Source organism: Microvirga mediterraneensis (assembly GCF_013520865.1).
Lineage (GTDB): Bacteria > Pseudomonadota > Alphaproteobacteria > Rhizobiales > Beijerinckiaceae > Microvirga > Microvirga mediterraneensis.
The window spans coordinates 4,352,356-4,409,129 of the sequence record NZ_JACDXJ010000001.1; the positions used below are offsets into that span (position 1 = coordinate 4,352,356).

At 63.0% G+C, this 56,774-nt stretch carries 51 protein-coding genes, 1 tRNA gene and 1 pseudogene (1 of these 53 running past the window's edge); 25 read left to right on the forward strand and 28 right to left on the reverse strand.

Annotated elements, in window-relative coordinates:
* From H0S73_RS20670 to bfr, 8 genes are all read left to right on the forward strand, one after another.
* A protein-coding gene (locus tag H0S73_RS20670; protein ID WP_181053905.1) for a (Fe-S)-binding protein crosses the window boundary here: on the forward strand, positions 1 to 357 show its end. 441 nt of this gene lie to the left of the window's left edge; 357 of the gene's 798 nt are visible here — the last part of the coding sequence; its start codon lies beyond the left edge, outside the window; its stop codon occupies positions 355 to 357.
* Positions 354 to 881 (forward strand): DUF6653 family protein, encoded by a 528-nt coding sequence (locus tag H0S73_RS20675; protein ID WP_181053906.1) that lies wholly within the window; start codon positions 354 to 356, stop codon positions 879 to 881. The genes H0S73_RS20670 and H0S73_RS20675 overlap by 4 nt, the downstream gene beginning before the upstream one ends.
* The gene (locus tag H0S73_RS20680; protein WP_181053907.1) at positions 878 to 2,311 is read left to right on the forward strand and encodes a LutB/LldF family L-lactate oxidation iron-sulfur protein; all 1,434 of its coding nucleotides are present in this window, start codon (positions 878 to 880) and stop codon (positions 2,309 to 2,311) included. Before H0S73_RS20675 ends, H0S73_RS20680 begins: the two co-directional genes overlap by 4 nt.
* A complete protein-coding gene (locus H0S73_RS20685) occupies positions 2,308 to 2,979 on the forward strand; it encodes a LutC/YkgG family protein (protein ID WP_181053908.1) in 672 nt (223 codons plus the stop codon). The genes H0S73_RS20680 and H0S73_RS20685 overlap by 4 nt, the downstream gene beginning before the upstream one ends.
* Entirely contained in the window at positions 2,976 to 4,400 is a 1,425-nt protein-coding gene (locus H0S73_RS20690; protein ID WP_181053909.1) for an ApeA N-terminal domain 1-containing protein, read from the forward strand. Before H0S73_RS20685 ends, H0S73_RS20690 begins: the two co-directional genes overlap by 4 nt.
* Positions 4,401 to 4,481: 81 nt before the next feature.
* On the forward strand, positions 4,482 to 5,051 hold the full coding sequence (locus tag H0S73_RS20695; RefSeq protein ID WP_181053910.1) for a putative glycolipid-binding domain-containing protein: 570 nt from the start codon (positions 4,482 to 4,484) through the stop codon (positions 5,049 to 5,051).
* 118 nt (positions 5,052 to 5,169) lie between these two features.
* Positions 5,170 to 5,427: a (2Fe-2S)-binding protein gene (locus H0S73_RS20700; protein ID WP_181053911.1), complete on the forward strand. Its 258-nt coding sequence runs from the start codon at positions 5,170 to 5,172 to the stop codon at positions 5,425 to 5,427.
* Between the two features lie 81 nt (positions 5,428 to 5,508).
* A complete protein-coding gene (gene bfr, locus H0S73_RS20705; protein WP_181053912.1) occupies positions 5,509 to 5,994 on the forward strand; it encodes a bacterioferritin in 486 nt (161 codons plus the stop codon).
* A 298-nt stretch (positions 5,995 to 6,292) separates the two neighbouring features.
* Here the strand turns inward: bfr and H0S73_RS20710 are convergent, their stop codons facing one another.
* The 3 genes from H0S73_RS20710 to H0S73_RS20720 form a co-directional block, all read right to left on the reverse strand.
* Entirely contained in the window at positions 6,293 to 9,016 is a 2,724-nt protein-coding gene (locus tag H0S73_RS20710) for a bifunctional acetate--CoA ligase family protein/GNAT family N-acetyltransferase (RefSeq protein ID WP_181053913.1), read from the reverse strand.
* A gap of 137 nt (positions 9,017 to 9,153) precedes the next feature.
* Complete coding sequence (locus H0S73_RS20715) at positions 9,154 to 9,564, reverse strand: GNAT family N-acetyltransferase (RefSeq protein WP_181054412.1); 411 nt, start codon at positions 9,562 to 9,564, stop codon at positions 9,154 to 9,156.
* 38 nt (positions 9,565 to 9,602) lie between these two features.
* Positions 9,603 to 12,254, reverse strand: a complete 2,652-nt coding sequence (locus tag H0S73_RS20720) for a PAS domain-containing sensor histidine kinase (protein ID WP_181053914.1) — start codon at positions 12,252 to 12,254, stop codon at positions 9,603 to 9,605.
* A gap of 200 nt (positions 12,255 to 12,454) precedes the next feature.
* Between H0S73_RS20720 and H0S73_RS20725 the strand changes: the two genes are divergently transcribed.
* From H0S73_RS20725 to H0S73_RS20740, 4 genes are all read left to right on the forward strand, one after another.
* Positions 12,455 to 12,835, forward strand: a complete 381-nt coding sequence (locus tag H0S73_RS20725; RefSeq protein WP_181053915.1) for a phasin — start codon at positions 12,455 to 12,457, stop codon at positions 12,833 to 12,835.
* 34 nt (positions 12,836 to 12,869) lie between these two features.
* A complete protein-coding gene (locus H0S73_RS20730; protein WP_181053916.1) occupies positions 12,870 to 13,364 on the forward strand; it encodes a phasin family protein in 495 nt (164 codons plus the stop codon).
* Positions 13,365 to 13,425: 61 nt separating this feature from the next.
* Positions 13,426 to 13,860 carry an NUDIX hydrolase gene (locus H0S73_RS20735; protein ID WP_181053917.1) on the forward strand — a complete coding sequence of 145 codons (435 nt, stop codon included), beginning with the start codon at positions 13,426 to 13,428 and terminating at the stop codon, positions 13,858 to 13,860.
* A gap of 295 nt (positions 13,861 to 14,155) precedes the next feature.
* Positions 14,156 to 14,863, forward strand: a complete 708-nt coding sequence (locus tag H0S73_RS20740) for an outer membrane protein (RefSeq protein ID WP_181053918.1) — start codon at positions 14,156 to 14,158, stop codon at positions 14,861 to 14,863.
* Between the two features lie 81 nt (positions 14,864 to 14,944).
* On the opposite strand, the gene H0S73_RS20745 is transcribed toward H0S73_RS20740, so the two are convergent.
* Positions 14,945 to 15,172, reverse strand: a complete 228-nt coding sequence (locus H0S73_RS20745; protein ID WP_181053919.1) for a hypothetical protein — start codon at positions 15,170 to 15,172, stop codon at positions 14,945 to 14,947.
* A 232-nt stretch (positions 15,173 to 15,404) separates the two neighbouring features.
* Between H0S73_RS20745 and H0S73_RS20750 the strand changes: the two genes are divergently transcribed.
* Together H0S73_RS20750 and H0S73_RS20755 are read left to right on the forward strand one after the other, a co-directional pair.
* Positions 15,405 to 15,578 (forward strand): hypothetical protein, encoded by a 174-nt coding sequence (locus tag H0S73_RS20750; RefSeq protein ID WP_181053920.1) that lies wholly within the window; start codon positions 15,405 to 15,407, stop codon positions 15,576 to 15,578.
* A 271-nt stretch (positions 15,579 to 15,849) separates the two neighbouring features.
* A complete protein-coding gene (locus tag H0S73_RS20755; RefSeq protein WP_181053921.1) occupies positions 15,850 to 16,158 on the forward strand; it encodes a hypothetical protein in 309 nt (102 codons plus the stop codon).
* Positions 16,159 to 16,243: 85 nt separating this feature from the next.
* Here H0S73_RS20755 and mmsB read toward each other — a convergent pair whose 3' ends face one another.
* The 8 genes from mmsB to ytfQ all read right to left on the reverse strand — a co-directional run bounded on the left by mmsB (position 16,244) and on the right by ytfQ (position 25,883).
* Entirely contained in the window at positions 16,244 to 17,389 is a 1,146-nt protein-coding gene (mmsB, locus tag H0S73_RS20760) for a multiple monosaccharide ABC transporter permease (protein WP_425488234.1), read from the reverse strand.
* 55 nt (positions 17,390 to 17,444) lie between these two features.
* Complete coding sequence (gene mmsA / locus H0S73_RS20765) at positions 17,445 to 18,974, reverse strand: multiple monosaccharide ABC transporter ATP-binding protein (protein ID WP_181053923.1); 1,530 nt, start codon at positions 18,972 to 18,974, stop codon at positions 17,445 to 17,447.
* Positions 18,975 to 19,171: 197 nt separating this feature from the next.
* A complete protein-coding gene (chvE, locus tag H0S73_RS20770; protein WP_425488235.1) occupies positions 19,172 to 20,215 on the reverse strand; it encodes a multiple monosaccharide ABC transporter substrate-binding protein in 1,044 nt (347 codons plus the stop codon).
* Between the two features lie 308 nt (positions 20,216 to 20,523).
* Positions 20,524 to 21,297 carry a FadR/GntR family transcriptional regulator gene (locus H0S73_RS20775; RefSeq protein ID WP_343058425.1) on the reverse strand — a complete coding sequence of 258 codons (774 nt, stop codon included), beginning with the start codon at positions 21,295 to 21,297 and terminating at the stop codon, positions 20,524 to 20,526.
* A 16-nt stretch (positions 21,298 to 21,313) separates the two neighbouring features.
* Positions 21,314 to 22,273: a galactofuranose ABC transporter, permease protein YjfF gene (gene yjfF / locus H0S73_RS20780; protein ID WP_181053924.1), complete on the reverse strand. Its 960-nt coding sequence runs from the start codon at positions 22,271 to 22,273 to the stop codon at positions 21,314 to 21,316.
* Entirely contained in the window at positions 22,270 to 23,274 is a 1,005-nt protein-coding gene (gene ytfT, locus H0S73_RS20785; protein WP_181053925.1) for a galactofuranose ABC transporter, ATP-binding protein YtfT, read from the reverse strand. The genes yjfF and ytfT overlap by 4 nt, the downstream gene beginning before the upstream one ends.
* Positions 23,275 to 24,783, reverse strand: a complete 1,509-nt coding sequence (gene ytfR, locus H0S73_RS20790) for a galactofuranose ABC transporter, ATP-binding protein YtfR (RefSeq protein ID WP_181053926.1) — start codon at positions 24,781 to 24,783, stop codon at positions 23,275 to 23,277.
* Positions 24,784 to 24,920: 137 nt separating this feature from the next.
* Positions 24,921 to 25,883, reverse strand: a complete 963-nt coding sequence (gene ytfQ / locus H0S73_RS20795) for a galactofuranose ABC transporter, galactofuranose-binding protein YtfQ (protein WP_181053927.1) — start codon at positions 25,881 to 25,883, stop codon at positions 24,921 to 24,923.
* A 164-nt stretch (positions 25,884 to 26,047) separates the two neighbouring features.
* Here ytfQ and H0S73_RS20800 point away from each other — a divergent pair, with 164 nt between their 5' ends.
* From H0S73_RS20800 to H0S73_RS20810, 3 genes are all read left to right on the forward strand, one after another.
* Positions 26,048 to 27,781, forward strand: a complete 1,734-nt coding sequence (locus tag H0S73_RS20800) for an IlvD/Edd family dehydratase (RefSeq protein ID WP_181053928.1) — start codon at positions 26,048 to 26,050, stop codon at positions 27,779 to 27,781.
* 32 nt (positions 27,782 to 27,813) lie between these two features.
* Positions 27,814 to 28,752: a dihydrodipicolinate synthase family protein gene (locus tag H0S73_RS20805; protein ID WP_181053929.1), complete on the forward strand. Its 939-nt coding sequence runs from the start codon at positions 27,814 to 27,816 to the stop codon at positions 28,750 to 28,752.
* A gap of 130 nt (positions 28,753 to 28,882) precedes the next feature.
* Complete coding sequence (locus H0S73_RS20810; protein WP_181053930.1) at positions 28,883 to 29,134, forward strand: hypothetical protein; 252 nt, start codon at positions 28,883 to 28,885, stop codon at positions 29,132 to 29,134.
* A 253-nt stretch (positions 29,135 to 29,387) separates the two neighbouring features.
* On the opposite strand, the gene H0S73_RS20815 is transcribed toward H0S73_RS20810, so the two are convergent.
* The 4 genes from H0S73_RS20815 to H0S73_RS20830 form a co-directional block, all read right to left on the reverse strand.
* The gene (locus H0S73_RS20815) at positions 29,388 to 30,503 is read right to left on the reverse strand and encodes an alpha-hydroxy acid oxidase (protein WP_181053931.1); all 1,116 of its coding nucleotides are present in this window, start codon (positions 30,501 to 30,503) and stop codon (positions 29,388 to 29,390) included.
* Positions 30,504 to 30,630: 127 nt separating this feature from the next.
* Positions 30,631 to 30,984: a RidA family protein gene (locus tag H0S73_RS20820; RefSeq protein WP_181053932.1), complete on the reverse strand. Its 354-nt coding sequence runs from the start codon at positions 30,982 to 30,984 to the stop codon at positions 30,631 to 30,633.
* A gap of 32 nt (positions 30,985 to 31,016) precedes the next feature.
* Entirely contained in the window at positions 31,017 to 32,123 is a 1,107-nt protein-coding gene (locus tag H0S73_RS20825; RefSeq protein ID WP_181053933.1) for an NAD(P)/FAD-dependent oxidoreductase, read from the reverse strand.
* 119 nt (positions 32,124 to 32,242) lie between these two features.
* Positions 32,243 to 33,853 (reverse strand): ABC transporter substrate-binding protein, encoded by a 1,611-nt coding sequence (locus tag H0S73_RS20830; RefSeq protein WP_181053934.1) that lies wholly within the window; start codon positions 33,851 to 33,853, stop codon positions 32,243 to 32,245.
* A 222-nt stretch (positions 33,854 to 34,075) separates the two neighbouring features.
* On the opposite strand from H0S73_RS20830, the gene H0S73_RS20835 reads away from it, so the two are divergent.
* On the forward strand, positions 34,076 to 34,993 hold the full coding sequence (locus H0S73_RS20835) for a LysR substrate-binding domain-containing protein (protein WP_181053935.1): 918 nt from the start codon (positions 34,076 to 34,078) through the stop codon (positions 34,991 to 34,993).
* Between the two features lie 271 nt (positions 34,994 to 35,264).
* On the forward strand, positions 35,265 to 36,041 hold the full coding sequence (locus tag H0S73_RS20840; RefSeq protein WP_181054415.1) for an HpcH/HpaI aldolase family protein: 777 nt from the start codon (positions 35,265 to 35,267) through the stop codon (positions 36,039 to 36,041).
* Between the two features lie 194 nt (positions 36,042 to 36,235).
* On the opposite strand, the gene H0S73_RS20845 is transcribed toward H0S73_RS20840, so the two are convergent.
* The 5 genes from H0S73_RS20845 to H0S73_RS20865 all read right to left on the reverse strand — a co-directional run bounded on the left by H0S73_RS20845 (position 36,236) and on the right by H0S73_RS20865 (position 45,810).
* The gene (locus H0S73_RS20845) at positions 36,236 to 36,634 is read right to left on the reverse strand and encodes a hypothetical protein (RefSeq protein WP_181053936.1); all 399 of its coding nucleotides are present in this window, start codon (positions 36,632 to 36,634) and stop codon (positions 36,236 to 36,238) included.
* A 242-nt stretch (positions 36,635 to 36,876) separates the two neighbouring features.
* Entirely contained in the window at positions 36,877 to 42,468 is a 5,592-nt protein-coding gene (locus H0S73_RS20850) for an autotransporter-associated beta strand repeat-containing protein (protein WP_181053937.1), read from the reverse strand.
* Between the two features lie 208 nt (positions 42,469 to 42,676).
* Entirely contained in the window at positions 42,677 to 43,471 is a 795-nt protein-coding gene (locus tag H0S73_RS20855; RefSeq protein ID WP_246389339.1) for a winged helix DNA-binding protein, read from the reverse strand.
* Positions 43,472 to 43,836: 365 nt separating this feature from the next.
* Complete coding sequence (locus H0S73_RS20860; RefSeq protein ID WP_181053939.1) at positions 43,837 to 44,658, reverse strand: LuxR C-terminal-related transcriptional regulator; 822 nt, start codon at positions 44,656 to 44,658, stop codon at positions 43,837 to 43,839.
* A 531-nt stretch (positions 44,659 to 45,189) separates the two neighbouring features.
* Positions 45,190 to 45,810: a LuxR C-terminal-related transcriptional regulator gene (locus tag H0S73_RS20865; RefSeq protein WP_181053940.1), complete on the reverse strand. Its 621-nt coding sequence runs from the start codon at positions 45,808 to 45,810 to the stop codon at positions 45,190 to 45,192.
* Between the two features lie 526 nt (positions 45,811 to 46,336).
* Here H0S73_RS20865 and H0S73_RS20870 point away from each other — a divergent pair.
* Together H0S73_RS20870 and H0S73_RS20875 are read left to right on the forward strand one after the other, a co-directional pair.
* Complete coding sequence (locus H0S73_RS20870) at positions 46,337 to 46,819, forward strand: lytic transglycosylase domain-containing protein (RefSeq protein WP_181053941.1); 483 nt, start codon at positions 46,337 to 46,339, stop codon at positions 46,817 to 46,819.
* A gap of 413 nt (positions 46,820 to 47,232) precedes the next feature.
* Positions 47,233 to 47,628: a hypothetical protein gene (locus tag H0S73_RS20875; protein WP_425488205.1), complete on the forward strand. Its 396-nt coding sequence runs from the start codon at positions 47,233 to 47,235 to the stop codon at positions 47,626 to 47,628.
* Between the two features lie 79 nt (positions 47,629 to 47,707).
* Here the strand turns inward: H0S73_RS20875 and H0S73_RS20880 are convergent, their stop codons facing one another.
* The gene (locus H0S73_RS20880) at positions 47,708 to 48,073 is read right to left on the reverse strand and encodes a hypothetical protein (RefSeq protein WP_181053943.1); all 366 of its coding nucleotides are present in this window, start codon (positions 48,071 to 48,073) and stop codon (positions 47,708 to 47,710) included.
* 540 nt (positions 48,074 to 48,613) lie between these two features.
* Here H0S73_RS20880 and H0S73_RS20885 point away from each other — a divergent pair.
* Positions 48,614 to 49,348: a TerC family protein gene (locus H0S73_RS20885; RefSeq protein ID WP_181053944.1), complete on the forward strand. Its 735-nt coding sequence runs from the start codon at positions 48,614 to 48,616 to the stop codon at positions 49,346 to 49,348.
* Positions 49,349 to 49,676: 328 nt separating this feature from the next.
* On the forward strand, positions 49,677 to 51,191 hold the full coding sequence (locus H0S73_RS20890) for a sensor domain-containing diguanylate cyclase (protein ID WP_181053945.1): 1,515 nt from the start codon (positions 49,677 to 49,679) through the stop codon (positions 51,189 to 51,191).
* Between the two features lie 111 nt (positions 51,192 to 51,302).
* Here the strand turns inward: H0S73_RS20890 and H0S73_RS20895 are convergent.
* From H0S73_RS20895 to mnmA, 4 genes are all read right to left on the reverse strand, one after another.
* Positions 51,303 to 51,379: transfer RNA gene (locus tag H0S73_RS20895), tRNA-Met, on the reverse strand.
* 143 nt (positions 51,380 to 51,522) lie between these two features.
* Positions 51,523 to 51,729, reverse strand: coding sequence for a hypothetical protein (locus H0S73_RS20900; protein WP_246389129.1), 207 nt, complete (start codon positions 51,727 to 51,729; stop codon positions 51,523 to 51,525).
* A gap of 176 nt (positions 51,730 to 51,905) precedes the next feature.
* The gene (locus tag H0S73_RS20905) at positions 51,906 to 52,547 is read right to left on the reverse strand and encodes a class I SAM-dependent methyltransferase (RefSeq protein ID WP_181053947.1); all 642 of its coding nucleotides are present in this window, start codon (positions 52,545 to 52,547) and stop codon (positions 51,906 to 51,908) included.
* A gap of 22 nt (positions 52,548 to 52,569) precedes the next feature.
* Positions 52,570 to 53,724 (reverse strand): tRNA 2-thiouridine(34) synthase MnmA, encoded by a 1,155-nt coding sequence (mnmA, locus tag H0S73_RS20910; RefSeq protein ID WP_181053948.1) that lies wholly within the window; start codon positions 53,722 to 53,724, stop codon positions 52,570 to 52,572.
* Positions 53,725 to 54,085: 361 nt separating this feature from the next.
* On the opposite strand from mnmA, the gene sciP reads away from it, so the two are divergent.
* Together sciP and H0S73_RS20920 are read left to right on the forward strand one after the other, a co-directional pair.
* The gene (gene sciP, locus H0S73_RS20915; RefSeq protein WP_009763782.1) at positions 54,086 to 54,361 is read left to right on the forward strand and encodes a CtrA inhibitor SciP; all 276 of its coding nucleotides are present in this window, start codon (positions 54,086 to 54,088) and stop codon (positions 54,359 to 54,361) included.
* A gap of 247 nt (positions 54,362 to 54,608) precedes the next feature.
* Positions 54,609 to 54,812, forward strand: a pseudogene (locus H0S73_RS20920) (helix-turn-helix domain-containing protein); the annotation flags it as partial.
* Positions 54,813 to 54,815: 3 nt separating this feature from the next.
* Here the strand turns inward: H0S73_RS20920 and H0S73_RS20925 are convergent.
* Entirely contained in the window at positions 54,816 to 55,643 is an 828-nt protein-coding gene (locus H0S73_RS20925) for a class I SAM-dependent methyltransferase (RefSeq protein ID WP_181053949.1), read from the reverse strand.
* A complete protein-coding gene (locus tag H0S73_RS20930; protein WP_181053950.1) occupies positions 55,640 to 56,653 on the reverse strand; it encodes a lysylphosphatidylglycerol synthase domain-containing protein in 1,014 nt (337 codons plus the stop codon). The genes H0S73_RS20925 and H0S73_RS20930 overlap by 4 nt, the downstream gene beginning before the upstream one ends.
* Between the last annotated feature and the right edge of the window lie 121 nt (positions 56,654 to 56,774).

A 56,774-nucleotide genomic window follows, 5' to 3' on the forward strand; every position in this document is an offset into this window, starting at 1 on the left:
TCCTGCTCCGGCCTGCGGGAGCTCGGCGTCAAGGCCCAGCCGCGCCGGCTCCTGTCCAGCGTCGAGGGCCTTACCCTCGTCGAGATGAAGGACAGCGACGTGTGCTGCGGCTTCGGCGGCACCTTCGCGGTCAAGTACAGCGACATCTCGGGCGCCATCGTCGGCGCCAAGGCCAAGAACATCGAGGAATCCCACGCCCCGACCCTGCTCGCGGGCGATCTCGGCTGCCTCATGAACATGGCCGGCAAGCTCACCCGCGACGGCAAGCCGATCCAGGTCCGCCACGTGGCGGAGGTTCTGGCCGGCATGACGGACGAACCGGCGATCGGCATGGCCAGGGAGTCCCGTTCCGCATGAGCAACCCGGCCCGTTTCGCGGCGCGCCTGTTCCGGATGGACGAGCGCACCTGGGAGCGCCATGCGAGCCCCTGGAGCGTTTGGTCGCGGGTGGCCTCGCTCCCGCTGCTTCTTCTCGCCATCTGGAGCCACGCATGGATCGGCCTCTGGGCCGTCCCGGCGACCGGGCTGGTCTTCCTGTGGCTCTGGCTCAATCCCCGGCTCTTTCCGGCCCCGGCGCGAACCGACACCTGGAGCGCGAAAGCGACATTCGGCGAAAGAATCTTCATGAACAGGGCAACGGCCCCTATCCCCGGCCATCACGTGAAGGTCGCCAATCTTCTCATGACAGCATCCGGCATCGGCTTCGTCATGGCCTTGGCGGGCGCCGTCATGAACGATCTCCTGATGACCGTTGCGGGTGGTCTTGCCTCCTGGTTCGCCAAGATGTGGTTCTGCGATCGCATGGTCTGGCTCTTCGACGATATGAAAGACCGGAATCCAGCCTACGCCGCATGGATCCGCGTTAAGGATGAGGCGCAATGACCGTTCATTCCACTTCTCCCCAGTTCAAACAGAACGCCGCGCGGGCGCTGAGCGACAGCCAGCTGCAGAAGGCGCTCGGCAACGTGAAGCAGGGCTTCATCGACAAACGCCAGGCGGCGGCCGACAAGCTGCCGGAATTCGAGGCGCTGCGCGATGCGGCGCGGGATATCAAGAACCACACGCTGGAGCACCTCGACCTTTATCTCGAAGCCTACGAGGAGAAGGTGAAGGCCTCCGGCGGGCATGTGCATTTCGCCCGCAACGCCGACGAGGCCCGCGACCTCATCTTGAGAATCTGCCGCGAGGCCGGCGCCAGGACGGTCACGAAGGGCAAATCCATGATCTCGGAGGAGATCGGGATCAACCACCACCTCGAAGCGAACGGCATCCGGCCCGTCGAGACGGATCTCGGCGAATACATCATCCAGCTGCGCAACGAGCTGCCGAGCCACATCATCGCGCCCGCCGTCCACCTCAACGCCACGCAGGTGGAAGAGGATTTCCGGCGCGTCCACACGCATCTCGACGCCAAGCGCGATCTCTCGGAACCCGTGCAGCTTCTCACCGAGGCGCGCGCCGTCCTGCGCGAGCGCTTCCTCGCGGCCGACGTGGGCATCACCGGGGCCAACTTCCTGGTGGCAGAGACCGGCACGTCGATCATCGTGACGAACGAGGGCAACGGCGATCTCACGCAGATCCTGCCCAAGACCCATATCGTGCTCGCCTCCCTGGAAAAGCTCGTTCCGACGCTGGAGGACGTGAGCCAGCTCCTGCGCGTGCTCGCCCGCTCGGCGACCGGCCAGGAGATGTCGGTCTACACCACGTTCTCCACCGGCCCCCGCCGCAGTGCCGACGCGGACGGGCCGGAGAACTACCACGTGGTTCTCATCGACAACGGCCGCTCCTCCATGCTCGGCACGAGCTTCGAGGAGATGCTGCGCTGCATCCGCTGCGGCGCGTGCATGAACCATTGCCCGGTCTACCACGCGGTCGGTGGACACGCTTATGGCTGGGTCTATCCCGGCCCCATGGGTGCGGTGCTCACGCCGTCCCTCATCGGCGTCGACAAGGCCGGTCACCTGCCCAACGCCTCCACCTTCTGCGGCCGCTGCGAGAGCGTGTGCCCCGTGCGGATCCCCCTGCCCAAGCTCATGCGCCACTGGCGCGAGCGGGAATTCGAACGGCACCTGACGCCGGCGACCGTCCGGTCCGGCCTGCAATTCTGGGGCTTCTTCGCCAAGCGCCCCGCCCTCTACCGGTTTGCCACCCGCGTCGCCATGGGGGCCCTTTCTCTCGCGGGCCGCCAGCGCGGGCGGTTCTCCTGGCTTCCCATGGCCAAGGGCTGGACCAAGTACCGCGACTTTCCCGCCCCGCAGGGCGAGACGTTCCAACAGCGCTGGAAGCGCGAGCGCAAGGGAGCCGCCGCATGAGCGCACGCGACGACATCTTCGCCAATATTCGTCGCTCCCTCGGCGTCAACGGCACTGAGAAGATCCGCCACCAGATCGTGGCGGACCGTCTGGAGCGCGCGCCCAAGGGGGTGATCCCCCAGCGCGGGCAGGTCTCCGGCGAGGAGCGGATCGCGCTCTTCAAGACCATGGTCGAGACGTCGCTCGCCACGGTGACGGAGGTCGCCTCCCCGGCCGAGGTGCCGCAATCCATCGCGCTCTTCCTGCGCAACCACAATCTGCCCGCCACCCTGCGCATGGGCGACGATCCGCGCCTCCAGGCCATGCCCTGGTCGGACACCGCGCTCGACATCACCCATGGCCCGAGCGAGGGCCGCGACCTCAACGCGGTGAGCCACGCCTTCGGGGGCATCGCCGAATCCGGCACGCTCGCCATGGTGTCGGGCCACGAGAACCCCTCCACCCTCAACTTCCTGCCCGACAACCACATCATCGTGGTCTCGGCCAAGGACATCGCAGGCGATTACGAAGCCGTCTGGAACCGGGTGCGCTTCGCCTACGGCAAGGGCACCATGCCCCGCACGGTGAACTTCATCACCGGCCCGTCCCGCTCCGGCGACATCGAGCAGACATTGCTGCTCGGCGCCCACGGCCCAAGGCGGCTGCATGTAGTGGTGGTGCGTGAATGATTGTCGGACGGTTCACTACGTCAGAATTTCCAGGGATTGAATTTTCTGGGCACTTTGATCCTGATGATGCGAATGAAATTGTTTTGTTCTGCAACATGCCGGAAAGAGCAGACACATTAGTATCAAGACCTAGAAGCTTTACACTTTCTGGTATGGCATCTGATGGGAAGCACTATTTATTCCTTTACACGTCTATTTTGCGGGTAACGACTTATGGCGCTTTCTCTATGGCAGAAAAGCATCATCAAATCATTTGCGTTTCGAGCTTTGTTATAAGAAGCAATGACCCACTCACCGAGGATACAAAATTTAAGAGAATAAATTTCAGCTTCGAGAATGCAGAAAAGTTTATTAATCTATCAATTTACGATGACCACTATGCTGATGGCAAAACGTCTATAATCAGCAAAGATAAGGAAATCCGGGATATTGGAGGAAAGATATTCTTTCCTGCAAAATGGCCAACAAATATCAGCTTTCATGATACTTCTTCGTTCTCACATGTACAATTAGAGCGCAATATCAGCACGCATAGCCCATCATACTCATCTCCTGGGGCAGTGGGGAGAATATTTTTTTCAGCGGCTCGGGATTGCGGGTACAACTTCAATGATCTTTGGAAATTCATTGGTAAAATACAACTCATATTCAGCTTAGCTTTACTTCAAATCAATAACGGAAAAGATATCGAAGTTGAGATATCTGAGTATCAGAAGGCAGAAGTTATTTATCATCGAAAGCTTCGTGCAGAAATTGATGATAACTTTACGTGGCAGTTTCACCCGCTAACGGTTCGCTTACGACAAGCTGACTCGTTAAAAATGATTGGTCACATGTTTTGCTCGTTCGAAGCGAACGAGAGTATATGGTCCAATGCCGTTAGATCGATACTCAAACGCAACACGATCTCCGAAGACGATTTTCTTTGGGCGTATCGAGCAATTGACATGCTCTGTGCAAAAAAAGGTAAGAAAAAGCCAATTACAACCCATCCAAGGCTACAGCACATAATTGATACTGCAGCGGAGCAAATCGATGCTTTAGGTGTTGAGAACTCACGTTTCCTGATTGCGAACTTGAGGAACATCAATAAGCCGCCCGCCAGGAACTCTTTTATTAACTTTTACGCAGTAGCACCGAGCCCGAACATAGAAAGATTTTTTGGGCTAAATCGTAGTTTTGCGGAAACAGTCACTAAGCTGCGCAACCATCTGACTCACGGCAATCCTCGTCCAAGGAACCCACGAGCCCTTAATCAATGTATTTACCACGCTAGAGAACTATTATTTTTCTCCGTATTTCTTAGCGTGCTTGATGACCTTGAGATACCATACGCAAGGGGTGACTACACGCCGATTCCTAAGATCACTAACAATGCATTCGAATTCCTCAATGCTGGCGGGTTTGAGACGCTATTTTGAAGTTATCGTATCTTGAGTCGACAAGCCTTCCGGCTCGGCCATAATCGTCTGGCAATGCAGCTTGGAAGCTTGGAGTCCTGCATGTCCATCCCGACACTGATCTTCCGCACCATCCGCTGGTCGGCCTGGGAAGGCTGTGAGGCGGGCATGGAGCATGTGGACGTGCGGCCCGCCGATGGCGGGCTCACCATCTCGGGCGTCGTGATCGCGCGGGAAGACGAGACCGAGTACGGCCTCTCCTATCGGCTCAAGCTCGATGCCCTGTGGCGCACCAAGGAGGTGATCCTCAGAACGACGGCCGGGCATGTGCTGCATCTGGAAAGCGACGGCCAGGGGCACTGGCAGGAGAACGGCAAGGTCCGGCCGGACTTCCAGGGCTGCATCGATATCGACATCCAGGCGACGCCGCTCACCAACACGCTCCCCATCCGGCGCCTCGACCTGGAGACCGGCGAGAGCACGGATATCCGCCTGTGCTACATCGCCGTCCCCGACTTGATCGTCACCTCGGCCAACCAGCGTTACACCGCGCTCGATGCAGGCACGCTCTACCGCTTCGAGGGTCTGGAGAGCGGATTCACTGCCGACCTGCCTGTCGACGAGGACGGGTTCGTTCTCGATTATCCCGGCTTGTTCAAGCGCCTGGGTTAAGTGTTACGCCTTAACCGTGACATCCGGGCACAGGCGATCGCGCTGGCGCCGTGCTACTTTTTCCTTTAAGTCTTTGATATCACATGTAGTTTTTAGTCATTCTAAACTAGAACAACAAATGATCGTCTGTTCCTGCAACATCCTCTCCGACGGCGATGTCAAAGCCTGCCTCAAGCCGGGACCGGAATGCCCCCGCACTCCGGCGCAGGTCTATCGCTGTCTCGGCTGCAGCCCCAATTGCGGGCGCTGCGCACGGACGATCCGTGCCATCATGGACCAAGCCCTGATCGACGCGGGCGTGGAGCCCATCGCGGCCTGCAATCGCGGCTGCTGCCCGACTACGCTCGAGAAGGCTGCGGCCGAACCCACCCTTTGAACAAAAGGACTTTCACCCTAATTCATAAATCCTCTAAAGAGAGACCCGGCGCGTCCGGCGCCGCATGGACGAGAGGGTAGGATGAAGGGTGATCCCAAGGTAATCGAGTATCTCAATCGCGGCCTGCGCAGCGAGCTGACGGCGGTCAACCAGTACTGGCTGCATTACCGGCTCCTGGACGATTGGGGATACAAGGAACTTGCGAAAGCCTGGCGCAAGGAATCCATCGAAGAGATGCACCATGCGGACCGCTTCATCGAGCGGATCATCTTCCTCGAGGGCTTCGCCAACCTGCAGGTGCTCGATCCCCTGCGCATCGGCCAGAACATCCAGGAAATCCTCGAATCCGACCTCGCGGCGGAATACGATGCGCGCAACCTCTACGGCGAGGCCGCGGCCTATTGCGACAGCATCGGCGACCGCGTGTCGAAGAACCTGTTCGAGGAGCTGATGACGGACGAGGAAGGCCATATCGACTTCCTGGAAACCCAGCTCACCCTCGTCGAACAGGTCGGCATCGAGCTCTACGCCCAGAAGCATATCGGCGGGGTCAAGGACGAGGATTGAGGCTCCGGTGCCTTGATCTGAGACGGAGCGTGTCATTCCCGGCCGGAGCGCAGCGGAGGGGAAGGGAATCCATAACGCTGCGCGTGGCAATGGATCCCCTTCACGCACTTTGTGTGCCGGGGATGACACCCACCGCATCATGGCCGGCCTTGTGCCGGCCATCCCGATAAGGTGAGGCTCAACGCTTCAACCAATCGAAATCACCGGCCCAAGGGTGGTGATGACGTGAGAGCGAATTGCCGGAAGAATCCACCTCGACGGAAGCGTCGATCACCCGCCCCAAGGCGGGCTTTTTTCTTCATCCCGTTTGAGCGAGCTTGCCCGGTTCCTCGATTGAGGCGATCGGCAGGGTGACGAGGCGCAGTTCCGGGTCGTCGGGATCGATCCGGATCGTGAATCCGAGATTGCGACACATGTCGAGCATGGTGGAGTTCTCGCGCAGCACCTGCCCCTCGATCTCGCGCAAGCCTTCCGCCTTCGCCCATTCGATCATCAGCCGCATCAGCTCCCAGCCCAGGCCGAGACCCTTGAGGTCCGAGCGGAGGAGAATGCCGTATTCCCCGGTCTCGTGGTTCGCATCCGCGTGGAGGCGGACCGCACCCATCATCTCTCCGGTGCCGTCGTCGAAGGCCACGAACGCGATGGCGCGGGCGTAGTCGAGCTGCGTCAGCCGGGCGAGGAACGTGTGGCTGAAATCGCGGACAGGGGCGAAGAAGCGAAGGCGCAGGTCCTCCGGGGTGATCTGCTCGAAGAAGCGTCGGAACTCCGCCTCGTCCTCCGGCCGAACGGGCCGGACGAAGGCGCTCCGCCCATTCCGCAGCGTGATCGTGCGCTCCCATTCCTTGGGGTAGGGCCGCACGGCGAAGCGCGGATGGCCGCTGCCTTTCCGGGTTTCGGGCGCGACCGCCACCCGGGCATCGACCGCGATCACGCCGGTATGGTCGGCCAGCAGCGGGTTGATGTCGAGTTCGCGGATTTCCGGAATATCGGCCGCCATCTGGGCGAGCTTTACCAGAGTCAGGGCAATCGCCCCCTCGTCGGCCGCCGGGACGTCCCGATAGGCCTTCAGGCGCCGTGACACGCGGGTGCGGGCGATCAGGTCGTCGGCGAGCTTCAGGTCGAGGGGCGGCAGCGCCAGCGCCTTGTCGTTGATGACCTCCACGGCCGTGCCGCCGCGCCCGAACAGCACGACGGGACCGAAGGAGGGATCGTCCGCGAGGCCCACGATGAGCTCGCGGGCTTTCGCCCGCCGCACCATGGGTTGGACGGTGACGCCGGTCACGTGCGCCTGCGGCTTCAGGCGGGCGGCCCGCTCGAAAATCTCGGCGGCCGCCTTGCGCACCGCCTCCTCGGTCGTCAGATCGAGCTTCACGCCGCCGATATCGGACTTGTGGACGATGTCGGGCGAAAGGACCTTCACGGCCACCGTGCCGCCCTCGGCCAGGATGGGCCGGGCCGCCTCGGCGGCCTCGTCGGGCGTCGTCGCGAGGATCACGGGCGCGGTCGGAATGTCGTAGGCCCGCAGGAGCGCATCGACCTCCAGCGGGTCGAGCCAGCGGCGGTTCTGCGCCAGCACGTGCTCGACGACGGCGCGGGCCGCCTCCGGGTCCGGCTCGAAGTCATGGGGCAGGTTGTCCGGCGTCTCCATGAGCTGGTCCTGCGCCTCGCGGTAGCGCACGAGCTGGATGAAGCCGCGGATCGCATCGGCCTCCGTGGTGAAGTTCGGAATCCTCGCTTCCTCGAACACCCGGGCCGAATCCGGGTCCTCGCCGATCCAGGCGGCGAAGACCGGCTTCTGCCGGTACCCCCGGGCCCGGTCGCGCTTGACCACGTCCACCACGGCGGTGGCCACGTCGGACGCCCCGGCGATGGCCGTCGGCACGTTGAGGATGAGAACGGCATCGTTGTCCGGATCGGCGAGCAGGGCCTCGAGGGCGCCCGCATAGCGGCCCGGTTCCGCGTCCCCAACGATGTCGATCGGGTTCCCCTTCGACCAGGTCGGCGGCAGGATGGCGTTGAGGGTTTCCCGTGTCCTGTCCGACAACGTGGCGAGGGTTCCGCCCAGATCGATGAGCCGGTCGACGGCGAGAACTCCGACACCACCTCCATTGGTAAGAAGTGCCAGTCGGTTGCCAGGAAACGGCTTCTGCCGCCCGAGCGTCTCCGCCGCCGCGAAAAGCTGGTCGAGATCGAGCACCCGCAGCAATCCCGCCCGGCGGAAGGCCGCGTCATAGACCGCATCGGATCCGGCCAGCGCCCCCGTGTGGGTCGCGGCCGCCCTCGCCCCTTGGGCATGGCGTCCGGCCTTGATCACCACGACCGGCTTGACGCGCGCGGCCGCACGGGCGGCCGACATGAATTTCTGCGCGTTATCGATGGACTCGATGTAGAGCAGGATCGCCCGGGTCCCGCTGTCGGCGGAGAAGAAGTCCAGGCAATCGCTGAAATCCACGTCGACCTTGTCGCCCAGTGAGACGATGGCCGAAAACCCCACCTGCCGCTGCGCCGCCCATTCCACGAGGCCCGCCGCCACCGCGCCTGATTGGGACACGAGCGCCAGATCGCCGGGCTTGGCGCTGTGGGCCGCAAAGCTCGCATTCATCCGGGCGCGCGGAGCCAGCACGCCGATGCAGTTGGGCCCCACGATGCGCAGGCCGTGGGCGCGTGCCGCAAGCCGGACCTGATCGCCCAGGGAGCCCTCGCCGTAGCCCATGCCCGCCGTCGCCACGATGGCGGCGCTCACACCGCCCTCCCCGGCCTCCTCGATAACGCCGAGCACCCGCTCCGGCGGCACGGCGACGACGATGAGATCGGGCACTTCGGGAAGTGCGGACAGGGAAGCGAAGCAAGGCCTTCCCTCGATCTCGACGTGGTGTGGATTGACGGCGAAGAGCTCACCCTGGAAGCCGCCCGCGATGAGGTTGCGCAGGAAGGTCAGTCCGAGAGACCCCGGACGGGGGCTTGCGCCGACCACCGCTATGGAGCGGGGATTGAAGAGCTTGTCGAGGCGATAGGTAGACATGGCGATCCTTCGTCCCGGGCGTTCACGTCACAACGTATTGCGGCCTCTCATAACCGCAATAGGGGTCAACCCTATTGATCTATCTCAGCCCGGGTTGCATCCGTCCGCAGGATGCGTTCATGCCGGGCCTTCATGGATCAATCCCGCACCCACCGGTAATGGGCATCGGGCACCCGTTCTTCGTTGCCGGAGCCGTCGGTCGTGGCGACCAGTCGAAAACCCTGCCCCTCGTAGAAGCGGCGGGCCTGCGCGTTGTCCTGGAACGTCCAGAGATTGAGTTCCGGTCGATCCCGTCTGACGGCGGATAGAAGAGCCCGGCCGACGCCGCGGCCGTGCCAAGCCGGATCGACATACAGATGATCGAGCCAATCGAGCCTTGCCCCGGCAAAGCCGATCAGCCGCCCCTCGGCATGGGCGAGCCAGATCTCCGACGTGGGGAAGACATGGTCACGGAAAAAGGCCAGATCCTCATCCGGCGTATGGAGGTCCGGCAGGTAAGGCAGGCAGGTCTCGCGCACATGGCGGTTCAGGGCCGCCACGGCAGGCATATCCGGCAGAGCGGCGCGGCGCAGGGCGAAGAGAGACACTACTCGGCCATGACCCGAGTCGGCGGGAAGATCACTTCGACGAGGGTCCCCTCGCTCGGCTGGCTTGCGATCTGGAGCGCGCCCCGGTTCGCCTCGACGAGCGCCTTGGTGAGCGGCAGGCCGAGCCCGGTGCCGCCGCGCCTGCGCGACGTGGCGAGCTGGCGGAACGGCTCAAGGGCGGCCTCGACCTCCTCCGGGGTCATGCCGATGCCCGTATCGCGCACCCGGAAGGCCACCTCGCCCCGGTCGGTCATGGCCGTGGAGACGATGACCTGCCCGCCTGCGTCCGTGAACTTGATGGCGTTGGATACGAGGTTGAGCACGATCTGGCGCATGGAGCGCTCGTCGGCCACCACCGGCGGCAGCTTCGGGGCAAAACTCATACGCATGACGATGCGGTCCCGCGCGGCCTGCGGCTGAAGCAGGGTCACGCAGGACGAGACCAGCTCGTTCAGGCTTACCCCGGTGAAGGACAGTTCCAGCCGGCCGGCCTCGATCTTGGCGAGATCCAGGAGATCGTTGACGAGGCTGATCACATGGGAGCCGGACGCGTGAATGTCCTTGAGGTATTCCTTGTAGCGGTCGTTGCCGATGGACCCGAACCGCTCTTCGAGCATGACCTCGGCGAAGCCGAGAATGGCGTTCAGGGGCGTGCGGATCTCGTGGCTGATCGTGGCCAGGAGATCGGATTTCTGAGCGCTCGCCTCCTCGGCGGCGTGCTTGGCGCCGAGGAGCTCGCCCTCGGTCCTCTTGAACGCCGTGATGTCGCGAAGAACCGCGCAGAAGCGCCGGTCCGGCCCGTCGCCCAGGCGCCCCATGGTCATGAAGAGCGGAATCGCCCCGCCCTGACGCTCGCGGCCGACGACCTCGCGCCCGTCGTTGAGCAGGCTTCGCATCCCCGGCGAGCGCAGGCTTTCGAGATAATCGAGGGCCACCATGTGGCTCTCCGGCGCCAGGAGCACAGTGATGGCATCGCCCGCCACCGCCTGCTCGTCATAGCCGAACAGCGCTTCGGCCGAGCGGTTGAGCGAGAGGATCCGCCCGGTCTCGTTGAGCACGATCACACCGTCCGTGGCCGTGTCGAGGATCGCCTCCAGCTCCTGGATGCGGCTGTCCTGCGGCGGCGCCGTCTCCAGGCTCAAGGCCCTACGGATGACCATCAGGTCCGCAGGTTCGCCATCCCATTCGGTCGAGGACGCGCGCACGGCGACGGAGATGTTCTCGTTAGCCCGCGTGGTCAGCGCGAGGGCGGAATCCTCGTCCCCTGCCCCGCTGAGAACAGGAGACCCTCGGAACAGGTGAACAAGACCACCCTCGGACCGGATCTGGTCGATGTCCTCGTAGCCGGTCAGGTCCAGCAGGAACCGGTTGGCGAAAAGGATGGCCTCGCCGCGATGAACCAGGATGCCGATGGGCAGCCGGTTGAGAATACCGGTGTGATCCTCCGGGGCCGTCGATGGCGGTACAAGGCGCGGGCCCGGCTCTTCACCCGCCTCAGCTTCCTCGGGGAGAGGCGCACCCTCCTCCAGGCGTGCTCCAAGGGCGCGTGCGATTTCCCGGAAGGCGTTGCGTTCCGTGCTTGAGAGGCCCGAGGCCTGAGACTGCTTCTCCGCAGGGCGGGGGCGTTCGATGGGTTCCGGATCAGGCGGCTTGGGGCCGGAGAGCGCGGCAGCTACCTGGTCGCGCAAGTTCGAAAACCATGTGTCCTCGTCTGATTGCGCGGCTTCGGCGGTGGGCTCCTCCCCGGGCATTTCCTCAGGCGGACGGAACGGCAGGGTCTCGCCGTTGACAAGACTTTGCGCGATCAGGTCGGCGGCCGCGTCCGGGATCGTCCGCTCCTGGACGTCATCCATGCGCAAAAGACCGAAGCCCCGGAATCCGATGAGCTCCCGGCCCGGACCGAAGACCGGCATACCGGCCCAATCGACGGGGACCTGCAGGGAGGAATTGTCGATGCTCCAGAGGATCGTGCGCCCGCTCCAGGTCTCGCGGCGGCCGAACAGGGCCGCGACGCTGCCGTCCGGATCCTCCACGACGCTCCGCGACACCTCCTCCCAGGTCTGGCCGACGATATTGCCCGCCATGGCTCCCACAGCCAGGGGAAGGTCATGTGATACATCGGTGAAACGGGTTGCCGCATCCGTGTGCCAGATGAAGCGAACCGGACCGGGGCGCCTGTCCGGCAGACGAGTGGCATCGCCTTCCACCGGTGCTGACGGCTCGATGCTCGGCGGCTCCGATTGCCGTACCGTGCGGAGGGACGAGGCAACTTTCGGCACGGGTCCGACGAAGGCCGTCACGAGAACGGTCTCGCCGGTCTCGAGCGACGCCAGGCGGCAGAGGGTTGCAACCGGCAGCCAGGGCCGAGACGGATCGAGCCGCAGGCGCTCCTTCAAGGCGCCGTGGCGGGGGGCCAATCCTCCCGCCAGAGCCTTGATCCGATCGCGCGCCCGGAGGCCCGGGAGTGTCCGGCCGGCTTCATCCGTGAGGGCGCCCCTCAATGCCGCTGCGGCAGGCGAGGCCCAGAGCAGCCTCTCCCCCGCCTGATCCCAGACGAGCACGCCCGTACCCGGCCGGGCCAGAAGGCTCAGGTCCGGCTCGGCGGCGAGCTGCGCGATCAGCGCTTCGAATGGGTCGGGACCACCCGTCATCAACGGTCCTTGCGGTGAAAGAACTGAGAGTCACTCAAGAAGAGGTTCTAGACTAATATCGACGGCCAAGCATGCAAGGTGGGACACTTGAATCCATTTACTTTCAGGTAACCTTAATAAGACGAATCATCAGGGAGTTGATTTTGCATCGCACAATGTGATATTGCACTGCACAAATACCAAACGACAAGGAGCGTTTCATGGCCACGAATCCGACCCAAGGTTACGAAGTTCCCCCGGAAATGCGCGACTTCGCCGAGAAGAGCGTCGAGCAGGCCCGCAAGGCCATCGACGGCTTCATGAGTGCCGCCCAGAAGACGGCCGACACCTTCGAAGGCTCCGCGACCACCGTCCAGGCCAGCGCCAAGGATGCCGCGCGCAAGACCTTCGCCTATACCGAGCAGAACCTGTCCGCCGCCTTCGACCTCGCGCAGCGGATGGTGCGCGCCAAGGACATGCAGGAAGCCATGCAGATCCAGGCCGAGTTCGTCCGCAGCCAGTTCGAGGCGATGCAGACCCAGATGAAGGAATTCGGCTCCCTGGCTCAGACGGCCATGAAGCAGCCGGGTTCCAAGAAGTAATCCCGTCTCCCCCAAACCTTGCGAGGACCTCACGATGGCGGAAGTGAAGAAGCCCAGAGCCAAGACGACAGCGAAGACCGCGCAGAAGGCCACCGATCTCGTCGAGATGGCAGCCATCCCGGCCGCCGAGACGATCGAGGCCGTAGCGGAAGCGAAGCCCGCTCCGCTGCCTGCAACGATCGCTGGGCCCGCTGAGGCAGGTGCCATCTTCTCGTCCGCCAAGAAGCAGGGTGACGTCTTCCGCAAGGCCATGAGCGAGGCCGTGGCGGCATCGGCCAAGGGTGCCCTGGAAGTGAACGACAAGATCATCGACGCCATGAACTCACAGCGCCATGCCGCTCTGGACCTGTGGCGCTCGGCGATCAGCCCCACCCCGCTTCCCGAGGTCCTCAAGGTCCAGAGCCAGGCGACGCGTCAGGCTTACGAGACCGCCTCCGCCCAGTGGAAGGACATCGCCGAGACGACGGCCCTCTGGTTCACCAAGAGCCTGGAGCCGCTGCAATCGGCGCTGCACCGCTCGGGCCGCTGACCAAGCTATCCAGCGACGAACCTTTAAGTTAAGGCTCGGCCATCCAGGCCGGGCCTTTTCCATGTCCCCTACTCCCATTCCCGCCGTCATCGCCGTTGTCATCCGCGAAGACCGGACATTGCTGGTGCGCCGGGCCAACCCGCCCGATGCGGGCCTTTGGGGCTTTCCCGGCGGCAAGATCGAGTTTGGCGAGACGGTCACGGATGCCGTGACCCGGGAGCTTCTGGAGGAGACGGGAATCCAGGCCGAGGCCCGGGACGTCATCACCACGCTCGATGTTCTCGTGCGGTCTTCATCCGGCGCGGTGGAGCAGCACTACATCCTGATCGCCGTGCAATGCCGCTGGGTGGCGGGCGAGCCCGTCGCCGGCGACGATGCCCTGGAGGCGCGTTGGTTCGACCTTGCGGAACTCGATCCGGGCCGCCTGCCCATGAGCGCGGACGTGGACGTGATCGCCCGGCAGGCTCACGCGGCTTCGAACCACGACGGGATCTGACGATGAAGCGATGACAAAAAAGGCCCCGCCTTGAAAAAGGCGAGGCCAAGTTCTGTCTCTTGCTTTGAGGCCTCGCGGCCAAACTTCACCCTGCGATCTGCGCATAATCGCCCTTCGATCTCAAGCTGAACGCAGGCGCTATGGTTGATGGAAAGTAAACGTTCATAAACCGTCAATCATGTTTCGACTGATTACAGCCGAGCATATTGCAACAATCTCTCGCGATCCCTTATTAGACCCGGGACAGGCAATAAATGCCTATCCGACTTTTTGTTGCTAAGCACGGAATACAGTTATGCGTCACTCTGCTCTTGGACTTCTCGCGGCCACTGCGGCTCTCGCCATCGCGGCTTCGACGGCTCACGCGGCTGACCTGCCGAGCCGCTACTCTCCTGCTCCGGCCTACAATGCGCTCCCGATCTTCACCTGGACGGGCTTCTATGCCGGTCTGAACGCAGGCTATGGCTGGAACGTCGGCGACAGCCGCTACTACGATCCGGCCTTCGGCACGGTCCGGGGCAGCCGCGGCGGCGGCTTCGTGGGCGGCGCCCAGGCTGGCTACAATTACCAGTTCGGCATGTTCGTGGCCGGCGTCGAGACCGACCTTCAGTATGCCGCCGTCGGCAACAAGGGCGCGTCCTACGGCACCACGTATTATGACGGCGATTCCGACGGCTTCTTCGGCACGATCCGCGCCCGCGCCGGCGTCGCCTTCGACCGCGCCCTGGTCTACGGCACGGGCGGCTTCGCCTATGGCGATATCGGCGGCAACCGCGGCTACGACCCGGTGCTCGGCCACCACACCGGTGACGAAGTCAACTGGGGCTGGACCCTCGGCGGCGGCGTGGAATATGCCATCACCAACAACTTCACCGCCAAGGTCGAAGGCCTCTATGTCGACCTCGACACGAAGGACAACTACGTGCTCGGCGGCCGCGTGAACGTGAACCGCGATGCGGAATTCGGCGTCATCCGCGCAGGTCTGAACTACAAGTTCAACTGATCACGCCGCATCCTCGACAACGCAGAAGGCCCGGTGGCAGCACCGGGCCTTTTTCATGTGACGAAGCCAACAGGAAGACGCTCAAGGATCGTTGACGCCCTTCGGCACCGTGAACGCGCCCTTGGCGGCCTCGCTCCGCTTGAGATCCAGCAGGCGACGCGCGGCGACGCCGCCGGGCTCGGATGAATAGAGCCTGTTGTTGAGAACCTCGATCTGCCAGCGCTGCAATTCGAGCAGGGCCTGCAAGCCCCTCACCCGTGCCTGGAGAGCGAGAGCATCCTTCAAAGGGTCTGGTCCGCCGGTCGTCATGGGACCATCCCTGACAATCTTGGGATGAATCATGTCTGAACGCGCAATGTGAGAGGCTGAACACGTATTCGATTTTGACGGCCGGGGACATCGCCCGTGAGGCCCTCGAGCAAGGGTGCCCAAGCTAGACAATATTACGCCAGAATTATGTTTCCTTCCCCTGTCCAGATTGTCGCGCAGGAACCGGGAAGACGTCAGACGGTTGCTCCTGCACAGCTTGATGGAGATTGCCATGCCCGAGCCACGCCACGAAACGGAGGCCGAGAAGATCCTCGCGACATTGAGCGCGGCGATGCCGGATGAGAACGCCCTGAGGCAAAGCCGCCGCCTCCTGGCCGAGGCCCTGGAACAGGCGGAGCAGCGCGGGCGCCGGATTTCCGGGCGCCAGAAGGAGTCGAGCGGCTAGAGCATCCCCGTCAAAGCACATGTGCGTTTTGCGTGGGAAGCAGCGTCAGACCCAAAGCGAGAGCCGTTCTTACGCAGGTGGGAAAAGCCAAGGTTCTTCAGACATCTCTAACGATGGGCGTGTGACATTTATCAATGATGGCACGCCCCTCCCCTGCGACATCGACGGCTAGGAACGGCCCCTCGCGAGGGACGTTCCTTCCTCGTGTACGATGGGACACAGCGGAACGTTCTCGGGCGTGGTGATGTCCGAGCGTTGGGAGAATCGATCAATGCGCTCAACTTTGCTTGCAACCATGCTCGGCACCCTGGGTGCCTTCGCAGCCGGCTCTGCAGCTCTGGCGGCCGACACACGCATTGCATCGATGCCTTTCAGCGAATGCCTCTCGATCATCAACGAAGCCGCGCAGGACGTGGACGAGCAGCCGGTCAAGCTTGTCAGCAACGACGATATGGTGACGGTTCGCATCAACGCTTCCGATGGCTTCGTCACGGTGTCCTGCGACCGCAGCGCCAACAAGATGACCCTGACCAAGAGCCCGGTTCCTGAAGCGGCGGGCCTGACCGCTTCCGCCCATTAATCGGAACGACTCAAGATCGCGCCCAATGAAACGGCGAGCCCGAGGCTCGCCGTTCGCATGTCCGAGGCCGGCGTGAGCGCCTGCCTCACTTCTTCCTGTTGTAGACGTCGAGGGAGACGGCTGCGAGCAGCACCAACCCTTTGATGACCTGCTGGTAGTCGATGCCGATGCCGAGGATCGACATGCCGTTGTTCATCACGCCCATCACGAAGGCGCCGATGACGGCGCCCGTCACCTTGCCGACGCCGCCGGTCGCGGAGGCGCCGCCGATGAACACGGCCGCAATCACGTCGAGCTCGAAGCCGAGGCCCGCCTTCGGCGTCGCCGTGTTGAGGCGGGCGGCGAAGATGAGGCCCGCGAGTCCCGCCAGAACGCCCATGTTGACGAAGGTGAGAAAGGTCAGGCGCTCGGTCTTGATGCCCGACAGCTTGGCCGCCTTCTCGTTGCCGCCGAGCGCGTAGATGCGGCGGCCGATCGTGGTCCGGTTGGTCACAAAGGCGTAGAGTGCGATCAGGACCGCCATGATGACCAGCACGTTCGGCAGGCCGCGATAGGTCGCCATCAGGTAGCAGAACGCGACGACGAGAACGGCCAGCAGGGCATTCTTGAACAGGAACAGGCCGAAGGGCGCGGTCTCGACCGCGTGCTTGAGCTGGTTGGCGCGGCTGCGGAAGCTGAAATAGATGATGGCCGCCACGCTGGCGGCCCCGAGGAACAGCGCGGTGTAGTTGAAGCCCTCGCCGCCGAAGACATCCGGAATGAAGCCGGAGCTCAGGCGCTGGAATCCGACCGGGAACGGGCCGACCGACATGCCGCCGAGCAGCGCCAGGGTCAGGCCCTTGAAGACGAGCATGCCGGCGAGCGTGACGATGAAGGACGGGACCTTGAAATAGGCGACCCAATAGCCTTGCGCCGCACCGATCATGCCGCCCACGATCAGGCACGCGATGGTGGTCGTCACCGGATCGAAGCCCCAGCGCACCATCATCATGGCCGCCAGCCCCCCGACGAAGCCGACGATGGAGCCGACCGAGAGGTCGATATGGCCCGCCACGATGACCAGGAGCATGCCCAGCGCCATGATGACGATGTAGCTGTTCTGGAGCACCAGGTTGGTCAGGTTGAGCGGCCGCAGCAGGGTTCCGTCCGTCACTACCTGGAAGAACAGCATGATGACCAGGAGCGACAGAAGCATGCCGTAGTCGCGGAAATGGGTTTTGACGAACTCCATCCACGACGTCTTCTGCTGGGGAACCTGGATCTCGTCGGCGGTTCTCGTGTCCATCTCAGCGTCTCCCCGACTTCACGATGGCGTGCATGATCTTTTCCTGCGAAGCCTCGGCGATATCGAGCTCGGCGATCAGGGACCCTTCGTTCATCACATAGATCCTGTCGCACATGCCGAGCAGTTCCGGCATTTCCGATGATATCATGAGGACGCCCTTGCCGGCATCGGCCAGCCTGTTGATGATCGTATAGATTTCGTACTTCGCCCCGACGTCGATGCCGCGGGTCGGCTCGTCCAGGATCAGGATCTCCGGATCGGAGAAGAGCCATTTGCTCAGGACCACCTTCTGCTGGTTGCCGCCCGAAAGGTTCACCGTTTCCTGGAAGACGTTGGAGGAGCGGATCCGCATCTTGGCGCGATAGTCGTTGGCGACCGCCAGCTCCTTGATGTCGTCGATGACGAAGTTCTTCGAGACGCCCTCGAGATGGGCGAGGGTCACGTTCTTGCGGATGTCCTCGGCAAGGACGAGACCATAGGTCTTCCGGTCCTCTGTGGCATAGGCGATCCCGTTGGAGACGGCCTTCTCCACCGTGCTCACGTCGATCTCCTTGCCGTGCAGGGTCACCCGGCCGGAAATGTTCTGGCCGTAGCTGCGGCCGAACAGGCTCATGGCGAACTCGGTCCGCCCCGCCCCCATCAGCCCGGCGATGCCCACGATCTCGCCGCGCCGGATGTTGAGATTGACGTTCTTGACCACCTGCATGTGGCTGTGGAGCGGGTGATAGGCCGACCAGTTCTCGACCTGGAACATGGTCTCGCCGATCTTCGGCTCGCGCTTCGGATACCGGTCCTCCATGGTGCGGCCGACCATGCCGCGGATGATGCGGTCCTCGCTGACGGACTCGGCCCGGCAATCGAGGGTCTCGACCGTGCCGCCGTCGCGCAGGACGGTGATGGAATCGGCGACCTTCGAGATCTCGTTCAGCTTGTGCGAGATCAGGATCGAGGAAATGCCCTGCTCCTTGAACCGGAGCAGCAGGTTCAGCAGCGCATCGCTGTCCTTCTCGTTCAGGCTCGCGGTCGGCTCGTCGAGAATGAGGAGCTTCACCCTCTTCGAGAGCGCCTTGGCGATCTCCACGAGCTGCTGCTTGCCGACGCCCAGGTTGGTGATCAGCTCGTCGGGCGATTCTTTCAGGCCGACGAGCTTGAGCAGCTCCTTCGTCTTCGCGAACGCGACGGACCAGTCGATGACGCCGAACCGGGCCTGCTCGTTGCCGAGGAAGATGTTCTCCGCGATCGACAGGAGCGGCACGAGAGCCAGCTCCTGGTGGATGATGATGATGCCGAGCTTCTCGCTGTCGGCGATGCCCGAGAAGCGCCGCTCCTGGCCTTCGTAGACGATCTCGCCGGAATAGGAGCCGTGCGGATAGACGCCGCTCAGGACCTTCATCAGCGTGGATTTACCGGCGCCGTTCTCGCCCACGAGGGCGTGGATCTCGCCGGCCTTGACCGTGATGTTGACGTTGTCCAGCGCCTTCACGCCGGGAAACGTCTTGGTGATCCCCCGCATCTCAAGGATCGCATTCATCGCATGACCTCAGGCAAGGAGCCTTCCAACGCATCGTGCGGAAAAGTGGACCCGGTTTTCCGCAAAGAACGATGCGCTCTTCAAAGAATGGAGCATCGGATCCGACCCCAAAAGTGGGTTCCACTTTTGGGTCCGATGCTCTGGAAATGAGCAAGGACCCTGCGCGGGCGCGCAGGGTCCATCTTTGAGACGGTCGCCTACTTGAACTGGTCTTCCTTGTAGTAGCCGCTGCCGACCAGGATTTCCTTCCAGTTCGACGCATCGACGCTGACCGGCTTCAGCAGGTAGGCCGGGACCACCTTCACGCCGTTCTCGTAGGTCTTGGTGTCGTTGACTTCCGGCTGCTTTCCGGAGAGCACCGCGTCGACCATGTTGGCCGCGACCTTGGCGAGCTCGCGGGTGTCCTTGAACACCGTCGAGGTCTGCTCCTTGGCGAGGATCGACTTGATGGAAGGCACTTCCGCATCCTGGCCGGTGATGATCGGCATCGGCTGCTTCGGCGTGCCGTAGCCCACGCCCTTGAGCGACGAGATGATGCCGATGCTCAGGCCGTCATAGGGCGAGAGAACCGCGTCGACGCGCTTGTCGGTGTAGAAGGCGGACAGGAGGTTGTCCATGCGGGCCTGGGCCACCGCGCCGTCCCAGCGCAGGGTTGAGACCTTGTCCATGCCGGTCTGGCCGCTCTGCACCTTGAGCTTGCCGCTCTTGATGTAGGGATCGAGCACGGACATGGCGCCGTTGTAGAAGAAGTACGCGTTGTTGTCGTCGGGCGAGCCGCCGAACAGCTCGATGTTGAACGGGCCCTTGCCCTCCTTCAGGCCGAGCGCCTTCTCGATGTAGCCGCCCTGGAGCACGCCGACCTGGAAGTTGTCGAAGGTGGCGTAGTAGTCGACGTTCTTGGAATTGCGGATCAGGCGGTCATAGGCGATGACCTTGATGCCCTTGTCGGCGGCCTGCTGCAGCGCGTCGGACAGCGTCGTGCCGTCGATGGCGGCGATCACCAGCACCTTGGAGCCCTTGGTGATCATGTTCTCGATCTGCGACAGCTGGTTCGGGATGTCGTCTTCCGCATATTGCAGGTCGACGTTGTAGCCCTTCTCTTTGAGCACCTTGACCATGTTGTTGCCGTCGTCGATCCAGCGCGCGGACGACTTCGTCGGCATGGCCACGCCGACCGTGCCCTTATCCTGCGCCTGCGCGGCGCCGAGCAGGCCAAAGGCTCCAAGAGCCACGGCCGCCATTGTGGTCGTGAATGTCTTCAAGGTCGTTCTCCCTCTCGTCCATGCCCGGAACGCCATCGTCGCGCCCGGCGCATATTCAGCATTCTTCATTCCAGGACCGGGTTCGGCGCGGAAATAGGGCCGATCGGGCCGTCTGTTTTGACCTCATGATAAAGGCAGGGTACCCTCCGGGGAACAGCCCCGCATCTCCGCTCAGGACCAAGTGTTAGGCCTCTCCCGGCTGCCAATATATCATACTATAATACTATTCTAACCAACAAGGCTCCCTTAGCGAGCTACAGCTTTCGGCGTATCGGGTCGCCGCTCCGTCACTCCACTTCCGAGAAGGCGTGGATCTGCACCGTCGCCAGCGCGCTCTCCGCATGCTTGATCCGAACCCGCTCCGCCGCCTGCAGGATCAGCCCCGACATGGCCTCGCTCGCAGCCGCCGGACTGCGCTGCTCGATGGCATCGAACACCGCCTGATGCTGCCGCATCACCTCCCGGAAGCGGTCGTCGCTGGAGACCGGGGAGCTGATCGTGAACGAGGTCGCCAGGGCTGCGCCGATGACCGAGCCGATCGACTGCAGGAAAGGATTGGCGGAGGCCTCCAGAATGGCTTGGTGGAAGGCCAGGTCCGCCTTGGTGAAGCCCTGCCGGCTGCTCTCGCACTGGTACATGGCCTGGAGCGCCCGGCTCATCACCGCGAGCTGCTCCGGCGTCCGCCGCAGGGCGGCGGTGGCGCAGGCCAGAGGCTCGAGCATCTGCCGGATCTCGAAGAGCCATCCGAGGAAGCGCGCGTCGACGCCCATCTCGAGATGCCATCCGAGGATATCGGCATCGAACATGTTCCAGTTGTTGCGGTCGAGAACCTTCGTGCCGACCTTCGTCTTGGACTCGATCAGGCCCTTGGCCGCGAGCGTCTTCAACGCCTCCCGAAGCGCCGTCCGAGAAACCCCGTACAGCTCCATCAGCTCCGCGTCGCCCGGCAGGGTGCTGCCGATGGGGAAGCGGCCCTGCATGATGTTCTGGCCGATCCCATGGGCAACGAGATCATGGGCTGATCGCGCTCTCGCAGGCCTCTGGATACCGTTCAGCAACACCTTTCCTCCCTTTAGCCTACCGTGTTCGAAGCGACGCCGCCGACAGGCCGCGCTGCAGCACGATGAAGGCGAACAGCAGGGCCCCGATGGCGATCTTGGTCCACCACGAACTCAAGGTCCCCTCGAACGTGATGTAGGTCTGGATCAACCCCTGAATGAGCACGCCCGCGAGCGTGCCGATGATCGTCCCATAGCCCCCCGTGAGCAGGGTGCCGCCGATGACGACCGCCGCGATCGTGTCGAGCTCGACGCCGGTCGCGGCCAGGGAGTAACCCGCAGAGGTATAGAAGGAAAAGACGATTCCGGCCAAGCCCGCCAGGAAACTCGACAGCATGTAGATGCGGATCGTCGTTTTCCGTACCGGCACCCCCATCAGCTCCGCCGAGGTCCTGTTGCCGCCGAGCGCATACACATTGGCGCCGAAGCGGGTGAAATGCGCCAGGACGATTCCGACCGCGAAGGTCAGCAGCATCACCATGGCGATGAAGGTCAACCGCCCGCCTCCCGGCAACCCGAAGGCGATGTCCGTGATCTGGCCATAGGCCGGCGCGTTGATCGGGATCGAATCCGTCGTGAGCACGAAGCACAGGCCCCTGGCCAGGAACATGCCCGCCAGCGTGACGATGAAAGCGGGGATCTGGAAGGTGTGGATCAGGAAGCCCATGCCGGCCCCGAACAGTCCCGAGATCCCCAGGACGAGGACAAAGGCAAGGTACGGGTTGAGCCCGTGTTTCTCGATGGTGACGGCGAGGAACACGCCTGTGAAGGCGATGACCGAGCCGACCGAGAGATCGATGCCGCCGGACAGGATGACGAAGGTCATGCCGACCGCCACGATGCCCAGGAAGGCGTTGTCGGTCAGAAGATTGCCGATCACCCGGGTCGACGCGAAACTCGGAAACTGCGCGAGGCAGATCAGGTAGCCGACGACGAAGACGGCGAGCGTGATGAGAACCGGGAGGTGACGCCTGATCATGCTCTTGCCTTCCAGACGGAGCGGACGGCCGACAGAACGGGCGACTGGGCGAGAAGCACGGCGAGCACCACGATGGCCTTCACGATGAGGTTGTATTCGGGCGGGTAGCCGCTCAGCAGGATGCCCGTGTTCATCGCCTGGATGATCAGGGCTCCGACGACCGAGAGACCGAGGCTGAAGCGCCCGCCGAACAGGGACGTGCCGCCGATCACCACGGCGAGGATCGCATCGAGTTCGAGCCAGAGGCCTGCATTGTTGGCATCGGCCCCGCGGATGTCCGCCGTCACGATCAACCCGGCAATCGCCGCGCACAGGCCGCACCACATATAGACCGCGATGGTCACGACCTTGGTGCCGATGCCCGCATAGGCGCTGGAGCGGACATTGGCACCGATGGCTTCGATGAAGAGCCCGAGGGCGGTGTAGCGCACGATGACATGCGTGACGATGAGCATCACGATGGCGATCACCACCGGCATCGGCAGCATCAGGAAGGAGCCGCCGCCGATGGCCGCGAAGCCCTCGCTCACGAAGGTGATGATCTGCCCTTCGGTGATCAGCTGCGCGAAGCCGCGACCGGCCACCATCAGGATCAGGGTCGCCACGAAGGGCTGGATTTCGAGCACGGCGACGAGGAAGCCGTTCCACAGGCCGCAGGCGAGACCGATCCCGACGGCGGCGGCGAGCGCGGCGGGCAGCGGATAGCCCTGCGCGGTCAATGCCGCGGCCATCGCGCCCGCGATGGCCATGACGGCGCCGACGGAGAGATCGATGCCTCGCGTGGCGATGACGAGGGTCATGCCCAGCGCCAGAATGGCGACCGGCGCGCCGCGGTTCAGTACGTCGATCAGGCTGCCGAAGAGCCGGCCGTCCTGCAGGCGCAGGGCGAAGAAGTCGCGGAAGACGAGCCAGTTGACGAGAAAGACGATGAGGAGCGCGGCAACCTGCGGAAGCCCCTTGGGAAGCGTGCGTGGAGCACCGGCCTGAATCATTCCGCTCATTCAATGGCCCGCGATGGTTGTCATGATGGTATCGGCGCTCACTTCGGATCCGGAGAGCTCCCGCACGTGCCGCCGGTCGCGCAGGACGACGATCCGGTCGCTATAGGAAGCGATCTCCTCCAGTTCCGACGAGATGACGAGAAGGGCGAGACCGTCTTCGCACAGGCGCTCGATCAGGCGGATGATCTCCGCGTGGGCGCCCACGTCGATTCCGCGCGTCGGCTCGTCCAGGATGAGGAAGCGCGGCTCGGTGGCGAGCCAGCGGGCCAGCAGCGCCTTCTGCTGATTGCCTCCCGACAGGAGTCCGATGGGCTTCTCCGCATCCGGCGTGCGGATATCGAGTAGTTTGATGAAGCGGTCGGCGATCTCTTCCTGCCTGCGTCGCGGGATCAGGCGCAACCAACCGCGCTGTGCCTGGAGGGCCAGGATGATGTTCTCGCGCACGGACAATTCCGCCACGATGCCTTCCGTTTTGCGATCCTCGGGCGTGAACCCGAACCGCAACCGGGCGGCGTCGCGCGGCGTGGCGATGCGCACGGGCCTGCCGTCGACGAAGGCCTGTCCGCTGTCGGCCCGCTCGATGCCGAAGACCAGCTTGGCCGTCTCCGTCCGGCCGGAGCCGAGGAGACCGGCAAGCCCCACCACCTCGCCGGGGCGCACGGCCAGATCGAACGGCTCCAGGAGGCGGCGCTTGCCGTAATCCTCGAACGCGACGAGCGGCTCTCCCGTGACGGCCTTTCGCTGGTTGCGATGGAGCGCTTCCGCCGCAAGCTCCCGGCCCAGCATCATGGAGACGAGCTCGATGCGCGGCAGCGCGGCGATGGGGCGGGAGCCCACCAGACGCCCGTTGCGCAGAACGGTGATCCGGTCGCAGACAGCGTAGACCTGATCGAGGAAATGGGTGACGAACACGATGCCGATCCCGCGGCTCTTGAGGTCTCTCAGGATCTTGAACAGCGTCTCGACCTCGTGCGCGTCGAGGCTCGCGGTCGGCTCGTCGAGGATCAGGACCTTGGCCGAAAGATCGACCGCGCGGGCGATGGCGACGATCTGCTGGACGGCCACCGAATAGGCGCTCAATGGATTGGCGACATCGATGTCGAGACCGTAACCCGCCAGAAGCTCTTGGGAGCGTCTGCGCATCTCGCCGGTCCGCACGAGCCCGAAGCGGTGCGGCTGACGGCCGATGAAGAGGTTCTCCGCTACCGAAAGGTTCGGCAGGAGATTCACTTCCTGATAGACGGTTCCGATGCCGAGCGAGAGCGCGTCGGCGGGATCGCAGGCCTCGATGTCCTGACCGTCGAGGCGGATGGTGCCGGCATCGCGCTTGAAGACGCCGGTCAATACCTTGATCAACGTGGACTTTCCGGCACCGTTCTCGCCGAGCAGGCCGTGGATTTCACCCGCATGCAGGGTAAAATCCACGTGATCGAGCGCCTGCACGCCCGGAAAGCCTTTCGTGAGGCCTCGGATCTCGAGAAGCTGAGGCTGCTCTGTCGCTGATGGCATCCCGTCCTCGCTGGCCTTCAGAGCATCGGACCCGAAAGTGGGCCGGCTTTTCGCTGAAATGGCCCTTGCGAGTCCGCCCGATGCGTGAAGCAAAACAGCAGGCAATCTCTCGCCTGCTGCCTCAACATATCCCGATTTCAGTAGAGATCCTTGCGCTTGTCGTACTCGGCCTTCGCCGTGTCAGGCATGAAGACCTTGGACTCCGTCTGGATCCACTTCTTCGGCATCGTGCCGTCCTTCTTGTAGGCGATGAGCGCATCGAGAGCCGGGCCTGCCATGTTCGGCGTCAGCTCGACCGTGACGTTCGCCTCGCCGTCGGACATGGCCTTGAAGATATCCGGAACGCCGTCGATGGAAACGATCTTGATATCCTTGCCGGGCTTCAGGCCCGCTTCCTTGATGGCCTGGATGGCGCCGATCGCCATGTCGTCGTTATGGGCGTAGACGGCGCAGATGTTCTTGCCGCCGCCTTCCGCCTTGATGAAGCTTTCCATCACTTCCTTACCCTTGGTGCGGGTAAAGTCGCCTGATTGCGTGCGGACGATCTTCATGCCGGGATTGGCGGCGACAACCTCGTCGAAGCCCTTCTTGCGGTTGATCGCGGGGCTCGATCCCACCGTGCCCTGCAGCTCTACCACATTGCACTTGCCGCCGGTTTCCTTGGCGAGCCACTCGCCGGCCACCTTGCCCTCATAGACGGTGTCGGACGTCACGGCGGTGAGGTAGAGGGAATCGTCCTTGGTATCGATGGAGCGGTCGAGCAGCACGACCGGGATCTTGGCATCCTTGGCCTCTTTGAGAACCGCGTCCCAACCGGTCGATACGACCGGCGCGATGAAGATGGCGTCGACGCCCTGCGCGATGAAGGAGCGGACTGCGCGGATCTGGTTTTCCTGCTTCTGCTGCGCGTCGGAGATCTTGAGGTCGACGCCGCGCTTCTCGGCCTCGAGCTTCGAGACCTTCGTCTCGGCAGCCCGCCAGCCGGATTCCGAACCGACCTGCGAGAACCCGATGGTCATTTTGTTCTGGGCATAAGCGACACTTGAAGACAGCATCAGTGCAGCCATGCCGATCGTCGTGAGAAGATGACGGGCCTTCATGAGCATTCTCCCTAAAATTGTCGTTGCTCTTCGACTTAAGCAGCCTTAACAGCCGACTATTAGTAGTATTATATGATTCGAATTGAGCGCCTATTCAACGAAAGTCGCGCTCCAATGCGGCTCGCTCAATCAGACGATACAGAGTTTCAAGGGCAACGAGAGAAATGACCGAAGAGAAGAAACGCCAGCTTCGCAGCCAGGCTTGGTTCGGGCGTCAGGATAAGATGGGCTTCTATTATCGCTCCTTCCTGAAGAACAGCGGCTTCCCGCAGGACCAGTTCGAGGGCCGCCCGGTCATCGGCATCTGCAATACCTGGTCCGAACTGACGCCCTGCAACGCGCATTTCCGCACCATTGCCGAGCATGTGAAATACGGCGTGCTGGATGCCGGCGGCTTCCCGCTCGAATTCCCCGTCTCGTCTCTCGGCGAAGTGACCATGCGTCCGACGGCCATGCTGTTCCGCAACCTGGCGGCCATGGACGTGGAGGAGGCTATCCGCGCTCATCCTCTCGATGGTGTCGTGCTCCTCATGGGTTGCGACAAGACAACCCCTGCCCTGCTGATGGGCGCGGCCTCGGCGGACCTGCCGACCATCGGCGTGTCGGGCGGCCCGCAGCTGCGCGGCGTCTATCGCGGCAAGTATATCGGCTCGGGCACCAACATCATCTCCATGAGCGAGCAGCTGCGCGCCGGGGAAGTGACGCTGCAGGAGTTCCATGAAGCGGAAGGCGGCATGAACCGCTCGGCCGGCCATTGCATGACCATGGGCACGGGCTCCACCATGGCGTCCATGGTCGAGGCGCTCGGCGTCGGCCTGCCGGAGAATGCCGCGATCCCCGCAGCCGATGCGCGGCGCAACCACCTCGCGCGCATAGCGGGGCGGCGCATCGTCGAGATGGTGAACGAGGATCTCGTGCTGTCGAAGGTGATGACGCGCGAAGCCTTCGAGAACGCCATCCGCACGCTCGCCGCCATCGGCGGCTCGACCAACGCGGTCGTGCATCTTCTCGCGATTGCCGGACGCGTGGGCATTGATCTGACGCTCGACGATTTCGACCGGCTCGGTCGCGACATCCACTGCCTCGTCGATCTCATGCCCTCCGGCCGCTTCCTCATGGAGGACTTCTATTATGCCGGCGGGTTGCCCGTCGTGCTGCGTACGCTCGGCGAGCGCGGTTTGCTGCACAAGGATGCCCTCACGGTCAACGGCAAGCCGATCTGGGAGAACGTGAAGGACGCTCCGTGCTGGAACCGCGAGGTGATCACCACCTTCGAGGAGCCCTTCAAGCCGGAAGCGGGCATCGCGATCCTCAAAGGCAATCTCGCCCCCAACGGGGCCGTCATCAAGCCGTCCGCCGCCTCGCCGGAGCTCATGCAGCACACCGGCCGCGCGGTCGTGTTCGAGACCATCGAGGAATTGCACCACAGGATCGACGACGAGGATCTCGACATCGACGAGACCTGCATCATGGTGCTGAAGAATTGCGGACCGAAGGGCTATCCCGGCATGGCCGAGGTCGGCAACATGCCGCTGCCGCAGAAGCTCCTCAAGAAGGGCGTCCGCGACATGATCCGCATCTCGGACGCGCGCATGTCCGGCACGGCCTACGGCACCGTAGTGCTGCACGTGGCACCGGAAGCCGCCGCCGGCGGCCCCCTGGCACTGGTGCAGAACGGCGACATGATCACGCTCGATGTCGCGGCGCGCAGCCTGCATCTTCACGTCGAGGCCGAGGAAATGGAGCGTCGTCGCGCCGCCTGGGTTCCGCCCGTCCCGCATGCCGATCGCGGTTGGGCCAAGCTCTATATCGACCATGTCCTGCAAGCCGACAAAGGCGTCGATCTGGACTTTCTCGTCGGACGGACAGGATCGCCCGTCCCACGCGACAATCACTGAACGCGACATCGTCATTTCTGAAAGGAGAAAACATGTCCTTGTCCGGCACTCATTCCACGCGTCCGTACCGCGGCGTCTTTCCGGTGGCTCCAACGATCTTCCATGACGATGGGACGCTCGATCTCGAAGGCCAGAAGCGCGCCATCGATTTCATGATCGAAGCGGGTTCGGACGGCCTGTGCATTCTCGCCAACTTCTCCGAGCAGTTCCTGCTGACCGACGAGGAGCGCGAGACCGTGACGACGACGGTGCTCGATCACGTCGCCGGACGGGTTCCGGTCATCGTCACCACCAGCCATTTCTCGACCGAGATCTGCGCCGACCGCTCCCGGCGGGCGGAAGCCGCGGGCGCCGCCATGGTCATGATCATGCCGCCCTTCTTCGGCGCGACGCTGCGCGTGTCGGAGGCCGGGATCTACGAGTTCTTCCGCAGGGTTTCGGATGCCATCGCCATCCCGATCATGATCCAGGACGCCCCGATGGCCGGCACCTTCATGTCGGCTCCCTTCCTGGCCCGCATGGCCAAGGAGATCGCCAATGTGTCCTACTTCAAGATCGAAGTGCCCGGCACGGCGGTGAAGCTGCGGGAACTGATCGCGCTGGGCGGCGATGCCATCGAAGGTCCCTGGGACGGCGAGGAGGCGATCACCCTCATGGCCGATCTCGATGCCGGCGCGACCGGCGCGATGACGGGTGGAGCCTATCCGGACGGCATCCGCCAGATCATCGATCCCTACATGGCCGGCAACAAGGAAGAGGCCGCCGCAGCCTACGAGCGCTGGCTTCCGCTGATCAACTACGAAAACCGGCAGGGCTGGCTGCTGGCCGCCAAGGTGCTGATGAAGGAAGGCGGCGTGATCCGGTCCGAGGCCGTGCGCCATCCGTTGCAGCCCCTGCACCCGGAGATCCGCAAAGGCCTGCTCGAGGTCGCCCGCCGGTTGGACCCGATGGTGCTGCGCTGGGGCCGCTGACCAGCCTCGAAGTTTGACGCGAGCGCCGCAGCCGCAAGGCCGCGGCGCTCTTCTCTTTTCAGGATCTGCGCATGATGGAAAACCAGCCGCGCGAGACATATATGGAATGAAACCCTACGAGATACCCTCCATGCCCGAGACAGACGAGCAGCCGGACGACGAGTTGGAAGAGCTGAACGGTAGCAAGCGTATCAATTTCCGCGACTATCCGAGTTCCGGCTTGGTCGTGATCGCCGCCCTCAGCTCGGGCCTGGGGTGGATGATGTACAAATGGCTCGGCAAGAAGCGGAAGGCCCGGAGCGGCACATCGACCGACGATGGAGCAGCCCCAGGTTCCTCCCGAGAAACGGGACCGTCGGGGGACCGGAAGCCTGAGCCGTGATACCCCTGCCCTGGAACGTGCTGTAGCGCACCGCCTCCTGAGACGCAGGAGATTACCTTAAGGAACCATCAGGAGGTTCCTATGGCTCATTCGGCGGTCTCCTTCGTTCTCGGCATCATCGCCCCGGTGGCCCTGGTCGGCTGGCTGCTCGTGCTGCATTGACGGCCCGCTGGTTCTGCCTGCATCGAGCGGCTATGCCCCGTTTTCTGGGATGCGCTTCGTTCGCCCCGCCTCCCCGAGCTACGCACATATTCTAGCGTCCTGTATCCAACTCGGGTCGATAGAGAACCGCCTCGCTCAGATCCTGGACCCGGGAGCAGCCCAGATGGCCCAGCGTCGTCCAGAACTCGCGCTGCAGGAGTTCCAGGGTCCGCCGGACGCCGTGCTCGCCATCGGCCGCCAGGCCAAGCGCAATGAGGCGGCCAAGCGCGACCGCATCCGCGCCCAATGCAAGCGCCGTAGCGATGTCGCTGCCGCGCCGGATGCCCGAGTCGAAGATGATCGGGACATCTCGCCCCACTGACTTCCGGATGGACGGCAGGACGTCCAGAGCTGCGGGCGTGCGGTCAACCGTGCGGCCGCCGTAATTCGAAACATAAAGCCCGACGGCACCGGCATCGAGCGCCGCATGGGCGTCCTTGACGCTTGTGACGCCTTTGACGATGCAGGGAAGAGGCGCACGGGCGATGACGCGCGCGGCCTGCTGCCAGGTCCAGCGCGGCTGCGTGAACTCCAGCAGTTCGACGAGAGAAGCCGGGTCCGACCGTCCCGGCCCGAAATTGGCGGAGCCGCTCTCGCCCCGGATGGAGAAGCGGTCCTCCATCATCCGTTCCCGCCATTGCCTGATGGGCGAATACGTGACGCAAATATACTTGTAGCCCGCGACTTTGGCCCGCTCCATGAGACCGACGGCGGCATCCTCATCGCCGACGAACGTCATCTGGAAGATCGATGCCACGGACGAAGCGGCCGCGATGTCCTCGAGCGGGAACGATGCGGCTACCGGAACCATCTGCTGAATGCCGACTGCTTCGGCCGCACGCCCGATGGCAACGTGTCCGCCGGGATGGAATGCGGCCTCGCCGCCGAACGGAGCGATGAAGGCGGGAAAGCTCAGATCGAGCCCCAGAACATTGGTTCGTGTATCGGGGTTGCTGATCCCCGCGAAAAGCGGAGTGACAAACCGATGGCGGTCGAACGCTGCCGTATTGTCCCTGAGAGTGACCTCGTCGCCGGTGCCGCACCAGAGATAATTCCACTCGACTTCCGAGAGATGCCTCTGGGCATCGCGGTGGATCCCACGCAACGTGGTGTATTTCTCGTTGGTCGCGTAGCGATCGTCGATCCGGCTGGTCTTCGTCTCGGTCATTATCGGCATCCCAGGGTCCGGCGGGATCGCGGCAGCAATCCTTGGGCGATGAGTTTTGCGTGGAGTGCCTGCGGGCGGAGAAACTGCCCGCAGGCCGATGTCATTGCTGCACAAAAGCCAGCTTGCGCTATCGCGCGGCGGTGATGATCACCTCGATCAGGCGATTGGGATCGCCGAGGCTCGCAATGCCGATCGTTGCCCGCGACGGGAGGTCGTCCTCCGGAATCCATTCGAGCCACGCCTTGTTCATCTCTTCCTTCTGCGACATATCGCTGAGGTAAATTCGGGCCGCGAGGATCTTCGTCTTGTCGGAACCAAGCTCCGCGAGGAACGTGTCGAGCTTTGCGCAGACTTCCCGGGTCTGATCCGCCATGCCCTTCGACAGGTCGTTGGCTGCATGCCCACCGAAATAAAGCACGCCGTTATGCTCCACGGCGCCATGCATGATCTTGTGTTTCCGGTGACGGATGATGTCGGTCATTGGATGTCCTTTGATTGTGAATGGAACGTCGCTCACGCCGCGGCGGGAGCGTAGGGAGCCGTGTCGGTATCCGGCGTCTCACCCATGCAGATCTGGGCCAGCAGGCGGCCAGCATAGGGCCCGATGGTGAGGCCGGCCGCCCCAAGGCCGTTGCCGATGACAAGGCCGTCGATGCCCGCAACGCGACCAAGGATGGGTTTGTAGCCGTCGCCTGCGGGCCGGAAGCCGATCCGTGTTTCGATGATGGTGCCCGAGGCCAATCCGGGCGCAATCGCGAGGCCCGCATTGAGAACCTCGGCCTGGCCGCTGGCCGTGACCCGATAATCGAACCCGGTATTGTCCTCCCGCGTTGCGCCGATCACGACACGGGAATCGTCGAAGGCCAGCATGTAATGGCTGGTCATAGGGAGCAGGACGGGCCAAGAGCGTGTTTCCGCCCCCGGCAGGCGCAGGTGGACAATCTGGCCCCTTTGCGGACGGACAGGATGCTCCAATCCGAGAGGACGCAGGATCTGTGAGGCCCAGGCGCCCGCCGTGACGACAATCTCGTCCGCTTCGACCGGGCTTCCGTCGCTGCGGATGCCGTGCACTCTTCCGTCCCGCAATTCGAGCGACACGTGATCGTGCCGAAGCACGGCGCCCGCCGCGACGGCCGCACGGGTCATGGCCGCGGCGAGAAGCCTGCCGTCGACGCGAGAGCCTCCGGGAATGTAAATGCCGTCGAGATCCTCCCGCAATGGCGGGGACAGCCGCTTCGCTTCAGCGGCCGATACGCGCCGCACGTCTCCCGCCTCGGGTGCATGGGCGATGCGCGATTGGATTCTCTGATCCGCCGCATCCAGTTCCCGCCGGTCCTCGGCGACGACGAGCGTGCCGACGCGCCCGTATCCGAGATCGGTTTCGCCACGCTGCGTCAGGCCCTCGACCAGTTTTGCGTAGTAGCGCGCTCCGGCGGCATAGAGAGCGTACCATTCCGGATCGGTGACCTTGGTGGCCCAGGGGCAAACGATTCCCGCGCCGGCCAGGGTCGCCTTGCCCTGATGAACCTCGTCGAACACCTCGACTTCAATGCCGCTCATGGCAAGATGATAGGCGACACTGGATCCGAGAATCCCTGCGCCGATCACGACGACACGCATCTTCAAGCTCCGCATGAAGGAAAAGCCTTGCGCCGGGTTCTGGACCCGGCCCAACGGCAGGAAAGATCGACGGGGAGGAATCCTTCAGTCCTCCCCGCCCAGTTCTGAGAAGGATCGTTCTACGGCACCGTGACGCCCGAGAAGCGGCTGGTTCCGAACACGGCCGGGACGAAACCCGAAACCGACTTGTTGACGGCGAGCAGCGCCGACGAGCTGCCGAACAGGATCGCCGGAACCTCGTCGTTGAACACGACCTGCGCCTGCTTGTAGAGGTCGGTCCGCTGCTTCTGATCGGTGATCTGACCGGCGCGCGCGATCAGATCGATGAAGGTCGGGTTGCACCATGACCCAATATTCGACGGGCTCGGTTTACCCTGCGAATTACAGGTGAAGTAGTTGTTCGGGATCTGGCTCGGATCCGGAAAGTCCCAGATGCCGCCGAACATCGCGGTCTTCGACTCGCCCATGCGCGCGCGCTTGACGTACTCGCCCCATTCGTAGGTCACGATTTCCGCCTTGACGCCGATCTTGGCCCAATCCGCCTGGATCAATTCCGCGGCGCGGCGGCCGTTCGGCATGTACGGACGTGTGACCGGAAGCGCCCAGATCTGCGTTTCGAAGCCATTCGAATATCCGGCCTCGGCCAGCAGCGCCTTGGCCTTCTCGATATCGTATGCATGTCCCTTCAGGTCGGCATTGTGCCCCCAGAGCGAGGCCGGGATGAGAGCCCCCGTCACCGCGCCCGTGCCCTCGAAGACGTTGTCGACGAGGCCCTTCATGTTGATGGCATGGGCAAGCGCCTGCCGGACGCGCTTATCCTGGAAGGGCTTCTCCTTGAAGTTAAAGGCGAGGAAGCCGGAGGATGCCACGGGCGTTTCAGCAAGGTTGAGCTTGGCACTGGCCTTGATCACCTCCCGGTCGGCCGGGCTCGGCGCGTTGGCGATGTGGCATTCTCCCGCCTGCGCGCGCTGCAGCCGGACCGGCGCGTCCACCGTGATCGGCATGATGAGATCGTCGACCTTCGGCGTCCGCGACGGATCCTTCGCCTTCTCGCCCCAGGTATCGTGGAAGGCCTTGAACCGCACGGCCGCATTGGTCTGATACACCTGCATCTGGAACGGGCCCGTTCCGATCGGCTGCAGGTCGAGCTGCTCAGGCGTTCCGGCCTTGAGCAGTTGATCGGCATATTCGGCGGAGAGGATAATCAGTGACTGGTGGGACAGGATCCCGATGAAGGGCGCCAACGGTTCCTTCAGCGTGAACGCGACCGTGTGCTCGTCGATCTTCTTCACCGCCGTCAGGACATCCGCGAGCTTGGTGTTGAAGGTGATGTAGTTCCCGCCATTGACCTTGGCGTAGGGATGGTCGGCCTTCATCATGCGTTCGAAGCTGAAGACCACATCGTCCGCGTTGAAGTCACGGGACGGTTTGAACGCCTTGTTGGACTGCCACTTCACGCCTTGCCGCAGCTTGAACGTATAGGTCTTGCCGTCCTCCGAAACGGACCAGCTTTCGGCGAGGCTCGGCTCGAGCTCCGAACCGCCGGCCTTGACCGAGACGAGTTGATCGTAGATCTGGCCGGTCACGATGCTCGTGGTCGCATTGCTGGTCAATTGCGGATTGAAGGTCTCCGGGCTTCCTTCGATGCAGACGACGAGACTGCTGCTCAAAGCAGGCGACGCGGCGGATATCATGATCGCCAACGCACCTACCGAAATTGCTGATTTCATCACGTTGTGTCCCCTTTGGATATTGTTGCCGCAGACACACCGGACGAGCCTCTGGCGCGCTCCTTCCAGAAGGGCAGCTTCTCATGACGCCAGTCATCCGACCGCCTTGCCCGCAGTTCTTCCGAGGATTAGAGGAGCCCATAACATGATTGTCAAATTGCTTTTCTGCCGTCCATTATAACCGAAACTCATGGACCAGAGAGCAAGCCTGAGAACGTTGTAATGAACATCAGACAGATAGAAGCGTTTCACGCGTTCATGGAAACCGGTTCGGTGACGCATGCGGGCGAGAGGCTCGGCATCTCGCAGCCTGCGGTCAGCAAACTGCTGAAGGGCTTCGGTGAGAGCTGCGGCTTCAAGCTCTTCATGCGCAGCAACGGCCGGCTGGTTCCGACCCTCGAGGCCCGTCTCGTAGCCGCCGAGGTGGAGAAACTCATCGCCGGCACCGAACGCATCGAGCGCGTGGCGGCAGCCGTGCGAAACCGAGAGTGGGGACAGGTCACGATCGCGGCGCTTCCGGCGTTGGCGTCGCGCTATCTGCCGCGAGCCCTTTCTCCTTTTCTGGCCGAGCAGCGCGACCTGCGCCTGACGCTTCAAAGCAGGGCCTCGCCGCGCATCGCGGAGCTTGTCATGGCGCAACAGGTGGATATCGGCCTCAGCATCCTGCCGTTCGACCACCCGGACGTGACAGCCGAGGCGGTGATCCGCTTCGACCTGATGTGCTTCCTGCCGGCGCAACATCCGTTGGCCGAGAAGTCCACCATCGGCGTGGAAGATTTGCGAAACGAGTCATTCATCTCTCTCGAACGGGACGATTGCTCCTTGATGACGATTGATCGGGCATTTCAGATGCGCGGCGTGCAGAAGCGAAATCGGATCGAGGTTCCCATGTCCGAGACCGCTTGCAGTTTTGTCGCGAATGGCATCGGGGTCTCCATTCTTCCACCCTTCGTCGGAATGGATTATCCGCCCGACCAGCTGGTCCGCCGTCCGCTCCTGCCGAAGACCTCGATGGATATCTGGCTTCTGACATCCAGTCGCCGTCCTCTATCTCTCGCGGCGCAGCAATTGACCGAGTTCATTCACACGGCCCTGGCGTCCTTTCAGCAGCCCTCACCCGCCTCATCGCCAGAGCAATGATGCCCCGCGCGACGCCCAGGATTGATGAGCAAGACAATGCGGCAGCATGCCGGAATGCGAATGGGACCTGCGGCTTGTCCTGACCACAGCCAAGGGCTTTGGGCTGAACCTTGAACATTCATGGTGAACAGGAAACGCTTCGAGACAGTCGAGGTGCGGGATAGGAACTCCGGATGATCCGATTAATAACTCCGCATTTCTCCTGGGCATACGCCTGTCGTTTCCATGTATAACAGGCACGGCGACAAGCCAGACACAAGGGTGACCGATGATGGACCTTCAGCGCAATGTTTTCAAAGCCGCTCTCAAGAACAGGCAGTTGCAGATCGGACTCTGGAGCAGCCTTTGCAGCAATATCGTGGCGGAGATCATTGCTCATAGCGGCTTCGATTGGATCCTGCTCGACATGGAGCATTCCCCCAACGAAGTCCCGGGAATCCTGAGTCAACTCCAGGCCCTTGCAGGCGGCACCGCCACTCCCGTCGTGCGTCCGGCCTGGAACGATCCTGTTCTCATCAAACGCCTCCTCGATATCGGCGCGCCGGCTGTTCTGATTCCCTTCGTGCAGAACGCGCGGGAAGCAGAGCAGGCGGTTGCCGCCTGTCGTTATCCTCCGGCAGGCATTCGCGGGATCACGTCGGTGGGCCGCCCCAGCGGCTATGGACGCTTGCCCGCTTATCTCAAGCAAGCGGACCGGGAAACCTGCGTCCTGGTGCAGATCGAGACGTCGGCGGCGTTGAGAGAGCTGGAGGCCATCGCAAGCGTTGACGGAGTTGATGGCGTGTTCATCGGCCCCGCCGATCTGTCAGCATCTCTGGGGCATATCGGCAACCCGCAGCATCCTGAGGTTCAGGCTGCCATTCAAGATGCCGTGCGACGGCTCCAGACCGTGGGAAAGCCTGGAGGCATCCTTGCACCGCGTGAGGCGGATGCACGCCGCTACATCGAGTGGGGTTATGAGTTCGTTGCCGTCGGATCCGACCTGGGACTTCTCGTGAAAGGCGCTGATGATCTGGCGACCAGCTTCAAGCCTGTCTCTTCGGAATAAACCCTGGCAGCCATTTCAAAGGACATACGGTTGTCCGGAACATCGCTGACGCATGCATCGGCTCAAAGGATGAAGCCACTCGTGGACGCATCATGCGGAGCGGCAATGCCGCTCCGACCGCAAGTCCACTCTTTTGGGTCCGGCGCCCTCGCCTATGGCTGCGCGCGAACGCTATGTGCGCCCCTCAAGCAACCCTACTCACGCTCGACCTGCATGTCGTTGGTCTCGAACTGCATTTGATAGGGTGTCCGCGTCCGTTCGTAGGTGGCCTCGGCAACAGTGTCGGGCTCAAGCGCCTCTTCCGGTTCGGCATAGACCGGCCGCTTTTGTTCCTTGCAAAAATTCTCACAAATGCTTCGGGTCGCCCGGCGATTGCTCGCTTCAATGCGCTTGTTGAATTTCTCTTGCTGAGCAAGCCAGTTGCCTTGGTGGTCAGGCTCGCGAGCGCAAGCGAGGTTTGCCACGAGAAGGCTGGCGATCGCCAGCAAGATTGATTTCAGTCGCATCATCATACCGCCAACGATCACCCTGCCGGGCATGGTGTCCGAGCTTGTCGCATCATCACTGTGATTAAAATGGAAAAGCTGGATCACGAACGACCCTGGAGTCGAAGCGAGGTGACTACAAAGTATGACACCCCCATCGTCCGTTCACAGCGCATCGCGCGAGCCCAGAAGGCCGCGCCCAGGAAGAGCTGGGCATCGGATCGCGTCCATTGCTCCAGCCCCTCCTTCGACGAGCCCCGGCACAATCGCCAGAAAGGCCGAGCGCTCGGCAGACTCGCCCTCGTGAATTGCAGTCTTGTGCAATCGCCTGGAAACTGAGCGGAGCGACCTCAGAAGCGCCAGGTGAGGTTGCCCTTGACGGCGTGCTCCTGAGCCTGCGCGCCGATCTGGCCGGCATAGGCCACGCCCAGACTGATCGCGTCCGAGGCCTGCCAGTCGAGACCGGCTTCGGCCACCAGCGCATCCCGGTCCACCGGCGTACCCGCCACCGAAAAGACCGACGCCCCGCCGCCGAAGGCCAGCAGCGCCGCAGGCTCGACGTCGCCATAGGCATGGCGCCAGCCGAGCAGGCCGCGCGCCACCAGCGGCACCGTGTCGCTCAACCGGGCCTCGGCCCGCACGCCCAGCGTGGTGGTGGCCAGGGCGTGGACGCGGGCAGAGCCGGTCAGGGCCGCGGCGCCGCCGTCCTCGGCAAAGCCGTCCGTGTGCAGCCGCAGCACGGCGGCGCCGGCGAACGGCTCCAGCTGCACCGGCCCCAGGTCGATCCGATAGCCGGCCTCGCCAAAGGCCTGCGCGCTCCAGCCGTCATAGGAGGCGCCGGTCTGGTCGCGGAAGCCGGGGAAGCGGATGGCGCGGTTCACCTCGAGGGCATGCCCTGCAGAGGCCGCGCCCAGCCGCAGCGTGACCCCGCCCCAGGCGCCGGAGCCGTAGAGCGCGCCGAACACGCTCTCGGTGCGGCCCGACGCGAGGCGCCCGTCGATGTCGAAGCCGGTGCGGATCAACCCGCCGGCCAGGCCGAGCCGGACCGCGTCGGCCACCGGAGCGTCGGCGCCGAGGATGAAGCCGCCGGTGGCGGTGTCGAGGCCGGCGGCGTTGCCGTTGGCGCCGGCCCGCCCCCAGGAGCCGAAGCCCTCGCCCCACAGGGCGAAGCGGCCGGGCGCAGGGGCGTCGGGCTGGGCCGGGCGGGCGGCCAGCGGCTGGCGCAGGCGCGTGAGAAGGCCGTTGCGCACCCGCTCGGCATCGCCCAGCGCGACACCCGCGGCCGTCGCATGCGCCTCCCCAGAAAGGGAATCGAAGGCGGTGCCCGCCTGATCTGCGGAAAGCAGCACGAGAGCCTCATAGAGGTCGTTGCCGAAACCCAGCATCTCGGTGGCAGCCGCAGCCGCTCGTGCATTGGGGCTTCCCGCAAGGGCGCTGAAGTCCACCTGATTTCTGGTCAACGTAAGATAGGCGTTGTGAGGGTCGTAAGAGAGCGAGGGAGTCAGGAAAGCAAGGTCGGATGAGGCAGAGGCGAACCTGCCGGTGATCCCACCCTGGGCGCTCAGGATCGTGTGAGTGCTCCTCGCTCCATAGAGGCCCCGGACCGCTCGGACATTCACCGTGCCACCCGAGAGTGTGGCCGCGCCCGTCGCAGCGATGAGATCGTGCGCGCCGTCTGCCGTCACATCGACCGTGTAGTTCGAACCGGCATCGAAGGCTACGTTGCCGGCAACGTTGAGCGTGCCGGGCGAATAGCCGGGTGAGACGGTGCCGCCCTGCCTGACGATCAGTCCGCCGATCGTGCCTGAGCCGCCGATGGTGCCGCCCTGCTCGATCGTAAAGATCGAACCCCAGCGTGAATGGGGTGCGAGGTTGAAGGTACTTGCTTCCACCGAAACCGGGCCGGCGTAGCTCGTGCCGGTGAAATTCACCGTACCGCCGACAATCGCGAGCGATCCCGTTCCGGTGATGGACGCGTTGACGTCGTAGGTTCCGGAGCGGTTCAAGACCAGCGCGCCGTTGTTGACGATCGAGCCGGAGATGCTTCCCGATCTTCCGCCGTCGCCGATCTGGAGCGTCCCCTCTTCGATGACCGTGCCGCCTGCGTGGCTGTTGTTGCCGGTGAGGATGAGAGTCCCGCTGCCTTGCTTGGTGAGCGCCCCCGAGCCCGAGATCGATCCGGAATACGTGCCGGTATGGCCCTGATCGAAAATGAGGGAGGAATTGTTGGTGATGTTGCCCGAAAGGCTGGACGAATTCCCGATCAGCGTTCCCTGCGCGATGGTCGTGCCGCCGGTATAGTTGTTGTCGCCGGTGAGCGTGAGCCGGCCTGCGCCTTGCTTGACGAGTGCGCCGGCCCCGAGAACCGCTCCGCCGAAAGTGACGTCATCACGCCGGTTGAAAACCAGTGTGCCGTTATTGGCGACGTCACCGAGGATCGACCCGCTCGTGCCGCCATCGCCGATCTGCAATGTACCGGCTGAGATGACGGTGTGGCCCGTATAGCCGTTGTCACCGGTCAGCGTCAGCTTGCCCGCGCCTGTCTTGACGACACTGCCTGGCATCAAGCCGTCGCCGATCACGCCCGATAAGGTGGCGGCCTGATCGGAACCTGTTGCGATATCGATGTTGCCACTGAGCGCCATGGCGTTTGCGACATTGAGCTGATCTGCGCCAAATGAAAGCCTTGTGCCGTCGCGCGCATCGAGACGCCCTGTGCCAAGGGCATTGTTCGAGGCGAGTGTCAGGGTACCGGCTTGGAGCAAGGTCCCGCCGGAATAGCTGTTCGCTCCCGCCAGAACGATCGTGCCCGCGCCGATCTTGGTGAGGCTTCCCGCGCCGGTGAGCGGAGCAGAGACCGTCGCGGTCGTTTGAGCACCCTCGGCCCAGAGGCGGCCGCCTCCGTCGAGAAGGAGCTCGCCCCCGCTGCCGGCCACGAGTTCGTAGCCCGACGTCAGAAATTCCAGCGTGCCGATCCGTTGGGCTCCCTCGACCGTGATGCGGCCTGCGGGACCGTCGAAGACACCAGTGCCGTTCAACCAGGAGCGCTGCCTGCCATCAGGTTCGAGCCACCGTGTCGCGCCGCTCCAGGTGCCGCTTCCACCTCTGTCTGCGCCATTGCCGCTCCAATATTGAAGCGCCGACCCGTCGCCTGTGACCAGGACATCCACCGTGCGTTCGCCGATATCGAGCCGCGTGACGACGTTCTCGATGGTGGGCGCCGAGCCGAGAGCCAAGCCCGCATCCGTCACGGTGTCGCTCGTGGAAAAGATCCGGTAGATGCCGGTGCCATAACCTCCACCGCCCGTCACATTGAGCGTGCCATTAATTGTGAGGGGTCCGGCGACATCGAACAGCGCGGCACCCGAAGGCGCGTCGAGACTGACGTTGGTGGTTGAGCCTGCCGCCAGGCTGAGGCCACCCATGCGAAGCGTGCCGCCGTTCTGTCCGCCGAACAGCGCGCCACCGCTTTCAACCGTCACTGCGCCCTCGACGGTGCCGCCCGCCGCAAAGAGAACACCGTTTGGTCCAATCGCAACAGGTCCGCCGAGCGATCCCGACAGTTCCAGCACGCCCTGGCCGACCGTTGTGCCGCCGGTATGCGTGCTGGCGCCCGAAAGGACGAGCCTGCCGGTGCCTGTCTTCCGGAACGAGCCAGCACCGTTGAACTCACCCGAGAAAGTGCTGTCCGCCGTCTGATTGAGGGTGAGCGATTTGCCGCCAAGCGCGACGGTGCCATTTCCGGCGAGGTTGGAGAGCGTGGTTCCGGCCGCTGTCAGGCCGGAGATGTCCAGCACGCCATCGACACTCATGCCCCGCGACCGGCCGATATTGGCGTTGCCGGCCAATGCCAGGGTGCCCTCTTCGATCGCGATGGTCCCGATGAAGGGTGAGTAGATGTGGTCGAAGCGGGTGCTGTTGCCCGTCAGCGTGAGTGTGCCGGCACCGGTCTTTCTTACGGCCGCATAATTTTCCAAGCTGCCGGCAAAGGTACCATCTGCATCCTGATCGATTGTGAGCGAACCGCTGTTGCCCAGATAGAGCCTGCCCGTCTCGGAACCGGATAAGTTTCGGAAGACCAGATCTCCCGAGCCCGAGGTGCCCAGCATGCTGTCGATCTGGACGGCGCTTGAGTTTGCGATGCTGCCGTATCCAGTCAGCCTGAGACCGCCCCCACGGATGATGGTGGCACCGCTGTAACCCTGCTCGGCATAGAGCGTAAGCGCTCCTCCGCCATCTTTGATGAAGGATCCAGCGCCGATGATCCGGCCGGCGAAGTCACCGATGCTGCCCTGGTTGATGATGAGCGTTTTGTCGCCCAGGACGATATTGCCGGGCGCTGGCTCACCAAGCGCAGTTCGCGCGAGGCCTGGGACTGTAGTGCTGAAAGCCGACAGGCCCGAAATGTCGAGCGTGCCGTCGAGGCGCAGGCTGGCCGCACTCGCAAGGTTGCTCACGCCCGTCAGGGCCAGAGTGCCCTGGCCGATGACGATGCGGCCTCCGTACGCGTTTGCTCCCGACAAGGTAAGCGTTCCGCTGCCCTGCTTTTCCAGCGTGCCGATGCCTCGAAAAGCCCCGTTGTAGCTGAAGTCCGACGGCGCATTGACCGTGAGGGCGCTCATGTAGCAGCTGCCTGATGGGCAATTGCCATAGTCGATGACAATGTCTCCCTCGATCACGGCGCCGGCGGAAAGATTGAGCGTGCTGTCCCCTGTGACCCTTATCGCGGCACCGCGTACGCTGCCGGCAAGCCCCCCGCTGACGACAGCATTCGCCTGCAGGGTGATTTCGTGGCCCGTGCCCTCGCCGTCGATGGCCGTGCCGCCGGACGTCGACCCGTTGCCGCCCCGCACAGACGAATTGACCGTGACGTCTGTGTCCGTACGCAGGAATATGCCGGTTCCGCCGGTGATACCTTCGCCCCCGCGGATGGGAGCGAATGTGTTTGCGTGGCTGGTACCTTTCAGCTCGATGCCGGTTCCCCCCAGACCGGTGTAGGCACCGTTCGAGCCGACCCCGCTGTTGCCGCCGCGGATTTCGGCCGAGACCGTCACGTCGCCCGATGCCTCCACGCCTGAGCCGCCGGTTCCGCCTTGACCGTTGTTGCTGTCGCCACCGTCGCCGCCGATAACCATCGCCTCGATGCTGGTGGAGCGGCTTGTCGAGTACACGCCCGCGCCGCCGCGACCACCCTTCCCGAGGCCGAGGCCGTCCAGCCTGTCGTTGCCGCCGCCGCGACCACCCTTGCCGCCCATCATGACGGCGCGCACAGCCAGTGAGTCGGCATTGGTGGCGGCGATCCCTATCCCGCCGTCGCCGCCGCCACCGCCCTGACCTTCTCCACCATGGCCACCATCCCCACCGGCACCGCCGACTGCCCGCTGCGTGATGCTGTAGTCAGTGCTGTTCTGCAGCACGAGACCGAAGCCACCGCCGCCACCGCCAGTGGTGCCGTTTCCGCCCTTACCGCCCCGGCCGCCGCTGAATTCCCGGTCCGCGATTGGTCCCGATACGTCGTTGAAGCCATGCGCGGCCCCGCCGCCGCCGCCGCCTCCACCCCTCCACGTGGCGTCCTGGCCATTGCCTCCATCGCCCCCGAGGCCATCCCTGACACCGGGCTGACCGCCGCTCCCGCCTGCGGCGGTCCCTGATGAGGTTCCACAATCCGAGTCCTCACAGCCCGTTGGGCTCCCACCATTTCCACCTGTAACGCCGGCTCCGCCTCCGCCGCCGCCATTGAGGCCCCGGACGACAGTGCCGCCTGTTTCGCCGGTTCCGGAAAAATGAGACTCTCCGCCGGACGAGATGAAACCGGCGTCTCCTCCGTCGGCCAGGACACCCGATGCGCCGACCATTGCGCAAATTGCCACCGAGCCGAGCAGGGTGGCGCGGAAGGAGCGATGCTCAAGGGCAGGAGCAGGAGGCGGGATCAGGTCGTGCATAAGCGGATCTCAGTATAGCGATGGGCTGCGGCGCGCCGTCGGCGGGGAACAGGCGACCCGACGAGCAAGCTTAACCGCCATGCCGGTTTATCGGTTGAAACCGAGGCGCCCGACAGTCCAAACCTTGCATCGAATTCCTAGAGCCTCGAACGCAGAACCGGTCCCCGCTTTTGCGGCCGATGCTCTCATCCCGATGGATCCCGATCCGTCATTCGGCCATCGTCTTCGGTGCTACGCCGCCCGGGTCGCACACCTGCTCCGCCAGCCCGCGGAAATGAGCCATCTGGCCCGCCGACCAGGTTTCGAACTCGGCAATGAGATCCTCGGAGATCGCCCTCAGGTGGCCGCCCGCCGCGATGCTGAACCAGCCCAGCCTCTCGGCCTCGGCGAGCATGTTGCCGATATGCTGGCGGGAGACCTGGAAACGTTCGGCCAGGACGCGGTAGGTCAGCGACGGCAGGCCGGCATCCACGCCGCGTTGCGCGGCGTAATGCGTCCCCAGGATAGCGGCCATCAGCGGGTAGCCGCACTCGCGCTCCGTGAGCTGCACGATGGTCCGGAATGGCGCGAAGAGGCTGTCATCCTTCTGATAGCAATCCACGGATCGGCCAAGCCAGTCGCACATTCGTTCCGGCGAAGCGGAGATTGCCGCGAGGAGAGGCCTCGAGGACGGCTCCAGGCGCTCGGACGCGGCGAGAAAAGCCAACGGCGAGCGCGCAACCTCCTGGATCAGCGCCGCCGTCGGGCGCAGATGATAGCGCCGGCGGTCGCTCTCCTGCTGCTCGGCAACGACATAGCCGCCATGCCTCAGGTCCTTGATGAAGCCGGCAATCTGCCGGGGGCTAGCCACAGCGGTGCGCTGCAGTGCTGCGAGCGTGGGCGGGCTTCCCTCCCCTCTCTGCCAGCGGGCATAGCTCCCGATCAGAATGTAGCACGTCAGGTAGCGCAGCTTCTGCACGAAGACCTTGTTGCTCGGCCACGAGGCACCGGGCGGCCGGGTCATCGTCACGCAATAATCCACCAACGCGTCAGGAAAGTCCGGCGTTGCGAGAAGCGTCCGCGCCCATCTCCATGTCGGATGAGCCGCGTCATGAATTGTCGAATGGAACAGATTGCGGCGTGTCGTCGGCATGCGGTTCTAGGGTGGGGTCGTCCGGTGAGCTCGCGCGACGAGGTACCCTTCCAGAGCTTCGGACATCAATTCGAACTCACGTCCGATGCTCTCAGCTTTTGTTGTGCCGCATCGCACGCGAAACCGGTTTCCGCTTGTAGATGCGATGCCTTAGCTGGTGAAAACCTTGTCTCACATGATCTAAACGTTCAATGGGAGCGACGGGCTCCCATTGAACAAACGCTTCTGCCGATGGTCTAGCTGTTCGGCGTGCTTTGGTTCGACGGCAAATGGCTTGCTGCCCAGATTGCAGCCTGTGTGCGGTTTTTCGCCTGGATCTTGCGCAAAATCGCTTTCACATGGACTTTGACGGTCGCCTCGGTGATGTCGAACTTTCGGGCGATGATCTTGTTCGAGTCGCCATCCATGAGGCAACGCAGGATCACCGTCTCGCGGACGGACAGCCCTTTCGCAGGAAGGCTTGCCTCATGGTTTTCTTCGGACACCGGCGCCGGCTTGGCATGGTCGGCCTGCAGGTCCCGGTCACGGAGCAGATCCAGGATCGCACCCGGGAAAATGGCTTCTCCCAGCATGACGAGATCCAGCGACTTCACCAGAACCTCGTGCGAGATCGACTTCTTGAGATAGGCATCCGCACCGGCCTGAAAGGCTGCAACCACCTGCTTGAGGTCGTACTCCTCGATCAGCATGACCACTTTGACGCTCGGATTGCCTTCTTTCAGCATCCTGGCCTGACGGCAGGTGGCATCATGGTCGCGGCTGGCATCGATGATGAGGACGATCGTGCTGTTCTCGATTCCCGGCACCACCCCCATTTCTTCCAGGCTCGCAGTGGCGACGGAAGGGGCATAGGCTGTCTCCGCAAGAATCCTGCGCAGGCCTTCCCTCAGCAAAGCGTTCGGCTCGATGAGAAGCGTCTTGACAGGGCGAGCGGCAACATGGTCTTCCGAAGCAGGCTCAACCGAACGGGCCAGCTCCATATATCTTGAATATGCAATATCCTTGGCCGAAGAGGCCCCAGGATGAGGAAGACTATCAAGATCGTAGGTGTTCCGCATCGCAGATGCCTTTCTGGTCTTGATTCGGTGGGCAGATAATAAAATTTCCCCAACAATGTTTAGCTTATAATCTCATTATAGACAATCATTACCCATTCAAATCATTTTAACAATCTTTAATTGCATTCACGATATATAATATTATTGCTTAAAATAGATATTTCATCTTCTGCTTGGAAGCAGCTTCATATCATCCGTTGGAGAGCCCTACACTCCGGGATTTCGCCACCGCGGCCTCGACTTCCCCAGAACGGATTTCTTCTTTGCCATGACCCATGTTTGCGAGGCATGAACGAGCAGCTTCGCCGGAGGCGGCTTCAGCTGTTATCGGCTGCGAGGAAGCAGACCGCTCGGCACTTGAACGGTCTCTTCCTAAAAAGTTTGAGGCAGCAGGCCCATCCGCTTTACGGCAGCCTCCTCATTCCGTCCGATCCGCCAAGCGGACCAACGAGAATGAATGGAGCATCGGACCGAGAAGGACATGCCCTGCCTTAAGCCCGATGCTCTGTGCGCGAATATTTTATCGACGGATTATGCCCAGGGCGTATCTGTTGAACTGGGCGACAGATGATTGACAGCCCACATGGCGGCCTGCGTCCGATTGGCAACCCGGATCTTACGCAGAATAGCCTTGATGTGAACTTTCACGGTTGCTTCAGCGACATCGAGCTTGCGCGCGATGACCTTGTTTGGAGCTCCTTGCATCAGGCATTGCAGAATCTCAGCCTCTCGGCTCGACAGCGTACGGACCGGAGAGTCATGGCCTTCCGGAGCCGATGCGACCTGCAGAGGCTGCATCCGGATGGAGGCAGTGTCTCTCGCGTCATCGGATCCTTCCGCGCTGCCCGTGATCGCCGTCAGGAAAGCCGCCGATGGAAAGACGACCTCGCCCATCATGACGAGGTCGAGATACTTGATCAGAGCCTCGCATCCCGTGCTGGCAAGGCAATATCCATCCGCCCCGGATTGGAAGGCGGATTTCATGCCTTCGAGGTTGAAGCTGTCAGACAGCACCACGATACGAGCCTGCGCATATCGCTGCTTCAACGACCAGATTCCTTCAGCCAAACCGGATGGATACAGGCTCGCATCGAGGATGAAGAGCAGCTGGCTTTCCTGATCGACGTGATCCAGAGCCATCTCTCCGCGCATCAGATTTTCCGGGTGCAATCGAAACCGGGTGCTTGAGAGAACGTGTCTCAAGCCCTCACGTAGCATCGAATTCTTGCAGCCTAAAATCGTCGTGACCGGCAGAAGGTGTGACATGCGAGGGGGCCTTTCCGCAGAGGTTACCTCGAATTGTACAAATTAACCGTTTGTTAGCCATCCTTAATAAAGAGGTAGCGAATTATGCTTAGGTGGTAGAATTCAAATCCTCAGATGGAAGCATCATCTTGAGTGTACTCATGAGAGCGGGCAACTGCCACACTCGGCTCGCGAAAATTCGCTCATAATCCTTCCAGGTCCACTGCGCACCGGCTTGTGCATGCACACAAACGTCGTGAGCGAATCTGCAGTCCGCGCCCGCATTCACCGCCGCATTTCACATCTGAAATGCCCTGCTCGTCCATTGCACGAAACGTAGCACCCGAGTGCATGCGATGATCGCCATACGGCCAAGCTGACGTCCAATTGCCATGATTGGTGATGAGAAATCTCCTCAAACAAGGGGACATTCATGATTTCTCGTCTTGTGCTCGCATGCGCAACGATCGCCTGTACTCTGCCTGCAACAGCGTCTGAGCGCGCCCAACTCGATGCGCTGATCGCGCAGCACGCGAAGGCTCATGGGGTTCCCGAAACATTGGTACACAGAGTCATCAAACGCGAAAGCGGCTATAATCCGCGTGCATCCCACAGAGGGAATCTCGGACTCATGCAGATCCGCTACGCCACGGCACGCGGCATGGGCTACACGGGTGCGGCCTCCGGGCTGCTCGATGCAAACACCAATCTGACCTACGCGGTTCCCTATCTGGCGAATGCCTACATGGTCGCAGGCGGCAACCCGGATCGCGCGGTGGCTCTTTATTCCGGCGGCTATTATTACGAAGCCAAACGCAAGGGCCTGCTGAATGCACTCAGGACAGGTTCCAACGATCCCATCATGACCGGAGCCATTTCCACCTCCTCCGGCTTTGCATCGGCCACGGCTCGCTAGAGTTTCTTCAGTGGTGGGGAGCCGGCTCACCGTCGGGAATGCGGTGTCGCCAGGAGCAGAGCTGATGCTGCGCACGTGGGAACAGCTGCAGCGGATCGCGCCGATACGGACGTTGCGCCGCCTCGGAAAGCGAACACCCGATGTGAGAGGATGGCCCTTACCTCCAGGACCGTGATATTGGGTATTCGTGGTCGGCGGCGCCGACATGTGCGAGTTGATCCACGATGCTCTGCCTATCAGATATCGTCTTCCTCGATTTCGAAGCATCGTCCCTCGGCAAGCAGGGATACCCCATCGAAGTCGCATGGGTCTTCGCGAGCGGAGAGGAGGAGAGCCACCTCATCAGGCCGGCCGCGTCGTGGACCGATTGGGACGTCAAGGCCGCCAGAATTCACGGCATTTCCAGAGAACAGATGAACTCGGAAGGAACGCCGCTCGAAGACGTCGCCAAACGCATGGTATCGGTTCTAACAGGTCGCAAACTTTATGCGACGGCACCGTCCTGGGACGGCAAATGGTTGAGCAAACTGTTACGCGCCGCGGGATTGCCTCGCCATGCATTGCGCCTTGAGGATACCGAGATGGCGCATCGACGGATCATGCGGGAGGTGCTGAGGGACGCAGAGGTTCCGGAAGAACTTCAGCGCTCGCTCATGCAGGCCATACTTGCTCAGGCTCAACGCAACAACGAAGAACTCGGCCCTGCCGCACATCGCGCCCTCGCGGATGCGAGGAGGGAGAGAAACCTCTGGCTCGACATTCATCGCCGCGTGCAGGAAAAGGCCGCGGAAGCGAGAAACCTCCATTGAGCCGCAGATAGCGACAGCAGAACGTCATCGATCGGACGGAGTTTTCCAGTTCATCCTTCCGCCGAGCCTCACACGATGATCAATATCCGTCCGGCAACCCGGATGCGATGTCCTGATCGGGGCGTGTCAGAACTTCGATACGACGGCCATCCGGAAGCTGAATGGTTCTGAGTCTCATAACCTGAAGACCCGCATCCAATCCTTCCTGAACGGAGCCGTATCGCACCGCTCGCACGCGACGTTCAATGGCGTTGCGCGGTTCAGCCTGCGACACCTCGGTCCCGCCAGTACGCCGACGCACGACCTGTGTCGTCTGTCGCTGATTGCGTGACGACGAGCTGGCCTGCTGTGAAACGGCACGAGCCTTGCGTTCGACGACCGACTTCTGCTTCGCGGGCTTGTCGGTTGCCGTCTTGACGGGCTTTGGAGGAGCTGTGTCCTCCACCGGCAGCGTCTCCGTGCTGGCCTTGGCTTCGGAAGGAGACTGAGCCGGAGGCGCCGCAGCTTGGGATGGCGGCTTGGCCGGCAAGGACGCCGGCGCCGATGCGGGGGCCCGGATCTTGCTGTCCGCCTCGGAGGGAGGGTCGACCCAGGGCCGCCCTGACTGCGCGAGAGCGGCCACCGGGCTCCCCAGAACTCCCACAAGGGAGGCAGCCACCAGCCAACGTCCTGAGAATTCCGCCACAACATGCCTCCAGATCATTCCATGAGGAAACGCTTCTCCTGCCACGAGCGGTTCCACAGCGCTGACGCCGCATAGCCGAAATAGGAACTAAAACACTGGAATCAAAGCATTTCTCCACAGCCAAAACGAACGCGACTGCCATGCTTCTTCACGATATGTGGGCGCCGGAACGCACAGTTCAACGGCCCGCTCCGGAAATCGGCCGCCACAAATGGGGCGAATAATATCGAGTCTCTGGCAAAGCCCCTTGCACAAGCCCGGCAGTCACCAAAATAAAGCCTGACAGTTAGGAATGGCTTCATGGATTATCTTCTTGCCTTGGCCACGAATCCGGCCGCCTGGGCGGCTTTGGCGACCCTCGTCGTCATGGAAGTCGTGCTCGGGATCGACAACCTCATCTTCATCTCGATTCTGACCAACAAGCTCCCGGCCGACCGGCAGGCGACCGCCCGGCGCATCGGGATCGGCCTTGCCCTTATTCTTCGCCTGGGCCTGCTGGGCACCATTGCGATCATCGTCCAGCTCACCGAGCCTCTTTTCACGGCCTTCGGGCACGGCTTCTCCTGGCGCGACCTGATCCTCATCGCGGGCGGCCTGTTTCTGGTCTGGAAGGCGACAAAGGAAATCCATCATAATGTCGATCCCGATCCCGGCCCCGATCTCTTCGAGAGCGGAAAGGCTCAGATGAGCTTCGCCTCGGCAATCGCCCAAATCCTGCTCCTGGATCTCGTCTTTTCCATCGACAGCATCATCACGGCCGTCGGCATGACGGATCACGTACCGATCATGGTCGTCGCCGTCGTTGTCGCCGTCACAGTCATGCTGCTGGCGGCCGATCCCCTGGCACGCTTCATCCAGGCTAACCCGACGGTGGTCATGCTCGCGCTCGGATTCCTGCTCATGATCGGCATGGTCCTGATCGCGGAAGGCTTCGGAGCTCATGTGCCGAAGGGCTATATCTACGCGGCAATGGCGTTCTCGGCTCTTATCGAAGGCCTGAACATGCTCTCGCGGCGTGCCCGCACGAAACGATAGGCAAGCCGGTAACCGGACGCAGCCGAGGAGCTCCTCGGCTGCGTCCGGAATGTCTTCAGAAACCGGCTCTCTTCGTTTCATCCTTCAGCGGGATGATGCAGGCCCATACGATCTCATATGGGGGCAGGCTTCCGGACCTTCCGCTTTTGGTCGGAGAAACATTCCCTAAAGCAAAAGATATGTTATTTCAGCAATAGTGCAGATCATACATCTTCCCTAAATTTTTCCAGGGAAATACCATACTTCAATAGTCTCATCCGGCCCCGATTGTGAGAATCCCTTGGGATCGCCTATAGAATATATTCTGTAGAAACTTGCGCGACGCCGAATGAAACGTCTGTTCTCAGAAGTCTATTTGCACCTGATTGCAGGCGTGATCGCCCTGGGCATCCTGGGGATCTCGGCTCACACGCTTTGGATCGACCGCCAGAACACGTGGCAGGAGGCGGAAAGGTCTTCGCGGAACGTCCTGACGACCATTGCCCGGGACCTCGAGGGCAAGCTCGATCTGCTCGATTTGTCGCTCAGGGGAGCCATGGAGGGGCTGAAATATCTCGGCTCCGAGCAGCTTCCTCCAGACCTTCAGTACCGGATGCTCTTCGACCGCGCGGCCACAGCCTCCTTCATGGGGACTTTGCTGCTCGTGGATCAGGCCGGCAACCTCATTGCCGATGCCGGCCCCATAATCGCCCCGCGGTCCCTCAACGTTGCAGACCGCGAATACTTCATTGCCCATAAAGAGAACAACCATATCGGCCTGTATATCAGCCGTCCCTACACGAGCCGAACACGCCTCGGCGACACGAGTATCGGGATCAGCCGGAAGCTTTCGGATCCCGCCGGACGCTTCGCCGGGGTGGTGATGGGATCCATGCCCCTGACCACCATCAATCAATTGTTCGACAACCTGAGCCTCGGCCAACACGGAGCGATCAATCTCTTCCGGAACGACGGCATCCTCCTGACGCGCTATCCCTATGATGCGAGCCAGATCGATCAGGATCATGGCGGCTCTCCGCATGTCAGGCGCATCCTTGCGGATAAATCCGGCACCTTCGACTCGGTCTCTCCCATCGACGGCGTCCGGCGCATCATCTCCTACGAACGGCTGGAGCGGTACCCGCTCGTTCTCACCGTTGCCCTCTCGGTCGAGGAGATTTTCTCCGCCTGGCAGCGCAAGGCGCTTGTCCTGAGCCTTGCGACCCTCGCCCTGTGCTGCGCCGTCGTCGGATTGACGATTCTGTTCCAGCGCGAACTGATGCGCCGTACGAAAGCGGAGACCAAGCTCCGGCGCATCGCGCGCACCGACGATCTCACGGGCCTGCCGAACCGCCGCGCCTTCCGTGAGACCTTCGAGCGGGAATGGCGCCACGCCATCCGGTCAGGCTCGGCCCTGTCGCTGCTCTACATCGACGCCGACTACTTCAAGAACTTCAACGACCATTACGGCCATGGGCGGGGCGACGAGGCTCTGCGCGCCGTTGCCGGTACGCTCGAAAACAATATCCGCCGTCCGCGCGATGTCGCGGCCCGCTATGGCGGTGAGGAATTCGCCATCGTGCTGCCGGAGACGGATCTGGCGGGCGCCCGGCTCATCGCCGAGAACATCCGCCAGAACATCATCGCGCTGGATATCGCGCATGAGGGCAGCCCCTATCGGGTGGTGACGGTCAGCATCGGCATCGCATCCGTCCACCCCTCGCGCGGAAGCGTCCGCGCCACCCTTCTCGAGGCGGCGGACCGGGCGCTCTACGGAGCCAAGGCCGCCGGCCGGAACTGCATCCACCATCATGAGCCCGGCGCCGACCCGCAACACATGCGCCTTCCCCACGCCGCCGCGTGATCGTCACCGCCGGCAAGGACAGCATGGGCCCGACGATCGCCGAGCAGAACGCGCGCATAGCCTTATCCGAATGACCGAAGGGCCGCCTGTTCAATTTTGCTTTGGGAAGTTTGGTAGCGGAGGAGGGATTTGAACCCCCGACACAAGGATTATGATTCCTCTGCTCTGACCAACTGAGCTACTCCGCCCCAGGAAGCGGGGCGGGCCCCGCGTCAGGCATGCGCGATATAGGGAAGGTTGCCCCCCAGTGTCAAGGAAGACGCGCGGCAAAGCTGCGGATTTATGCAGCGCGCTTCCGGTTGAGGTTCTCAGGGCCGGTTCGGCAGCTCCGTCAGCCCTTCGACTTCATGCGCCAGAGCTGGAAGCCGTCGGTCGAAATCGCCTGTTCGATGGCTTTGCGCGGAAACTTGTGCGGCGGGGACTCGCGGGAGCCCAGCGTGCCGGTCAACCCCCAGGGCGCATATTTGGACGGGAGCTTGCTGCCCGCTTCATCGCCGGCAAACGCGTGCAGGTCGTCCTTGGCTTGGGAGGTGAACATGAAGAGGCGCATGGGAATGACTTTCGCTTTTTAAGAGATGGCAGCCCCTATGGAGATAGGGTTCAAGCCACGAAAGTCATCTCGGCGCCGGAAACGCCCCGATGAGGCGTCCCAGATGAGGCCTCCCCATTGACCGAAGCGGGCTGGACGCGGCCCGCCCGGTTCCGGTCCCGTCCTTACGCCTTCTTCCTGATCCTCATCAGCTTGAAGAAGCCGACCGGGAACAGGGTTCGCAGCTCCACGACCTCCATGCGGCCGGTCCTGCGGGCCCAGTCCTCGACCCGGGCCGCCTTGAAGGCCGAGCTCCAGCCGATGGCCTTGGCGACGGGCGACGCCAGCTCCTCCAGGGCGGCGATCGGTCCCGAGGGCTGGCCCCAGTGATTGGCGAGCACGATCTCGCCGCCCGGCTTCAGGACGCGCATGAACTCGTCGAGGGCCGTTTCGGGCTCCGGCACGAGGGTGATGATGAACTGGGCCGTGACGGCGTCGAAGCTTTCGTCGGGAAAGCCCAGGCGGGTGACGTCCATCACCTGCAGGCTCTTCACGTGGCTGAGCCCCCGCTTCTCCACCTTGTCCTGCGCCCGGCGCAGCATGTCCTCGGAGAGATCGACGCCATAGACCTCCGCGTGCCTGGGATAGTAACCGAGGGACAGGCCCGTGCCGACGCCCGCCTCCAGCACCTTGGGCCCGCAGGCGACCGCGGCGTTCACGGCCGCGCGGGCGGCCGGTTCGGTCAGCTTGTCGTAGACGAGGTCATAGATCGGGGCCCAACGCGCATAAGCCTTGCGCATCAGGACGGTGGTCGCTCCATCCGACATAAACTATCCCTAGGTAAACACCTCAGGCCGCGGCGGGCGCGGCTTCGGCGAGAGTCCGAGCAATGGTGCCCCCGCCAAGCACACGCGCCCGGGGAGCATCGCTCTCATAGATGACACAAGCTTGACCGGGAGACACCCCATCTTCCGCCGATAACAGCTCGACCGTAGTGTGGGTTCCTGTGGATCGTAAAGTGGCCGGACGCGGCTCGCGGGTGGAGCGGACGCGCACGGCCACCTCCATGCCCCGGTCGCCCAGGGCTTCCAGCGGAACGTCGCCGAGCCAGTTCATGTCGGTCACGCGGATCAGGCGGGTGGCCAGGGCCTCACGGGGCCCCACGACCACGCGGGCCTCCTTGGCGTCCAGGCGGACCACATAGAGCGGCTCGCCCACGGACAGGCCGAGGCCCTTCCGCTGCCCAACGGTGTAATGGATGATGCCCTCGTGGCGGCCGAGCACGCGGCCATCCACATGGACGATCTCCCCGCCCTGCACGGCGCCGGGCTTCAGCCGCTCGATCACGTCGCTGTAGCGCCCCTGCGTGACGAAGCAGATGTCCTGGCTGTCGGCCTTCTCGGCCACGGTGAGGCCGAATTCGCGCGCCAGCTCGCGGGTCTTCTCCTTGGGCAGCTCGCCCAGGGGAAAGCGCAGCAGGTCGAGCTGCTCCGGGGTGGTGGCATAGAGGAAATAGCTCTGGTCCCGGTCCGGGTCGGCGGCCCGGTGGAGCGCCCGGCGCCCGTCCGGCAGGGCGCGGCTTGCCACGTAATGGCCCGTGGCAAGCACGTCGGCGCCGAGCTCCCGGGCGGTTTCCAGCAGGTCGCGGAACTTGATGGAGCGGTTGCACTCGACGCAGGGGATCGGCGTCTCGCCCGCCAGGTAGCTCTGGGTGAAACGGTCGATCACGGCCTCGCGGAAGCGGGCCTCGTAATCGAGCACGTAATGGGGAATGCCGATCGCCTCCGCCACCCGGCGGGCATCGTAGATGTCCTGGCCGGCGCAGCAGGCGCCCTTTCGGTGGGCGGCGGCCCCGTGGTCGTAGAGCTGGAGCGTGATGCCCAGGACATCGTAGCCCTCGCGCTTGAGCAGGGCCGCGACGACGGAGGAGTCCACGCCGCCCGACATCGCGACGACGACGCGGGTCTTCGAGGGATCGGTGGGAAGATCGAGTGAGTTGAGCATGTTTCCATCCAGAGGCGCCGTTCAAGGCGGCGCACGGGAGGGGTTGCAAAGCCCCTCTATAACCTATCGCGCGGAAATGTGGACCCGTTTTCGCTGACGCGGCCCTTCGGGCCCGCGGCTAACGATGCGCCGGCAAGGACCAACAGCATCGGATCCGGCTCCGAATGCCGGGACGATTCGCGGGCGGGATGCTCCCGCGCCACAATTCTTAAAGGGAAAATGCGCCGCAATAAGGCAACGTTAACGTTTATGGCTAAGCTTAGGCATTCTCGTAACCGCCTGATGGGCTTAGGGAAACATTAAGTCCCGTCACGTAGGTTCGAGCCTGTCAAAGGTCGTTGAATTTTTGTGTGAGCGTATCATGACCGAACCCCACCGCCCAAGGGTCAAGTATGTCATTGGGCCCGACGGCAGTCCCCTGACGATTGCCGACCTTCCCCCGTCCAGCACCCGCCGCTGGGTCATCCGTCGCAAGGCCGAGGTCGTCGCCGCCGTCCGCGGCGGGTTGCTCAGCCTCGAGGAGGCCTGCCAGCGCTACACGCTGACCACCGAGGAATTCCTGAGCTGGCAGATGTCCATCGACCAGCATGGCCTGGCCGGCCTGCGCACCACGCGCATCCAGCAATACCGCCAGTAAGCATCTCCAGAGACCCTCCTGAAAGGCGCCTGTCATCCGACCGGCGCTTTTTTCATGGGAGCCGTCATCGCAAGCTCGGCCGTTAAGACCTTCCTAACCATAGAATGAGCATATATCCCCTGAATCACTTCCCTTAAGGCAGGCTCGCATCGTGCTCGGCACCTCGGATTCGTTGGAACAGCAAGGCTCAACCCAGGCGAATGCAGGTGCGACGACGCCCGAACCGGAACAGGCCATCGAAGTCCTGCGACGTATCCTGGTCGGGCGCACCATCGCCGACGTTGAGCGTCACCTCATCCTCGATACCCTTGCCTCCTGTTTCGGCAACAGGACCCATGCCGCGCGGATCCTCGGCATCTCGATCCGCACCCTGCGCAACAAGCTGAACGAATACATGGAAGCCGGCATCGCCGTGCCGGAGCCGGGCCAGAGACCTATGGCCGTCGCCTGAACTCTACCGTTTCCGCAGCCACAGGCTCGTCTCGTGCCCGCCGGGCACGACCGGAATTTCCGACAGGACGCCACGGGCCAACGCGCCGCCGCCGGTTTTCGCCACATGATGGCTCGCGAAGACGAGGTCGTAACCGCCTCCCTGGAGCAGAGCCCCGACGAGAAGCTGCTCGTTATACCCGCGCCAGTCCCAGATCGCCGGATAGGCATGGGGGAGCGTGATGTCGTGGATGTGGACCAGGGTCCCGCCCGCCAGGCGGGGCAGCACATCGAGGAAGAGACGATCCACATCGGTGCCGGGCATGGCGATGTGGCTGGAATCGATGAACAGGATGTCCCCGGCCTCCAGAGCCTCGAACACGCCAGGGTCGGCATCCCGTAGCAGCACCTGCCGGTGCTCCACGTCGAGCGTCCGCAGCGTCGCCCGGGGGGCGGGATCGATGCAGGTGATGCGGGTGGCAAGTCCGCCGTCCTGGACCGCCTGGGCCATGAAGCGGGTCGAATGGCCGGAGCCGATCTCCACGATCCGGCGCGGCTTCTCCCGGCGGACGATGGCATAGGCGGCGGCCGCATCGAGGCGGGGGAACCAGCTCTGGTCGAAGCGCGCAGGCCCCCTGCCCCGCAGGATGGCGCGCAGATCCTCCGCATGGCACTCGATGGCTTCGATCACCCCGGTAAAGCGAGGCCGGGCCGTCTCGAAGAGCGGGCGCAGGGCCGGGTAGTCCTGCGCCTCGACGCTCTCCGCATAGCGGTAGGGGATGAAGAAGCCGAGCCGCTTGACGCCGAGCAGCGTCGAGAGACCGAAGCGCAGCCGCCGCCAGAAAGGACTCATTTTTCCGAAGAGGACAGGGGCGGCGGCGGCACGGCGCCGTCGGGGGTCCCCGCCCGCGCACGCCAGGCCTGGGCCAGGCGGGCGCGCTCGAACATCAGCACGACCACGAGGGAGAGGGCGAAGGGGATCAGGAGGTAGAAGAGGCGGAAGATGATGAGGGCCGCCAGCACGTCGGCCTTGGGGATATCCGGCATGGCCGTCAGGAAGACCAGCTCGAACACCCCGAGCCCTCCGGGCGCATGGCTGACCAGGGCGGCCGAGAAGGAAGCCAGGAAGACCGCCAGCACGATGATGAAGCTCGGCTCCAGATGGGCCGGCAGCACAAAATAGATGATGCCTGCGGCGCCCAGGAGTTCGAGCGGCGCGGCGATCAGCTGGCGCACCATCACGGCGGGGCGGGGATATTCCAGCTTGGCCTTGCGGATGACAAGCGGCGGCAGGTGCAGGATGGACCCCACCACATAGAGCGCGACGAAACCGAGAAGCAGGAACCCCACGATGCGGGCGGTCGCCGGATTGGTGAGCATCGGCGGCAGAAGATCCTCAAGCCGGTGCAGGAGCGTCGGGTCTGACACCAGCACGACGCCGCCGAGCAGAATGGTGCCGAGGCCGAAGGTGAAGGAGCACAGGGCCACCAGCACGGCGATCTGCGGCGCGCCCAGGCCTTTCGACGTGTAGGCCCGATAGCGCACGACGGCGCCGGAAAAGACCGAGGCGCCGATATTGTGGGACAGGGCATAGGTCGTGAACGATGTGACCGACACGAACAGCCACGAGATATGGTGCACTCCTAAATGCAGCAGGGCGATCCGGTCGTACCAGGCGAGAGCCGCATAGGCCACGAGGGTGGAGAGCGCCGCGAGAGCATAGCGGTGTGACGGGACGGCAGTCAGGCTGTCCCAGACATCGTCGAGAGACATCCCCCGCAGCTCACGATAAAGAAGCCAGCCCGACACGACGACTGCAAGCAGCCCGATCATGGGCCAAATGAACTCACGCACATTCTTCATCGAGCCGGCGGAACTCCCTCGTTGCTTCTTCTGTGCCTACAATCCCATTGTTCTGCAAGGGGATTATGCCTTACCGGGGCATGACATAAGGTCCAAGGCAGGCATCCGCCGCAAGAGCGAG

Coding starts and splice junctions, on each gene's coding strand:
- H0S73_RS20675 (WP_181053906.1), top strand. CDS start 354: ATGAGCAACCCGGCCCGTTTCGCGGCGCGCCTGTTCCGGATGGACGAG.
- H0S73_RS20680 (WP_181053907.1), top strand. CDS start 878: ATGACCGTTCATTCCACTTCTCCCCAGTTCAAACAGAACGCCGCGCGG.
- H0S73_RS20685 (WP_181053908.1), top strand. CDS start 2,308: ATGAGCGCACGCGACGACATCTTCGCCAATATTCGTCGCTCCCTCGGC.
- H0S73_RS20690 (WP_181053909.1), top strand. CDS start 2,976: ATGATTGTCGGACGGTTCACTACGTCAGAATTTCCAGGGATTGAATTT.
- H0S73_RS20695 (WP_181053910.1), top strand. CDS start 4,482: ATGTCCATCCCGACACTGATCTTCCGCACCATCCGCTGGTCGGCCTGG.
- H0S73_RS20700 (WP_181053911.1), top strand. CDS start 5,170: ATGATCGTCTGTTCCTGCAACATCCTCTCCGACGGCGATGTCAAAGCC.
- bfr (WP_181053912.1), top strand. CDS start 5,509: ATGAAGGGTGATCCCAAGGTAATCGAGTATCTCAATCGCGGCCTGCGC.
- H0S73_RS20710 (WP_181053913.1), bottom strand. CDS start 9,016: ATGTCTACCTATCGCCTCGACAAGCTCTTCAATCCCCGCTCCATAGCG.
- H0S73_RS20715 (WP_181054412.1), bottom strand. CDS start 9,564: ATGCCTGCCGTGGCGGCCCTGAACCGCCATGTGCGCGAGACCTGCCTG.
- H0S73_RS20720 (WP_181053914.1), bottom strand. CDS start 12,254: ATGACGGGTGGTCCCGACCCATTCGAAGCGCTGATCGCGCAGCTCGCC.
- H0S73_RS20725 (WP_181053915.1), top strand. CDS start 12,455: ATGGCCACGAATCCGACCCAAGGTTACGAAGTTCCCCCGGAAATGCGC.
- H0S73_RS20730 (WP_181053916.1), top strand. CDS start 12,870: ATGGCGGAAGTGAAGAAGCCCAGAGCCAAGACGACAGCGAAGACCGCG.
- H0S73_RS20735 (WP_181053917.1), top strand. CDS start 13,426: ATGTCCCCTACTCCCATTCCCGCCGTCATCGCCGTTGTCATCCGCGAA.
- H0S73_RS20740 (WP_181053918.1), top strand. CDS start 14,156: ATGCGTCACTCTGCTCTTGGACTTCTCGCGGCCACTGCGGCTCTCGCC.
- H0S73_RS20745 (WP_181053919.1), bottom strand. CDS start 15,172: ATGACGACCGGCGGACCAGACCCTTTGAAGGATGCTCTCGCTCTCCAG.
- H0S73_RS20750 (WP_181053920.1), top strand. CDS start 15,405: ATGCCCGAGCCACGCCACGAAACGGAGGCCGAGAAGATCCTCGCGACA.
- H0S73_RS20755 (WP_181053921.1), top strand. CDS start 15,850: ATGCGCTCAACTTTGCTTGCAACCATGCTCGGCACCCTGGGTGCCTTC.
- mmsB (WP_425488234.1), bottom strand. CDS start 17,389: ATGGAGTTCGTCAAAACCCATTTCCGCGACTACGGCATGCTTCTGTCG.
- mmsA (WP_181053923.1), bottom strand. CDS start 18,974: ATGAATGCGATCCTTGAGATGCGGGGGATCACCAAGACGTTTCCCGGC.
- chvE (WP_425488235.1), bottom strand. CDS start 20,215: ATGGCGGCCGTGGCTCTTGGAGCCTTTGGCCTGCTCGGCGCCGCGCAG.
- yjfF (WP_181053924.1), bottom strand. CDS start 22,273: ATGATCAGGCGTCACCTCCCGGTTCTCATCACGCTCGCCGTCTTCGTC.
- ytfT (WP_181053925.1), bottom strand. CDS start 23,274: ATGAGCGGAATGATTCAGGCCGGTGCTCCACGCACGCTTCCCAAGGGG.
- ytfR (WP_181053926.1), bottom strand. CDS start 24,783: ATGCCATCAGCGACAGAGCAGCCTCAGCTTCTCGAGATCCGAGGCCTC.
- ytfQ (WP_181053927.1), bottom strand. CDS start 25,883: ATGAAGGCCCGTCATCTTCTCACGACGATCGGCATGGCTGCACTGATG.
- H0S73_RS20800 (WP_181053928.1), top strand. CDS start 26,048: ATGACCGAAGAGAAGAAACGCCAGCTTCGCAGCCAGGCTTGGTTCGGG.
- H0S73_RS20805 (WP_181053929.1), top strand. CDS start 27,814: ATGTCCTTGTCCGGCACTCATTCCACGCGTCCGTACCGCGGCGTCTTT.
- H0S73_RS20810 (WP_181053930.1), top strand. CDS start 28,883: ATGCCCGAGACAGACGAGCAGCCGGACGACGAGTTGGAAGAGCTGAAC.
- H0S73_RS20815 (WP_181053931.1), bottom strand. CDS start 30,503: ATGACCGAGACGAAGACCAGCCGGATCGACGATCGCTACGCGACCAAC.
- H0S73_RS20820 (WP_181053932.1), bottom strand. CDS start 30,984: ATGACCGACATCATCCGTCACCGGAAACACAAGATCATGCATGGCGCC.
- H0S73_RS20825 (WP_181053933.1), bottom strand. CDS start 32,123: ATGCGTGTCGTCGTGATCGGCGCAGGGATTCTCGGATCCAGTGTCGCC.
- H0S73_RS20830 (WP_181053934.1), bottom strand. CDS start 33,853: ATGAAATCAGCAATTTCGGTAGGTGCGTTGGCGATCATGATATCCGCC.
- H0S73_RS20835 (WP_181053935.1), top strand. CDS start 34,076: ATGAACATCAGACAGATAGAAGCGTTTCACGCGTTCATGGAAACCGGT.
- H0S73_RS20840 (WP_181054415.1), top strand. CDS start 35,265: ATGGACCTTCAGCGCAATGTTTTCAAAGCCGCTCTCAAGAACAGGCAG.
- H0S73_RS20850 (WP_181053937.1), bottom strand. CDS start 42,468: ATGCACGACCTGATCCCGCCTCCTGCTCCTGCCCTTGAGCATCGCTCC.
- H0S73_RS20855 (WP_246389339.1), bottom strand. CDS start 43,471: ATGACCCGGCCGCCCGGTGCCTCGTGGCCGAGCAACAAGGTCTTCGTG.
- H0S73_RS20860 (WP_181053939.1), bottom strand. CDS start 44,658: ATGCGGAACACCTACGATCTTGATAGTCTTCCTCATCCTGGGGCCTCT.
- H0S73_RS20865 (WP_181053940.1), bottom strand. CDS start 45,810: ATGCGCGGAGAGATGGCTCTGGATCACGTCGATCAGGAAAGCCAGCTG.
- H0S73_RS20870 (WP_181053941.1), top strand. CDS start 46,337: ATGATTTCTCGTCTTGTGCTCGCATGCGCAACGATCGCCTGTACTCTG.
- H0S73_RS20875 (WP_425488205.1), top strand. CDS start 47,233: ATGAACTCGGAAGGAACGCCGCTCGAAGACGTCGCCAAACGCATGGTA.
- H0S73_RS20885 (WP_181053944.1), top strand. CDS start 48,614: ATGGATTATCTTCTTGCCTTGGCCACGAATCCGGCCGCCTGGGCGGCT.
- H0S73_RS20890 (WP_181053945.1), top strand. CDS start 49,677: ATGAAACGTCTGTTCTCAGAAGTCTATTTGCACCTGATTGCAGGCGTG.
- H0S73_RS20900 (WP_246389129.1), bottom strand. CDS start 51,729: ATGTTCACCTCCCAAGCCAAGGACGACCTGCACGCGTTTGCCGGCGAT.
- H0S73_RS20905 (WP_181053947.1), bottom strand. CDS start 52,547: ATGTCGGATGGAGCGACCACCGTCCTGATGCGCAAGGCTTATGCGCGT.
- mnmA (WP_181053948.1), bottom strand. CDS start 53,724: ATGCTCAACTCACTCGATCTTCCCACCGATCCCTCGAAGACCCGCGTC.
- sciP (WP_009763782.1), top strand. CDS start 54,086: ATGACCGAACCCCACCGCCCAAGGGTCAAGTATGTCATTGGGCCCGAC.
- H0S73_RS20925 (WP_181053949.1), bottom strand. CDS start 55,643: ATGAGTCCTTTCTGGCGGCGGCTGCGCTTCGGTCTCTCGACGCTGCTC.
- H0S73_RS20930 (WP_181053950.1), bottom strand. CDS start 56,653: ATGAAGAATGTGCGTGAGTTCATTTGGCCCATGATCGGGCTGCTTGCA.